This window comes from Virgibacillus sp. FSP13 (genome assembly GCF_054048505.1).
Genome location: NZ_JBSVKG010000010.1, coordinates 1 through 57,671, shown reverse-complemented (window position 1 = coordinate 57,671; position 57,671 = coordinate 1). Strand labels below are relative to the sequence as shown.

54 protein-coding genes, 2 riboswitches and 1 other annotated feature (1 of these 57 running past the window's edge) are annotated in these 57,671 nt (G+C 38.2%); of the genes, 30 read left to right on the top strand and 24 right to left on the bottom strand.

Going from position 1 to position 57,671, the window contains the following annotated elements:
- Positions 1–171, top strand: the end of a protein-coding gene (locus ACW2QC_RS10730; protein ID WP_457543966.1) for a TIGR01457 family HAD-type hydrolase. It extends 600 nt beyond the left edge of the window; only the last 171 of its 771 coding nucleotides appear in the window; the start codon falls outside the window, past its left edge; the stop codon is at positions 169–171.
- A 121-nt stretch (positions 172–292) separates the two neighbouring features.
- On the opposite strand, the gene ACW2QC_RS10725 is transcribed toward ACW2QC_RS10730, so the two are convergent.
- Positions 293–799 carry a phosphatidylglycerophosphatase A family protein gene (locus ACW2QC_RS10725; RefSeq protein ID WP_457543965.1) on the bottom strand — a complete coding sequence of 169 codons (507 nt, stop codon included), beginning with the start codon at positions 797–799 and terminating at the stop codon, positions 293–295.
- A gap of 99 nt (positions 800–898) precedes the next feature.
- Here ACW2QC_RS10725 and ACW2QC_RS10720 point away from each other — a divergent pair, with 99 nt between their 5' ends.
- Together ACW2QC_RS10720 and ACW2QC_RS10715 are read left to right on the top strand one after the other, a co-directional pair.
- Positions 899–1,873, top strand: coding sequence for a hypothetical protein (locus ACW2QC_RS10720; RefSeq protein ID WP_457543964.1), 975 nt, complete (start codon positions 899–901; stop codon positions 1,871–1,873).
- A 24-nt stretch (positions 1,874–1,897) separates the two neighbouring features.
- Positions 1,898–2,863 carry a 2-hydroxyacid dehydrogenase gene (locus tag ACW2QC_RS10715; RefSeq protein WP_457543963.1) on the top strand — a complete coding sequence of 322 codons (966 nt, stop codon included), beginning with the start codon at positions 1,898–1,900 and terminating at the stop codon, positions 2,861–2,863.
- Positions 2,864–2,915: 52 nt separating this feature from the next.
- On the opposite strand, the gene ACW2QC_RS10710 is transcribed toward ACW2QC_RS10715, so the two are convergent.
- On the bottom strand, positions 2,916–3,140 hold the full coding sequence (locus tag ACW2QC_RS10710; RefSeq protein ID WP_106496802.1) for a NifU family protein: 225 nt from the start codon (positions 3,138–3,140) through the stop codon (positions 2,916–2,918).
- Positions 3,141–3,306: 166 nt separating this feature from the next.
- Between ACW2QC_RS10710 and ACW2QC_RS10705 the strand changes: the two genes are divergently transcribed.
- From ACW2QC_RS10705 to ACW2QC_RS10695, 3 genes are all read left to right on the top strand, one after another.
- A complete protein-coding gene (locus ACW2QC_RS10705; RefSeq protein WP_457543962.1) occupies positions 3,307–3,636 on the top strand; it encodes a YuzD family protein in 330 nt (109 codons plus the stop codon).
- Between the two features lie 18 nt (positions 3,637–3,654).
- A complete protein-coding gene (gene dapF / locus ACW2QC_RS10700; protein WP_457543961.1) occupies positions 3,655–4,512 on the top strand; it encodes a diaminopimelate epimerase in 858 nt (285 codons plus the stop codon).
- An 85-nt stretch (positions 4,513–4,597) separates the two neighbouring features.
- Positions 4,598–4,954 carry a HesB/IscA family protein gene (locus ACW2QC_RS10695; protein WP_457543960.1) on the top strand — a complete coding sequence of 119 codons (357 nt, stop codon included), beginning with the start codon at positions 4,598–4,600 and terminating at the stop codon, positions 4,952–4,954.
- 174 nt (positions 4,955–5,128) lie between these two features.
- Here the strand turns inward: ACW2QC_RS10695 and ACW2QC_RS10690 are convergent, their stop codons facing one another.
- Positions 5,129–6,112 carry an NAD(P)/FAD-dependent oxidoreductase gene (locus tag ACW2QC_RS10690; protein ID WP_457543959.1) on the bottom strand — a complete coding sequence of 328 codons (984 nt, stop codon included), beginning with the start codon at positions 6,110–6,112 and terminating at the stop codon, positions 5,129–5,131.
- A 320-nt stretch (positions 6,113–6,432) separates the two neighbouring features.
- On the opposite strand from ACW2QC_RS10690, the gene ACW2QC_RS10685 reads away from it, so the two are divergent.
- The 3 genes from ACW2QC_RS10685 to ACW2QC_RS10675 all read left to right on the top strand — a co-directional run bounded on the left by ACW2QC_RS10685 (position 6,433) and on the right by ACW2QC_RS10675 (position 8,871).
- On the top strand, positions 6,433–7,653 hold the full coding sequence (locus ACW2QC_RS10685) for an NAD(P)/FAD-dependent oxidoreductase (protein ID WP_457543958.1): 1,221 nt from the start codon (positions 6,433–6,435) through the stop codon (positions 7,651–7,653).
- Between the two features lie 154 nt (positions 7,654–7,807).
- Complete coding sequence (locus ACW2QC_RS10680; RefSeq protein WP_457543957.1) at positions 7,808–8,119, top strand: YuiB family protein; 312 nt, start codon at positions 7,808–7,810, stop codon at positions 8,117–8,119.
- Between the two features lie 62 nt (positions 8,120–8,181).
- Positions 8,182–8,871 carry a 3D domain-containing protein gene (locus ACW2QC_RS10675; RefSeq protein ID WP_457543956.1) on the top strand — a complete coding sequence of 230 codons (690 nt, stop codon included), beginning with the start codon at positions 8,182–8,184 and terminating at the stop codon, positions 8,869–8,871.
- Positions 8,872–8,943: 72 nt separating this feature from the next.
- Here the strand turns inward: ACW2QC_RS10675 and ACW2QC_RS10670 are convergent, their stop codons facing one another.
- From ACW2QC_RS10670 to deoD, 3 genes are all read right to left on the bottom strand, one after another.
- A complete protein-coding gene (locus ACW2QC_RS10670) occupies positions 8,944–9,414 on the bottom strand; it encodes a divergent PAP2 family protein (protein WP_457543955.1) in 471 nt (156 codons plus the stop codon).
- 239 nt (positions 9,415–9,653) lie between these two features.
- Positions 9,654–10,247 (bottom strand): biotin transporter BioY, encoded by a 594-nt coding sequence (locus tag ACW2QC_RS10665; RefSeq protein WP_457543954.1) that lies wholly within the window; start codon positions 10,245–10,247, stop codon positions 9,654–9,656.
- Between the two features lie 134 nt (positions 10,248–10,381).
- Positions 10,382–11,089, bottom strand: coding sequence for a purine-nucleoside phosphorylase (gene deoD / locus ACW2QC_RS10660; RefSeq protein ID WP_457543953.1), 708 nt, complete (start codon positions 11,087–11,089; stop codon positions 10,382–10,384).
- Positions 11,090–11,329: 240 nt separating this feature from the next.
- On the opposite strand from deoD, the gene ACW2QC_RS10655 reads away from it, so the two are divergent.
- From ACW2QC_RS10655 to ACW2QC_RS10645, 3 genes are all read left to right on the top strand, one after another.
- The gene (locus ACW2QC_RS10655) at positions 11,330–11,593 is read left to right on the top strand and encodes a phosphocarrier protein HPr (RefSeq protein WP_457543952.1); all 264 of its coding nucleotides are present in this window, start codon (positions 11,330–11,332) and stop codon (positions 11,591–11,593) included.
- A gap of 130 nt (positions 11,594–11,723) precedes the next feature.
- On the top strand, positions 11,724–12,212 hold the full coding sequence (locus tag ACW2QC_RS10650) for a cation:proton antiporter regulatory subunit (protein WP_457543951.1): 489 nt from the start codon (positions 11,724–11,726) through the stop codon (positions 12,210–12,212).
- A gap of 6 nt (positions 12,213–12,218) precedes the next feature.
- Positions 12,219–13,394, top strand: a complete 1,176-nt coding sequence (locus ACW2QC_RS10645; protein WP_457543950.1) for a cation:proton antiporter — start codon at positions 12,219–12,221, stop codon at positions 13,392–13,394.
- 193 nt (positions 13,395–13,587) lie between these two features.
- Here ACW2QC_RS10645 and kapB read toward each other — a convergent pair whose 3' ends face one another.
- Positions 13,588–13,983: a sporulation phosphorelay system protein KapB gene (kapB, locus tag ACW2QC_RS10640; protein WP_457543949.1), complete on the bottom strand. Its 396-nt coding sequence runs from the start codon at positions 13,981–13,983 to the stop codon at positions 13,588–13,590.
- Between the two features lie 121 nt (positions 13,984–14,104).
- Here kapB and ACW2QC_RS10635 point away from each other — a divergent pair, with 121 nt between their 5' ends.
- Positions 14,105–14,314: a hypothetical protein gene (locus ACW2QC_RS10635; protein ID WP_457544039.1), complete on the top strand. Its 210-nt coding sequence runs from the start codon at positions 14,105–14,107 to the stop codon at positions 14,312–14,314.
- A gap of 86 nt (positions 14,315–14,400) precedes the next feature.
- Entirely contained in the window at positions 14,401–14,979 is a 579-nt protein-coding gene (locus tag ACW2QC_RS10630) for a superoxide dismutase family protein (RefSeq protein ID WP_457543948.1), read from the top strand.
- Between the two features lie 73 nt (positions 14,980–15,052).
- On the opposite strand, the gene ACW2QC_RS10625 is transcribed toward ACW2QC_RS10630, so the two are convergent.
- From ACW2QC_RS10625 to ACW2QC_RS10605, 5 genes are all read right to left on the bottom strand, one after another.
- Positions 15,053–16,219 (bottom strand): MalY/PatB family protein, encoded by a 1,167-nt coding sequence (locus ACW2QC_RS10625; protein ID WP_457543947.1) that lies wholly within the window; start codon positions 16,217–16,219, stop codon positions 15,053–15,055.
- A 253-nt stretch (positions 16,220–16,472) separates the two neighbouring features.
- Positions 16,473–17,819 carry a glucose-6-phosphate isomerase gene (locus ACW2QC_RS10620; protein WP_457543946.1) on the bottom strand — a complete coding sequence of 449 codons (1,347 nt, stop codon included), beginning with the start codon at positions 17,817–17,819 and terminating at the stop codon, positions 16,473–16,475.
- 314 nt (positions 17,820–18,133) lie between these two features.
- On the bottom strand, positions 18,134–18,523 hold the full coding sequence (gene yugI, locus ACW2QC_RS10615; protein ID WP_457543945.1) for a S1 domain-containing post-transcriptional regulator GSP13: 390 nt from the start codon (positions 18,521–18,523) through the stop codon (positions 18,134–18,136).
- A gap of 89 nt (positions 18,524–18,612) precedes the next feature.
- Positions 18,613–19,614, bottom strand: a complete 1,002-nt coding sequence (locus tag ACW2QC_RS10610; RefSeq protein WP_457543944.1) for a potassium channel family protein — start codon at positions 19,612–19,614, stop codon at positions 18,613–18,615.
- A 649-nt stretch (positions 19,615–20,263) separates the two neighbouring features.
- Positions 20,264–20,818 (bottom strand): thioredoxin family protein, encoded by a 555-nt coding sequence (locus ACW2QC_RS10605; RefSeq protein ID WP_457543943.1) that lies wholly within the window; start codon positions 20,816–20,818, stop codon positions 20,264–20,266.
- 147 nt (positions 20,819–20,965) lie between these two features.
- Between ACW2QC_RS10605 and ACW2QC_RS10600 the strand changes: the two genes are divergently transcribed.
- Positions 20,966–22,024, top strand: coding sequence for a M20/M25/M40 family metallo-hydrolase (locus ACW2QC_RS10600; RefSeq protein WP_457543942.1), 1,059 nt, complete (start codon positions 20,966–20,968; stop codon positions 22,022–22,024).
- A gap of 600 nt (positions 22,025–22,624) precedes the next feature.
- Positions 22,625–27,109 (top strand): S8 family serine peptidase, encoded by a 4,485-nt coding sequence (locus tag ACW2QC_RS10595; RefSeq protein WP_457543941.1) that lies wholly within the window; start codon positions 22,625–22,627, stop codon positions 27,107–27,109.
- 708 nt (positions 27,110–27,817) lie between these two features.
- On the opposite strand, the gene ACW2QC_RS10590 is transcribed toward ACW2QC_RS10595, so the two are convergent.
- The 3 genes from ACW2QC_RS10590 to ACW2QC_RS10580 form a co-directional block, all read right to left on the bottom strand.
- On the bottom strand, positions 27,818–28,399 hold the full coding sequence (locus ACW2QC_RS10590; RefSeq protein WP_457544038.1) for an ECF transporter S component: 582 nt from the start codon (positions 28,397–28,399) through the stop codon (positions 27,818–27,820).
- 166 nt (positions 28,400–28,565) lie between these two features.
- Positions 28,566–28,713: riboswitch (FMN riboswitch) on the bottom strand.
- A 154-nt stretch (positions 28,714–28,867) separates the two neighbouring features.
- Positions 28,868–29,254, bottom strand: a complete 387-nt coding sequence (locus ACW2QC_RS10585) for a hotdog fold thioesterase (protein ID WP_457543940.1) — start codon at positions 29,252–29,254, stop codon at positions 28,868–28,870.
- A 22-nt stretch (positions 29,255–29,276) separates the two neighbouring features.
- Positions 29,277–30,203: a 1,4-dihydroxy-2-naphthoate polyprenyltransferase gene (locus ACW2QC_RS10580; protein ID WP_457543939.1), complete on the bottom strand. Its 927-nt coding sequence runs from the start codon at positions 30,201–30,203 to the stop codon at positions 29,277–29,279.
- A gap of 230 nt (positions 30,204–30,433) precedes the next feature.
- Here ACW2QC_RS10580 and ACW2QC_RS10575 point away from each other — a divergent pair, with 230 nt between their 5' ends.
- The 9 genes from ACW2QC_RS10575 to ytkD all read left to right on the top strand — a co-directional run bounded on the left by ACW2QC_RS10575 (position 30,434) and on the right by ytkD (position 39,596).
- Positions 30,434–31,822, top strand: coding sequence for an isochorismate synthase (locus tag ACW2QC_RS10575; RefSeq protein ID WP_457543938.1), 1,389 nt, complete (start codon positions 30,434–30,436; stop codon positions 31,820–31,822).
- 4 nt (positions 31,823–31,826) lie between these two features.
- A complete protein-coding gene (gene menD, locus ACW2QC_RS10570) occupies positions 31,827–33,563 on the top strand; it encodes a 2-succinyl-5-enolpyruvyl-6-hydroxy-3-cyclohexene-1-carboxylic-acid synthase (RefSeq protein WP_457543937.1) in 1,737 nt (578 codons plus the stop codon).
- Positions 33,564–33,646: 83 nt separating this feature from the next.
- Complete coding sequence (menH, locus tag ACW2QC_RS10565) at positions 33,647–34,462, top strand: 2-succinyl-6-hydroxy-2,4-cyclohexadiene-1-carboxylate synthase (RefSeq protein WP_457543936.1); 816 nt, start codon at positions 33,647–33,649, stop codon at positions 34,460–34,462.
- Between the two features lie 25 nt (positions 34,463–34,487).
- On the top strand, positions 34,488–35,306 hold the full coding sequence (gene menB, locus ACW2QC_RS10560) for a 1,4-dihydroxy-2-naphthoyl-CoA synthase (RefSeq protein ID WP_457543935.1): 819 nt from the start codon (positions 34,488–34,490) through the stop codon (positions 35,304–35,306).
- Positions 35,307–35,382: 76 nt separating this feature from the next.
- A complete protein-coding gene (locus ACW2QC_RS10555; protein ID WP_457543934.1) occupies positions 35,383–36,840 on the top strand; it encodes an o-succinylbenzoate--CoA ligase in 1,458 nt (485 codons plus the stop codon).
- A gap of 219 nt (positions 36,841–37,059) precedes the next feature.
- A complete protein-coding gene (locus tag ACW2QC_RS10550) occupies positions 37,060–37,887 on the top strand; it encodes an ABC transporter ATP-binding protein (RefSeq protein WP_457543933.1) in 828 nt (275 codons plus the stop codon).
- A gap of 158 nt (positions 37,888–38,045) precedes the next feature.
- Positions 38,046–38,372 (top strand): hydrolase, encoded by a 327-nt coding sequence (locus ACW2QC_RS10545; protein WP_457543932.1) that lies wholly within the window; start codon positions 38,046–38,048, stop codon positions 38,370–38,372.
- A 139-nt stretch (positions 38,373–38,511) separates the two neighbouring features.
- Complete coding sequence (locus tag ACW2QC_RS10540) at positions 38,512–39,087, top strand: hypothetical protein (protein WP_457543931.1); 576 nt, start codon at positions 38,512–38,514, stop codon at positions 39,085–39,087.
- A gap of 29 nt (positions 39,088–39,116) precedes the next feature.
- Positions 39,117–39,596 carry an RNA deprotection pyrophosphohydrolase gene (gene ytkD / locus ACW2QC_RS10535; protein ID WP_457543930.1) on the top strand — a complete coding sequence of 160 codons (480 nt, stop codon included), beginning with the start codon at positions 39,117–39,119 and terminating at the stop codon, positions 39,594–39,596.
- Positions 39,597–39,718: 122 nt separating this feature from the next.
- Here ytkD and ACW2QC_RS10530 read toward each other — a convergent pair whose 3' ends face one another.
- The 4 genes from ACW2QC_RS10530 to pckA form a co-directional block, all read right to left on the bottom strand.
- Positions 39,719–40,525: an ABC transporter permease gene (locus ACW2QC_RS10530; RefSeq protein WP_457543929.1), complete on the bottom strand. Its 807-nt coding sequence runs from the start codon at positions 40,523–40,525 to the stop codon at positions 39,719–39,721.
- Entirely contained in the window at positions 40,509–41,321 is an 813-nt protein-coding gene (locus ACW2QC_RS10525; RefSeq protein ID WP_457543928.1) for an ABC transporter ATP-binding protein, read from the bottom strand. Before ACW2QC_RS10525 ends, ACW2QC_RS10530 begins: the two co-directional genes overlap by 17 nt.
- Before the next feature lie 12 nt (positions 41,322–41,333).
- Positions 41,334–42,332 (bottom strand): ABC transporter substrate-binding protein, encoded by a 999-nt coding sequence (locus ACW2QC_RS10520; RefSeq protein ID WP_457543927.1) that lies wholly within the window; start codon positions 42,330–42,332, stop codon positions 41,334–41,336.
- Positions 42,333–42,668: 336 nt separating this feature from the next.
- Positions 42,669–44,261 (bottom strand): phosphoenolpyruvate carboxykinase (ATP), encoded by a 1,593-nt coding sequence (gene pckA, locus ACW2QC_RS10515; RefSeq protein ID WP_457543926.1) that lies wholly within the window; start codon positions 44,259–44,261, stop codon positions 42,669–42,671.
- Between the two features lie 493 nt (positions 44,262–44,754).
- A riboswitch (SAM riboswitch) is annotated at positions 44,755–44,860 on the top strand.
- 122 nt (positions 44,861–44,982) lie between these two features.
- Here pckA and metK point away from each other — a divergent pair.
- Both metK and asnB read left to right on the top strand, forming a co-directional pair.
- Positions 44,983–46,182 (top strand): methionine adenosyltransferase, encoded by a 1,200-nt coding sequence (metK, locus tag ACW2QC_RS10510; protein WP_457543925.1) that lies wholly within the window; start codon positions 44,983–44,985, stop codon positions 46,180–46,182.
- Between the two features lie 183 nt (positions 46,183–46,365).
- Positions 46,366–48,273, top strand: a complete 1,908-nt coding sequence (asnB, locus tag ACW2QC_RS10505; protein ID WP_457543924.1) for an asparagine synthase (glutamine-hydrolyzing) — start codon at positions 46,366–46,368, stop codon at positions 48,271–48,273.
- A gap of 27 nt (positions 48,274–48,300) precedes the next feature.
- Here asnB and ACW2QC_RS10500 read toward each other — a convergent pair whose 3' ends face one another.
- Complete coding sequence (locus ACW2QC_RS10500) at positions 48,301–49,158, bottom strand: C39 family peptidase (protein WP_457543923.1); 858 nt, start codon at positions 49,156–49,158, stop codon at positions 48,301–48,303.
- Between the two features lie 409 nt (positions 49,159–49,567).
- Positions 49,568–50,095: a gamma carbonic anhydrase gene (locus tag ACW2QC_RS10495; RefSeq protein WP_457543922.1), complete on the bottom strand. Its 528-nt coding sequence runs from the start codon at positions 50,093–50,095 to the stop codon at positions 49,568–49,570.
- A gap of 110 nt (positions 50,096–50,205) precedes the next feature.
- On the opposite strand from ACW2QC_RS10495, the gene ACW2QC_RS10490 reads away from it, so the two are divergent.
- On the top strand, positions 50,206–51,264 hold the full coding sequence (locus ACW2QC_RS10490; RefSeq protein ID WP_457543921.1) for a tetraprenyl-beta-curcumene synthase family protein: 1,059 nt from the start codon (positions 50,206–50,208) through the stop codon (positions 51,262–51,264).
- Between the two features lie 91 nt (positions 51,265–51,355).
- Here ACW2QC_RS10490 and ACW2QC_RS10485 read toward each other — a convergent pair whose 3' ends face one another.
- Positions 51,356–51,916 carry a class I SAM-dependent methyltransferase gene (locus ACW2QC_RS10485; protein ID WP_457543920.1) on the bottom strand — a complete coding sequence of 187 codons (561 nt, stop codon included), beginning with the start codon at positions 51,914–51,916 and terminating at the stop codon, positions 51,356–51,358.
- 241 nt (positions 51,917–52,157) lie between these two features.
- Positions 52,158–52,376 (top strand) — a binding site (T-box leader).
- A 56-nt stretch (positions 52,377–52,432) separates the two neighbouring features.
- Here ACW2QC_RS10485 and leuS point away from each other — a divergent pair.
- A complete protein-coding gene (gene leuS / locus ACW2QC_RS10480) occupies positions 52,433–54,850 on the top strand; it encodes a leucine--tRNA ligase (RefSeq protein ID WP_457543919.1) in 2,418 nt (805 codons plus the stop codon).
- Positions 54,851–54,935: 85 nt separating this feature from the next.
- Here the strand turns inward: leuS and ACW2QC_RS10475 are convergent, their stop codons facing one another.
- Complete coding sequence (locus tag ACW2QC_RS10475; RefSeq protein ID WP_457543918.1) at positions 54,936–56,054, bottom strand: NAD(P)/FAD-dependent oxidoreductase; 1,119 nt, start codon at positions 56,052–56,054, stop codon at positions 54,936–54,938.
- Positions 56,055–56,205: 151 nt separating this feature from the next.
- Positions 56,206–56,976 (bottom strand): hypothetical protein, encoded by a 771-nt coding sequence (locus tag ACW2QC_RS10470; RefSeq protein ID WP_457543917.1) that lies wholly within the window; start codon positions 56,974–56,976, stop codon positions 56,206–56,208.
- Between the two features lie 113 nt (positions 56,977–57,089).
- Between ACW2QC_RS10470 and ACW2QC_RS10465 the strand changes: the two genes are divergently transcribed.
- Positions 57,090–57,398 (top strand): rhodanese-like domain-containing protein, encoded by a 309-nt coding sequence (locus ACW2QC_RS10465; protein ID WP_457543916.1) that lies wholly within the window; start codon positions 57,090–57,092, stop codon positions 57,396–57,398.
- The last annotated feature ends 273 nt before the right edge of the window (positions 57,399–57,671 follow it).

Below are 57,671 nucleotides of genomic sequence, written 5' to 3'. Positions count from 1 at the left end.
ACATTAATGGTTGGAGACAATTATCACACCGATATTCTTGCGGGCATTCATGCGGGGGTTGATACATTAATGGTCTTTACCGGTGTAACCCCATATGAAGATTTTCCAAAACTGGACAAGAAGCCAACCTATCATGTACAGCATTTAGGGGAATGGATGGAGAGAATATAAAAGGGAGTGCAGTTCAGCACTCCCTTTTAAAAGTAAGGAAGTAAAATTTGGCTCTAATCTATTCACAGGCCGGATAAGCCACTCCTACTTCCAGTGAAAAACGACCGCTGGAGTTTTTGTTCTAATCATCTAATTTTTTGCCATCAGCTGTTCCGTGTGCAAGTCTGCTGGATGCTGCCGCAGCTATCGCTCCAACAATGTCATCTAAAAATGTATGGCATTCACCGGTTGATTTATCATTTAAATGCTCGAGTATTCCGGGCTTTTGTTTATCAATGTAACCATAATTAGTAAAACCAATGGAGCCATACACATTAACAATTGACAATGCAATGATTTCATCTACCCCATATAGGCTTTCATCAACTTCAATTGTTTCTTGAAGTGGGTGATCCAATTTCTTTTCCTCAGCAAGTTTATCAAGTTGAATTCCAGTTAAGATGGCATTTTGAACTTCTCGTTTTGTTAGCACGCGGTCAACATTATAAACGCATTCTTCCATACTTAAATCTTCGTGGTATTTCGCTTGCAAGTAATAAACAAGTTCTGCAATGTCATCTATTGTAACGCCTCGCTCTTTCAACCATTCTCGTGCTTTAACTTCTAACTTGCTTTGTTTTGTATCCATAATAATCACCTTTCTAAGTAAATTTCTCGTTTATAAGTTAAAAAGTTCTATTCATTCACATAGACTAAAACAAATAGATATTTACTGGGGGGGATCTTTTTGAAGCACGTACTTACTACATATTATGATGTCCAAATTGAGACGGAAATCATACTGGATCAACGAAAAGGGTATAAAAGTGCTGATCATATTTATTTTATCATTTCAGCTGACAACAAGGAAGCTATCCATATGGAACAGGCTGCACTAGCATATTATTTAGCGGAAAAGAACTATACAAATATGGCCATACCAATGCCAACGATACAGGGTGAATGGATTCTTCACTACCAGGGGAAAGGTTATCTAGTTTTGCGAGTTAATCAGCAGAAAAATCAGAACGCCTTATCTCAGGGAAAACAACTGGCAGCATTTCATCAAGTTGGTGCAATGTATCGTTATGAACCACAGGAGATTTCTAGTTATGGCCAATGGAAGCAGTTATGGATAAACAAATTGACGCTATTTGAAAATAAACTAATGCAAGAAGCAGAGAAAAACCCATCTGACTATTATCGGTTTGTTATGGATGCCTTGCCGTATATTGTTGGTATTAGTGAAAATGCCATTCAATATGTGCAGGAAACAGAACAGGAATACCGGTTTGATGAAGTTGATCAAGGAACAATTTCGTTTCAGCGTTATATGGATAGCATGTCAAAACCGGTAGTTTGGACGGATGAATTAGTATACGATCATCCGGCAAGGGATTTGGCAGAAAATATTCGTTTTCATTTCCTGCAAAATGATAAGAACAGTACAGAAAAAGTATTAACGTTTTTACGAGATTATCAATCGATTCGTCCTTTATCTGTATTCAGTTGGAGATTATTGTATGCCAGATTAATTTTTCCAATCCATATTTATGATTGTTTGAAGCGTGGATTTGGCTCTCAAGAATATGATCAAGTCTACGCAGATTTGACCAAATTGATGGCGCAACAGACACTATATGAACAACGGTTACGCGACTTTTTCACGGACGTTGCAGTTGATCCTGAAGCATTACAGATTCCTGTGTTACACTGGTTGTAGAGTATTGATTAGAGGTGAATATATATGGAAAAATCCCGGATTTATATTACAAGGAAAATTCCAGATGAAGTGATAAAACCATATAAGCATTTTTTTGATATTCGAATGTGGGAAAAAGAAACTGAACCGGTGCCAAGAGAAATTTTGTTAGAAGAAATTAAACATGTGGATGGGTTGTTCTGTTTATTAACGGAGTTAGTCGATCAGCAATGTTTAGAAAACGCATCTAAGTTGAAGGTCATAGCGAACATGGCAGTTGGCTATGATAATATTGATGTAATCGCGGCAAAACGTCAAGGCATTATTGTTACCAACACACCTGATGTATTAACGGAAACGACAGCTGATTTAGCCTTCACATTAGTAATGGCGACAGCAAGAAGAGTAGTAGAGGCAAGTGATTATATAAAAGCAGGTAAGTGGAAAGATTGGTCGCCATTTATGCTTGCGGGTACAGATATTCATGATAAAACGATAGGAATTGTCGGAATGGGACGTATTGGGCAGGCTGTAGCAAGACGTGCCAATGGATTTGGAATGGAGATCTTGTATCATAATCGATCACGTCATGAACGTGCTGAGCATGAATTGCATGCAACATATGTAGACATGGATAAACTATTGGAAGAATCGGATTTTGTTGTATCGTTGGTACCATTAACAGAGCAAACGGAAAAGTTATTTAATCAGGAAACGTTCCATAAAATGAAGGATACAGCAATTTTTATTAATGTTTCCCGTGGTAAAGTGGTTGATGAAGAAGCATTGTATGAAGCATTGCGTGCAAAAGAAATTGCTGCAGCTGGTCTGGATGTTTTTGCTAAAGAACCGATTGGGGCGGATCATCCATTGCTAAAATTGGAGAATGTTATTTGTCTGCCACATATTGGTTCAGCAAGTGTCGAGACACGAATTGATATGATGAACCTTTGTTTAGAAAATATCCATCATGTGCTTAATGGAGAGAATCCAGTAACACCTATCTGTTAAACAGAAAATAAAAAACAGACACCTTCATGGAGGTGTCTGCCACTTTTATGTTTTAAAATACTTGTTCAATCTCCGTAACACCTGGAACTTCAGCCATTAATGCACGTTCGATTCCAGCTTTTAAAGTGATGGTTGAACTTGGGCAATTTCCACATGCTCCCATAAGACGAAGAAGTACAATGCCATTATCATCAACATCAATTAACTCCACATCTCCACCATCACGCAGTAAGAATGGACGTAATTTTTCTAACACTTCGCGAACTTGTTCTTGCATTATCCATCTTCTCCTTTCGTAATTATATTATAAGCTGTAGAACAGAAAAAATCTATTAGAAATTTTATTTTTGGACAGCTACTTTTAGTATAACAGATACTTTCATTTTATCTTTTATTAAAGTTTTTGTAAAATAAAAGTAACTATGTTGGTGGAGGTTTTATAAATGGGGATGAGGAAAGTATTGATAACAATTTACGGCGCTGAACAAATTTGTGCAAGCTGTGTCGGTGCTCCAGGCTCAAAGGATACGTATGAATGGCTGCAAGCAGCAATTGGTCGGAAATATGATGCCAATACTGTGGAATATGAGTATGTAGATATAAATGAACCACCAGAATTAGAAAAGCATAAACAATTTGCCCAACGTGTACTTACAGAGGATTTGTTTTTCCCGATCGTCTTTGTTAATGATGAAATGGTTGCAGAAGGAATTCCTAGACTGAAAACAATTTATCAGGCGCTGGACAAAAATGGTGTAGAACTTTTAGCATAGAAAAACGGAGAAAACTTAATGAAAATACCTTTTACAAAAATGCATGGATTAGGCAATAATTATATTTATCTTGATTTATTTCGATTTAACATTCCTGAGGAAAAAGTTGTACCATTGGCAAAACAGGTTGCGGATGTGAGTACCGGAATAGGTTCTGACGGATTGATATTGATTGAGCCAAGTAAAGTGGCTGAAGTTAAAATGCGTATTTTTAATAAAGATGGATCGGAAGGAAAAACGTGTGGCAATGGATTGCGCTGTGTTGCAAAATATGTTTGTGAGAATGAAATTGTCTCATTTAAAGATTTTCGAATTGAGACGAAGGCAAATGTTGTTGATGTGACCGTTGATCTGGATGAAAATGATGATATAAAAGATATTACAATTAATATGGGAAAGCCAGTACTAAACCGTGCTGCGATTCCAATGATTGGAGAGAATAATCGGTTTGTTGTGGCAGAACCATTTTTAATTGAAGGTCAGCAACTTGAAGTTACAGCAGTTTCCATGGGCAATCCACATGTCGTGTTTTTTGTTAATGCGATTGAAGAGGCGCCATTATATGAACTGGGTTCCGTTATTGAGAAAGATGAGCGCTTCCCAGAGGGTGTTAATGCGGAGTTTGTTGAAGTGCTGTCAGATCATGAAATGAATTTTCGCGTATGGGAGCGCGGATCTGGAGTAACTCAAGCCTGTGGGTCAGGCGCTTGTGCGGCGGTTGTAGCTGCTATTTTAAATGGTTATATGGAAAGAAATGAAGTGATTTGTGTGCATTTAAGTGGTGGCGACCTGTATATTCGATGGGATTCAGACAGTTTGGTTTGGATGACTGGTGGGGCAGAAACAATAGCGACTGGTGTATTTAACATGAAATGAATAATTTGAATCATGCTGAAACTGTTTGTATACTAGTAAATAACATATGATATAAATTTATTAATGATAAGAAGGAGGACATAGTATGGTTATTACGTTTACAGATAAAGCTGTTGAACAAGTAAAGGAAATGATGAAAGATGAAGAAGAAAATGTTCGCCTTAGATTTGGAATAAAAGGTGGCGGCTGTAGCGGATTATCTTATGCGCTAGGGTTTGATTATGATATAAATGAAGAATTGGATATGGTTGATGAAATAGACGGTATCCCTGTTACTATCTTTAAGCAGGATATCCCGATTATTGAGGGAACAACAATCGATTTCAAACAAAATATGATGGGCGGAGGATTTTCAATTGATAATCCGAATGCTATCGTTTCCTGTGGTTGTGGATCTTCATTTAAAGCGAAGGATCGAGCAGGTACTCCGGAAAAATGTTAATGAGAGGGTCAGGGCGCCAATGAGGTGTTCTGGCTTTTTATTTTGACATGCCTTTTGTAATTGTCCCACTATTGAGCTTGCCTAGATTACTTATTACCAAATTACAAACTTTATATTTGGGGGACAGCCCTTACTTTGCAAATATATTAAGCGATAGGGACTGTCCCAGAAAAATTAAAACATACTTGTTGAGTGCTTCGGTTGTACTCTAGCTTTCGGGTCAATATATTGTTTAGCATTATTGATTGCTGTTGGCCCTTCCCCGAACCCAGTGGCAATAAGATTGATCTTTCCGGGGTATGTAACAATATCTCCTGCAGCATAGATTCCTGGTATATTTGTTTCCATTTTTGTGTTCACAACAATACTATTTTTTTCTATTTCTAAGCCCCAATCTTTTATTGGACCCAAAGTAGAGACGAAACCGTAATTACATAACACGGAATCAACATCCAACTCAATTTCACGATCGCCTTTTACTTCTTGTAATGTTACTTTTTCAATTGTGTCATTGCCTGTAATACTGTTTGGTGTAAAAGGTGTTAAAACATCAACCGTTGATGCCATTAGTTTTTCAACACTGTGTTCATGAGCTCTAAATTTATCACGTCGATGTACGAGGGTTACCTTTTTAGCAATTGGTTCAAGCATTAAAGCCCAGTCGACAGCAGAGTCACCGCCACCAAGCAACATAACATGCTTGTCTTTGTACTGGTTCATATCCTTAACATGGTAGTGTAGGTTAACCCCTTCAAACCTCTCAAAGTCACCTACATTCAATCTCCGCGGCTGAAATGCACCATTTCCGGCTGTGATGATCATAGTCTTTGTATAATGTGTTTCTTTGTTTGTTGTTAGTTTAAGTGTCTGATCTTCCAGACGTTCTACCTTTTCGACAGCTTGCCCCAATACAATGGTTGGATCAAACAGGTTAGCTTGCTCTTCTAAGTTATCGACTAGTTCCTGGGCACGAATTTTAGGAAATCCTGCAACATCGTAAATATCTTTCTCTGGATACAAGGCCGTTAATTGCCCACCAGTATGTGGCAAGCTTTCAATGATTTTTACACTTGCATCACGCATGCCACCGTAAAAGGCGGTAAATAAGCCAGTCGGGCCTGCGCCAATAATTGTTACATCATATATTTTTTCTGACATTAGTAAGCTCCTCCATTCCATAGTTACTATACTACGACATATTGATTTTATCATAAAGAGATATGCTATGTGTTTTACGGAGCATGATATTCAATTTTCTGTAACAGCTTAAATTTTTAATTTTATAAATGTATAAATAGGGTTGAAAAGTACCAAGAAAAAGGCTAAGATATTGTTTGGGTTTGTTATATTACGATTGTGTGACAAAAATATTTCAAAGATTACATGCTTGGCAGGTGTCAAGTTTTTCTAATGCACTTTTACGTGAATTATGTCACATAGGGGATACGGAAAATTTTACAGACGGAAGTGATAAATAAATGAGAAAGCCAAATATAGTGATTCTAGGTGCAGGTTATGGTGGGATGATGACTACTGTAAAGCTGCAAAAATCATTGGGAATTAACGAGGCAACTATTACACTTGTTAATAAAAATGACTATCATTACCAAACGACTTGGTTACATGAAAATGCTGCTGGTACGTTGCATCATGACCGTACTCGCATTCCTATAAAAGAAGTTGTCAATACGAATAAAATTAATTTTGTTCGGGACACAGTAGTTACGATAAAACCCAATGAAAAAAAGGTTAAGTTGCGGCATGGTGAACTGACATATGATATTCTGGTTATAGCTCTTGGTTTTGAAACAGCCACGTTTGGTATCCCAGGGTTAGTCGAAAATGCTTTCACAATTGGTAATATTAATAGTGCAAGGCTGATCAGGGAACACGTTGAGTATAATTTTGCAATGTATCATAACGATAAAGAAAAAAATCAGGCACGTTTAAACATTGTTGTTGGCGGTGGCGGTTTTACTGGTGTTGAGTTTATCGGAGAACTGGCTAACCGGATTCCAGAATTATGTAAGGAATATGACATCGATAAGAATTTGGTACGGATTATTAATGTGGAAAGTGCACCAACTGTATTATCAGGATTCGACCCACAGCTTGTTGAATATGCCATGAACTCACTAGAGTCACGTGGTGTTGAGTTTGTAACTGGTGCAATGCTAAAAGAGTGTAAACCAGAAAGCATCGTTTACGAAAAAGATGGCAAACAAGTGGAGATTCCAACATTAACAACTGTTTGGGCGGCCGGAGTCCGTGCTAACACGGTTGTTGAAAAATCTGGTTTTGAGACAAATCGGGGTAAAGTTGAAGTACAGGGAGATATGCGGGCACCAGGTTACAATGATGTGTTTGTGCTTGGAGATTGTGCATTAATTATGGATCCAGAGAGTGGACGTCCATTTCCACCAACAGCACAAATCGCAATTCAAGCGTCCCAGACGGTTGCACATAATGTAAAGAAGCTTGTACAAGGCACGCAAGAACTAGAACACTTTGAACCAAAAATTCTTGGCACGGTCGCATCACTTGGACATAACGATGCGATAGGAGTTATATTGAATAAACGCAAATTATTTGGCTTTAAAGCAACGGTCATTAAGAAAGTGATCGATAATCGTTACTTATTAAAGCTAGGTGGTTTAAGTCTATTAATGAGAAAAGGCAAATTCAATATTTTTTATTAGGGTTTAAGGAATATAATCCCGCGACCAGATGTTACTTATAAAAATCTGCATTTATTTTAATAAGCAAAGGCTAGTCTTGCTGCCTTTGCTTTTATTCTGTTTTATTATAGAATGGAGATTGTGTAAAAAGATCGCATATGAGGGGGACACAGCGTTGATTCAGTTTGTTGTTTCTATATTATTATTTTTCGTCATATTTTTTGGGATTGCATTTATCCTAAATATGTTGTTAAGACGTACATGGTTAATGTCCTATATTTATCCGATAATTGTCATCATGATTGTCGATAATTTAGCAACTACACAATATTTTAAAGAACCAGGAGACTCGTTCTCACAATTACTTACAAGAATAGTAAATTTAACACCAGTTGATATAACGATTTTAGTTGCTGGTTTTGTCGGAACAATTATCTCAGGATTTGTTATTAAGTTTCTTCGTAAAAGTGGCTATCAAATGTTCTAATGAAATAATATGAATAAAATGTTTCCAGATTGGAAATGATGACATCCAGAGAGGTGTTATCATTGAAAAAAATTCAATTTTTTCGAAGAACTGGAATGTTTCTACTGTTTTTAGCTGCATTTTATACGACGATTACTAGTATTTCGAACGTTACTTTAACAGATGTCCATGCATTGGTTGAAAAAGATGCACCATATGCATCAGTTGCTCCAGAGAGTTCTCTCACTGGGAAACAAGTTACACTTAAAGAAAAAACATTAAATTATAAAAAAGAACCAAAAAGATATATTTCCAGTGAACAAATAGAAGGACCAAAAACATTAGAAGAAGCAATTAATGCGAAACAGTATCCAAGTACAACTGTTATTGCAACAGGTTACACAGCTGGAGTTGAATCGACAGGTAAATCGCCTGGTCATCCTGAATATGGGATTACGTATTCCGGTGTACAGGTTAAACGTGATTTGTACTCTACCATCGCAGCTGATTTAAGTGTTTATCCGGTTGGAACCATTATGTTTATTCCTGATTACGGATATGGGGTTGTAGCGGATAAAGGTGGCGCGATTAACGGTAATGAAATCGATCTGTATTATCCTACAGTTGAAGACGTATATGAAAAATGGGGTAAAAAAGAAGTAGAGGTGTACATTGTCGAAATGGGTGATGGTAGTCTAAGTGAAGAACAGCTCATTGAGTGGAATGAAAATGAGGCATTACAGGTTTTTCGCGAGCAAATCACAAAAAGTTAACTTAAAAACAGGCATACAATTATGTATGCCTGTTTTTTATCAGTTTTAAAATGTACGTCGCTCGCGCATTTCTTATAGAAGATAAAGGATAAATGCAATGCATATTCCAGTTAATCCACCAAAGAATACCTCGATTGGTTGATGACCAAGAAGTTCTTTTAAATCCTTGCGTTTTTCATACTCCGCTTTTTTTCTCCAATCCCTCGCGCCTTCAACAAAATAGAGAAAGTCTTTGCGCATTTGATTTAATACAATAGCATGTTCTCCAGCCTGTCTACGTACACCTGTAGCATCAAACATCGTAATAATGCTAAAAACACATGAAACAGCAAAAACTGTGGAGGTTACGCTTTCCATGATCCCAATACCAGTTGTTAAGGCAGCAACTGCAGCGGAATGACTGCTTGGCATACCACCAGTGCTAAATGCCAAACTTGGCTTGAATTCTTTTGTAGCAATTAGATGAATCGGTATCTTAATTACTTGTGCAAAAGCAATTGCGATCAATGCAGCCCATAAGGGGAAGTTGGTGAAAAGGCTCATTAATAGATGGTACCTCCTTCCTATATTAGCCTTGTAATTGTTGTTTATCAATGGAAAACTGTAAGGGATGTTTAAGAAAAATCGCTGATTATAGTATCATACAGAATAGCGAAAAGCATACTGGCGCAAAGGTGGGGAGAAGAGAAAAACCAAATTGACCGGTAATAAATACTTGTCTTACAGGGAAAATAAACAAGGATATCTCCACTATGGAAATATCCTTGTTCTAAAATTAATTGTTAAACCTTAGCGGTCATCCATCGGGCTGGAATTCGTTTGGCCAAATTAACCATAAACACACCGGAAAGGCAAGCTAATGCAGCATCCTTAATTAAAAATGGAATCATGCTTGTCCATGCAACTAAATAAGAAATATCTAATTCCAGCCAAGTGTTCATAGCAATGTACATGTAGGTAACACCAATTCCGTAATTTGCTGCCAATCCAATAATTGCCGCAGTTGTGTATAATGGAATGGATGGCTTTTTACTAAAATCGGTGATCAAACCAACAAAAAATGCTACAAAAATAAAGGAAATTATAAATCCACCTGTAGGACTGACTATAGCCATTGGTCCAGCAGACATTCCTGCAAAAACCGGTACACCAGCAACGCCAACAAGTATATACGTGATCATTGAAACGGTTCCTAGTTTTTTACCAAGCATTAATCCTGCTAAAATTGCGAAAAAAGTTTGTAATGATAACGGTACAGACGCCCCGCCAATTGGGACAGCTAACATAGGAAACCATACTGCAATATTCGCACCTATTGCCATTAAACAGACGAATACAGCGCCAAATGTTAGATCTAATGGGCGTAAACCTTTCATATGTATTCTCTCCCTTCCTTATAAAATAATCATAAGGGAAAGGATGCTTTATTGTCAACTAAATTTTTAAATGGTTTACAATAAAAAGAAACAGTCCCTACCAGCCAACATGTTAGCACGGTGGGGACAGACACTTATTTAATTGCTGCATCCAAAGCAATTTCCATCATGTCGTTAAAAGTAGTTTGGCGTTCTTCTGCTGTCGTCTCTTCGCCGGTTAGAATGTGATCAGAAACTGTTAAAACGGATAATGCCTGACGATCAAATTTTGCTGCTAGGGTATATAATGCGGATGTCTCCATTTCAATTGCTAACACCTTATATTTGGCTAATAACTCATTAAGCTCTTTTGCATTATCACGATAAAATGTGTCGCTTGTAAAGACATTTCCTACCCGTAGATTTAGCCCTTTTTCTATACCTACGTCATATGCATCTTTCAATAAGTTGAAATCTGCTAGTGGCGCATAATCAATTCCATTAAACACCATGCGATTGATTTGTGAATCGGTTGTTGATCCCTGTGCTAAAATAACATCGCGTACTTGAACATCTTTCTGGATCGCACCACATGTCCCAACACGAATTAATTTTTGAACATCATAACTTTGAATAAGTTCATTTACATAAATTGAAATTGAAGGAACACCCATACCCGTTCCTTGGACAGATACTTTTTCACCTTTATATGTCCCAGTAAAACCATACATACCTCGAACATTATTGTATTGCGTTATATCCTCTAAAAATGTTTCTGCAATAAATTTTGCCCGTAGTGGATCCCCGGGTAACAAAATTTTATCGGCAATTTCGCCTTTTTTAGCACCAATATGTACACTCATTCTTTAAACCTCCTACATTTTTGCTTTTTCTTACAAAATAACGTTATCATAACACCAATTTAAAGACAAATTTCTTTTTAATAGTAGGTTTTTTTGTTTCATAAATGTGTGGAATTGTATATAATAAAGATAGTTCATTCATTCACGTTTTTTATAAAATGATTTGAGTTGATGACGAACAAAAATGTATGTTAATGAAGTACATACGAATATTTATTACAATTGGAAGGATGAGATACAATGCAAGAAAAAACATTTACAATCACTGCAGATACAGGAGTACATGCTCGACCTGCAACATTGCTGGTGAATAAAGCTGGACAGTATGAATCAGAGGTTGAGGTTGCATATAATGGTAAAACAGTTAACCTTAAATCAATCATGGGTGTTATGTCATTAGGTATTCCAAAAGGTGCCGAGATTAAGGTCATCGCAACTGGTAATGATGAAGCAGATGCACTTGAAGGTGTCGAATCGGTTATAAAAGAACATTTAGGTGAATAATAAGTTTAAGCTAGAGAATTCAATTCCTCTAGCTTTTTATTTTTACCATAAAATATTGCATTTACAAATCATTAATTAACGGTTAAAGTCTATACTAGAATAGATTAGTAATGGAATATGAGGTGACAAGATGAATGTATCTGTATCACAATTGCCTGGAATAGGGCAGAAAATCTCATTTAAGACATCTGAGGATAATTTGCTTGTTATTATTGTCCATCACACTGGAAAACGGGAACTTTATTTCTTCGAGGATGCAGATGGAGAAGAAGCAGATTTTGCGATGGATTTAACACCGGATGAAACGAGAGAACTGGCTGCACAATTATTAGGGGCAACATATCAACCTGTTGACGTGGAGAAAATGCGCATGTTTAAAAGTCAGATTATCGTTGACTATATCACGTTGAAAGAAAAATCCTCCCTTGCATTTAAAACAATTGAGGAGTCAGATATCCGCAACAAAACCGGTGCAACGATAATAGGGATTGTACACGGAGAGGATGTAATTGCCATCCCAGAAGCTGATACAACATTAAAACCAGGAGACGTACTCATGTCAGTCGGAAAAGATGATCAGATAGCATCTTTAACAGAGCTTTGTAAGGGTGGGGAATGATGCAGTTTGTTTAGTGAACTTCCGGTCTTATTAGATGCAGGAATAATTTTACTAGGAATTTTCTTACTTGGTTTTATTGGATTAAGAACAAACTTTCCTAATGTTATTTTGTATATTTTATTCGGAATAGCATTAGCAGGCTTTTTTGGTGATAATGAAATATTACACTTTTCGAGTGAAATCGCGATTGTACTACTGTTCTTTCTACTTGGACTGGAATTTAATACAAAACGGTTAGGTGGAATTGCCAAAAAGATCTGGAGTTCTGGTTTTTTAGACGTGGGGCTCAGTTTAGGTGTAACGATGATCATTGCTTTCGGATTTGGTATGGATTGGTTCTCTTCTTTTCTGATTGGCGGCTTAGCCTATGCGACTAGTTCATCTATTACAGCTAAACTCCTTGATGACAAAGGAAGAATGGCAAACGCTGAAACGGAATATGTGCTAGGAATATTAATTTTTGAAGACTTAATTGCGCCAATTATTGTAGCTATTTTGATTGCGCTAAGCTCAGGAGATACTTTTTCTGGGTTAGACTTAATGATTCTATTAGGAAAAATAGTTGGGCTTGCATTGGTGGCTGTTTTATTAAGTAAAACATTGTTTAAGCGATTTGAGGAATTTTTGCTCAAAATTGAAGATGAAGACTTTAAAATTGTATTGCTAGTTGGAATTGCTGTTACCTATGGTGGGTTAGCAGTCTTCTTAGGGCTATCCGAAGTACTTGGGGCGTTTTTGGCAGGTGTCATGTTAGCTGAGATTGGCAAAATTGAACGGATAGAGGGAACTGTTACACCAATTAAAAACCTTATGCTTCCAACATTTTTTGTCTACTTTGGGACAACTATTAACCTAGGTGAAGGTGTTCCATTGCCATTTTTATTAATTGTACTTATCGTATGGTCTGTAATTGCTAAAGTATTGGTAGGTACGCTAGGTGGAAAACTGTATGGACTTTCCAAACGTGTGTCATTAAGAGCCGGACTGTCCTTGTGTGCACGTGGTGAATTTTCCGTTGTTATTGCAAGTGTAGCAGTTGGATCCATAAAAGTCTTTGGTGGTATTTATATCGTAGCATCGGCATTTATTGGGATGATGTTATTTAATTACGCACCAAAAATTACAACAAAGATTTATGGAAAGCCTGAAAAGAAAAAAAGAAACCTAAAAGTTCCAACATAATAAAACAGGGCGCCCTGTTAGAGGCCGTCCTGTTTTTTATTTAGGTGTTTTCTAATGATTGTTGTTTTTGAAGAGATATCTAAGCAATATTCCTCACAAGTAGCCCGTATACACTTCGCTCTCCAGCCGCCCCGGAAAGCGAAGTGTATACGGGCTGCGGGGCAGAAAACAACAAACAATGCGAAAACAGCCTTTATTTATAATAGCTTTTATGATAGTATTTTTCTTCTATATCTTGTAATTTCTTGAGTGCTTCCTGGCTAAAGGTGTTATCCTTCTTGATTAGTTTTTCTTTCATTGTTGCTAATGAAGCTTTCAGTGACGTATGATAATTAGGAATTTCATCGTCATACGGGTAAATGACTGCTTTATCAACATTCATTTTTTCGTAATGTGCTAACGCTTTTCGTTCGTGAAAGAAAACATTATCATCGATAACTCCCGGATGATGCAAATCACCTTGCATTGGATGTTTCATTACGGCTAACACCTTAACCAAAAATCGTTCCCCTCTGTCTTCCTGTACTTCTCCTATGTAAACACCAGAATTATAATGGGCTCGAACGATATCTCCAACATGAACTGTCATTTATACCATCTCCTTCATACATCATTGTGCCAAAAAATAAATTGCTTGGCTAATAATTGGTGTTTTACCTTTAGTGAATGATCAAAGTTTGCTATAATCTAGTAGAAGGACGTGAGTGACAATGATGGAATTTCTTTATTTTCCAGATGATAAATCAGAATATATTCCAGCTATTTTTGAATTTCTAGTATTTATGATACTAGCTTGTGTCGTGATGTACTTTTTTTACAAACATTCCAAGAAAGAAGCTCGTAAAGTAGATCATCAGTATAATCAAGCAAATCAAGCAAATCAAACAGATCATACAAATCATACAAATGACGATAAATGATAATAACGAATCCCTTTAGTATTGAATAGAAGGGGTTCTTTTTGTTGATACTTAGTAAAAAGTGGATACAAAAAGGAGCAGCTTACATGCGTTTTATTGTTATACTTCTCATATTATTTGTTTCATCATGTCAAGGTGATGATGCAGAGACGGCACGATCTGTTGATATGTATAATAAGTCAGGTGATTTGATTGGAACGGCTGCATTAACAGAGCAACCAGATGGTGTTAAAGTGAAATTAAAGTTAGAAGGATTAACACCAGGATTACATGGGATTCATGTTCATGAGTTTCCAAGCTGTAAAGGTCCAGATTTTAAAAGTGCAGGAAATCATTATGATCCAGAAGGAAAAGAGCATGGATTAATGTCTCCTGAGGGGGCACACTTAGGTGATATGCCAAATATTGAGGCTGATGCAGACGGTCTTGCTGATGCGGAGCTGATGATTGCTGGTGCAACACTTTTAGATGGTAAAAAGTCGCTGTTAAAAGAGGATGGAACGTCAATTGTTATCCATAAGCAGCAAGATGATGGTGTAAGTCAGCCAAGTGGGGATTCAGGACCCAGAATCGCATGTGGTGAAATAAAGACAAATCCAAAAGCAGGCAAGGAAAAAGCACCGACAGATCCAACAGAATTCAATGAAAAACAAAAAGATGAATAAACAGCTGCTTGCTCAATATATAGAGCAAGCAGCTGTTTTGTATAGTTAGAAGAAACATATTTTACGAAAAGTTTTATTTGTTATTTATTGCATCAATGATTCGATTAACTCCGTCTTCTAAAATAGCTTTAGGACAGGCAATATTCATGCGCATGAATAGTTTTCCTTCTTCACCATAGGAAATCCCTTCATTAAGCCCTACTTTAGCTTGCTGAATCATAAACTGTTTCAGCGCGTTGGTATCCAACTGCAATGAACTACAATCGATCCAAAGTAAGTATGTTCCTTCCGTTTGGATTATTTTTAAACTTGTATGTCTGTTAAACATGTCTACAACATAATCGTGATTTTCCTGAAGCACCTGTTTTAATTCATCGAGCCAGGATTCACCGTAAGTATAGGCGGCCTCTAATGCAGTGTTACCTAATGTATTCAGCATGCCATGACCTTGAATACTAAGCTGATTAGCCAAATTCTCCCGCATCTCTTTGTTTTCAGTAATAATATAGGATGCTTGTAACCCTGCTAAATTGAATGTTTTAGACGGTGACATGCATGTAATAGTCAGCTCAGAAACGTCTGTTGATAGAGAAGCAATGGGAATATGGCGGTAACCTGGATAAGTAAGATCAGCATGGATTTCATCGGAAATAATGGTGACGTCATATTTTAGGCAAAGCCGAGCCATTTCTTGCAACTCCTCTTCACGCCAAACTCGCCCAACTGGATTGTGTGGGGAACAGAGAATAAATGCCTTTACACCGGATTTTAATTTTTCTTCAAAGTCCACAAAATCAATCTGATAATAATTATCCTGCAGTACAAGCGGATTTTTGATTACATTCCGATCATGTTGTTCAATGACACTATAAAATGGTGTGTAGACTGGTGTTTGAATTAAAATATTGTCATTTGGCTCTGTAACTGTTTGAACAGCCATATGTAAACTTGTTACGACACCAGGGCTGAACGTAAGAAAGTCTTGTTTGATTTGCCAATTATGTCGTTTACCTACCCAGTTTACAATTGCCTGTTTTACATCCTGATCAATAACTGTGTAGCCAAAGATGCCATGTTCTGCTCGTTTAACAATTGCATCGACTACTTCTTGTGGTGTTTTGAAATCCATATCAGCAACCCACATCGGCAATACGTCAGACGATTGGAATACAGAATCCAGCAAGTCCCATTTTACAGATCGTGTGTTTTTACGATTATGTATCAAATCAAAATTATCCATTAATAACCCTCCAAATAATCCCATTTTGAATACTATTATATCGTAAAAATGGATAAAAAAAAGCAAAGCGCTTATACGCTTTGCTTACAGGGGGAATACGAGAAAGTCTTACAATAATAGTATTACCCGGTCTTAAAAAAGATAAACCCTTTTTTGGTAAAATTTTTTATCTCTTTTTAAATAGTTGTTCAAAAGCCGCCAAATAAAGTAACTCTTTAGCTTGCTACTAACTTGATAGCTTTAAATACAAACTTTAAAGTCTTTTTTCCAATGCTTCTTTTTCTTCTTCAAAGCCTTTTTTCCCTAATAGGGCAAACATATTTTTCTTATAAGCTTCAACACCTGGCTGGTTAAATGGATTGACTCCTAATAAATATCCACTTATGGCACATGCTTTTTCAAAAAAGTAAACTAAATAGCCAAACGTGTATGCATTTAGTTCAGGTACTTCGATGGTTAAGTTTGGGACATTTCCATCTGTATGAGCTAATTGTGTACCTTGGTATGCCTTTTGATTGATATCACTAATTGTTCTGCCAGCCAAATAGTTAAGGCCGTCCAAGTTTTGTTTGTCTTCTTCTAGTGTTAATTCATGTTTTGCCTTGTTGACGTAAAGAACTGTTTCAAATATATCACGTCGACCTTCTTGAATATATTGTCCCAATGAATGAAGGTCAGTTGTGAAGTTAGCAGATGACGGGAAAATTCCTTTTTGATCTTTTCCTTCACTTTCACCAAATAATTGTTTCCACCATTCGGCAAAATATTGTAATTGTGGTTCATAGTTAATGAGCATCTCAATTGTCTTTCCTTTATTGTATAAAATGTTCCGGACTGCTGCGTACTGGTATGCTGGGTTATTTTCTAGGCTAGGTTCAGCCAAATCTTTTCTTGCATCATTGGCACCTTGCATCATCTCGCTGATTGACACACCACTTACAGCAATTGGCAATAGTCCAACAGCAGTTAGAACGGAATAGCGGCCACCGACATCATCGGGAATCACAAATGATGCATAGCCTTCTTCATCTGCTAAAGTTTTTAATGCACCTTTTTCTTTGTCAGTTGTTGCGTAAATACGTTTTTTCGCTTCTTCTTTTCCATATTTATCTTCTAAGTATTTTCTGAATATCCGAAAGGCGATCGCTGGTTCAGTTGTTGTACCGCTTTTTGAGATAACATTGATGGATACATCTTTACCTTCCAAGACATCAAACAAATCCTTCATGTAAGTAGAACTCATATGATGACCAACGAAAATAATTTGCGGGCTGTTTCGTATATTATCAGAGAGCAAATTTTGGAAAGAGTGGTTTAACATTTCAATTGCTGCACGTGCCCCTAGGTAGGATCCGCCAATTCCAATGACAAGAAGTACATCTGAATCTTGGCGAATTTTTTCTGCACTTGAATTAATTCGTGAAAACTCTTCTTTATCATAGGACTCGGGTAAATCAACCCAGCCCAAAAAGTCATTACCTGCACCTGTTTGGTTATGGATAGCATTGTGAGCAGACAAAACGAATTGATCTAGGTTTCTAATTTCAGATTTATCCATAAACGAAAGTGCCTTTTCATATGAAAATGTAATATGTGTCATTTTTATCCTCCTATAAGTGCGTGTTCAAAAAGATGCCAAATTAGAAGCAAGAAGGTCGAGGCGGCGTAGTCTTGAGGACCGGAGTGTAGGCAAAATCTACATGAGGACCGGAAAGACAAGCCAACGAAGAGATTCGCCGCTTATCATTTGGTGACTTTTTGAACAACCTTTAAAAATACGTTCACTTTAAATTTACCGAATGAAAGCTGGTAAATCAAGAATGTGCGTGTGAAAAGGGTAAAAAAAGAGGCAGGCTCGAGTGAAATTGACAACGATTATGCCAATATAAACTTGAGTCTGCCTCTTTTTACACTTTATTTTTTGAACGTTCCTTCACGTTCTTTAGATTGCTCAATCCATTCTTCCAACTTGTCTTTTAGTGTATTGAACCCGTTTGATCCACTGTCTTGTTGTGGTTTTGCAGTTTGAGTTTTTGGTGCCTTTGTATTTTTCTTTGGTGCTTCTTCTGTTGCGCGGATTGATAATGATACTTTATTATTCTCCTCATCAACATTTAACACTTTAACGTTTACTTCATCTCCAACTTTTAAATGATCGTGAATATCTTTTACATAACCGTGTGTTACTTCAGAGATATGAACTAAGCCCTGTGTTTCCTCATCTAAGGCAACGAAAGCGCCATATGGTTGAATTCCTGTAACTTTTCCTTGTAAAACCTGACCAGTTTCAAACTTGTCTGTCATGCTGAACAACTCCTATATCTTATTCGATTCCTTTTACACAATAAGATATTTTAACATAAATTACGATATCAAGCAAAAATAAGTAGTGACTATTGATGGGATGACATTGTTATTAAGGTATCATCCTCTTTTAGTTTGAAGTCAGCAGACGGATTAATTTTCCACTTTTGCTTGCGTATTAGTCCAAGCAGTATGTGTTGTTTTTCGGAAAAATACACAACGCCTGTTTGAAAGGTTTTCCCGTCTAGTTCTTTTGGCATTGTTATTTGTTCAAAATGCTGGCTGGATAAAAGCTGCAAGATGGTTTCATATGGTTCGGAATCCTTCTTATTGAACAACTCATGATAGAGTAAAACGCTCATGAAATCGTTCGAACGAATAATCGTAGATGCTCCTGCACGTGCCGCATTTTCAATTTGACTTTTAGAGAGAATCTCCGCAATGATCGGTACATCCTTGTTGTTTCCTCTTACTGCTACCGTTGTCAAAATCGTGTTATGATCAGCCTGACGTTCTTTTTTTGTATGATCTGCAGCAATAACAATATGTGCGGCCATCTTAATATTAGCTTGTTCCAGTGTTTCATCTTCACTTGCATCACCATGAATAAAATGTACTGGAAATTGTTTATATGGCAAGTGATTCAATGTGCGGTCGATTAAGACGATTTCAATATTGGGATCATGATCTGATGTTAACTTTACCAATTGCCTTGTTCGTTCATTCCATCCGATAAAAATCACGTGATTGCGCGCTTTAAAAGCAACGTTTCCCTTTGACAGTTCCTGCTCATGTTGAATAGTTGCCGAAGATATATGTGTAATATAGAAGGTTAACAAGCCACCGCCAGATAAAATTAACAAAATGCCAATGATTTTTCCGAAAAATGTTAGTGGAACATAGTCACCGTAACCAACTGTTGCCCCAGTTACAAATGCCCACCATACACCATCGAAAATAGAAGGAAATTGTGCTGGTTCAACAAAATGGATAATGATCCCGAAAAAAATCATGACAACAAAAATAGTTAGTAGCAAACGAACAATAACCGGAAGTCGAAAATAAATATGTTTAATTACTTCAATGTTCATGTTTTTCACCTTATGTCTAAAGAGATAAGTAAACAAAACCTTTTATTTATAGCTAGTATTACGCTTCTCCTAAAGCCCCTTTTCGTAATGTTTATTGCTTTATTAATTTCGTAGTTGATAAACTGCGACATAACTTTAGTGTGACTTCCTCCCATCCTTTACATGATGAGTGGTAATTCGCGGCTTGGGGAAAATACTCGCTTTCCATGGGGAACGCTTCAGCCTTCTCGGAAGAAAACCGCTTCCTGTGGGGTCTTCAGGCTGTTCCTTTCCCATAGGACTCTGAAAAGGCATCCTTGAATATTCACCGCACGAAGAAAATGTGTATTTCATTTTCGAGGAGTCTCGCATTTTCCCCAAGCCTTAAAAAGTCTTTCTGTTCCCGTGAGAAGAAAATCATGAAACTTTAATTCAATAACTTCTCTTAAGCCAGAAAACCTTTGGTAGCGAAGTATTCTGGCGTAGCGGATTCAAGCACTCATTATCATTAGAGCAAGAGAAAATTTTCACTATGGCGCATTCTATATCTATTGTATAAAGAACAACAATCTTTTAGAAAACAGTATTTCTTGATTAGTATAGACAAAGGTCCTATTAAGTTATACGGCGCGAAAATGAAAAAACTCACTCGAGTTGAGTGAGTTTGGATTTAACTATTTTTTAATGTTGTTTTCAAGCTTTGATAAACGTCATTCCAAAAGTCTGTATTATCCCGGAATGATTTTGTCATAAACAGTAACATTTCCTGAAATTTTTCCTTGTAATCTGTTGAATCTTTAGCAGGTAAATTATTTTGAGAATCCTCCACAAAGTGTTGAATGTTTTTGGCACGCGGTCCCCATTTAGCTACTTCGTTTCCTTCTTCGTCAATAAAGATAAAAATTGGGATTGAGCGCGATTTTCCATTTGTTAAATACTGATCCATTAAATCTAAGTTTTGATCGCGCAGTAACATCCGAACAGGCACGTTTGTTTGCTCAGAAAGATGAAGCAAAATGGGAATATTAAGCATTGCATCGCCACACCAATCCTCTGTCAAAACAATTACACGAAGATTTTTATCTTTAATTGCTTGTGTAGAACCGTCATCCTTAGGTGGTGTAAAGTGATCATAAATATGTAAAAGGTTATTCTTATGTTTCTCCATCGACTCAATATATGTATCTGGTGACATCCCTTTTTCATACCATTGGTTTAAATTCATTTGTAACTTGCTCCCTTCCATTCACGGTCTGCTATGAGTCTACCCAATAAGTAAGAATTCGTAAACAAAAGTGCTTCCTTATTAAAAATTTGCTATGATTGTTATAGAAAAAATTAACATTTTAATCAAGTTTTGGGAGGAAACAATATGGAACAAGCAAATAGGGATTTTTTATTGGAATTATTGCATACACCTTCACCGTCTAGTAATGAAATGGAGATTCAGAGAAAGTGGATTGATTACGTTGAAGATTTCGCCGATGAAATCAAAACCGATAACGCTGGAAATGCAATTGGCGTACTAAATCCTGATGCACCATTTAAAGTGTTACTTGCTGGGCATTGTGATGAAATTGCACTTGTAATTAATCGGATTGATGAAGACGGTTTTTTACATTTTGACAAAATGGGAGGGATTAATCCAAAAGCAGCGGTCGGCATGAAGACTACTGTGTTGGGGCTTAGTAAGACAATAACCGGAGTGATTGGGGTTAACGCACAACACCATGGAGGACTTAAAGATAATTTTGACCTCGAGGATTTGTTTATTGATTGTGGTTGGAAAACCAAGGAAGAAGCCGAAAAATACGTGCAAATTGGTGATCTTGCCGTTTATAAAACCGAACCGGAAATATTTATGGACCGCTACATATCTGGTCGAGGCTTAGATAATCGCACAGGTTCCTTTATTGTTGCCGAGGTTCTTCGTCGGTTGTCTGAAAAAGGATGCCAGGTTGGCGTTTATGCCGCAAGTACAGTTAATGAGGAAACAAACATGGGTGGTGCGTATTTTGCAGCAGCAGGTCTTCAACCAACAATGGCAATTGCCTGTGATGTAACGTTCGCGACAGACTATCCTGGTGTAAATAAAAATAAACATGGGGATGTCCGTCTGGAAAAAGGGCCGGTACTTGCAAAAGGCGCCCCAATCAATATTAAAATCAATAAACTGCTAGAAAAAACTGCTAGAAAATTAAACATGCATGTGCAATATGAATTAACACCTAGGATGACCGGAACAGATGCAGATAAAATGCGATTAACTGGTCGCGGTGTACCGGTATCCCTTGTATCATTGCCATTGCGGTACATGCATTCACCAGTTGAAACATCAAGCCTAAAAGATATCGATGAAGAAATTGAATTGCTTGTTACAATGATTGCTTCTTTAACAGGAGAAGAAAGCTTAAACCCATTGGAAGAATAAAATTTAAGAAACATCAAGTCTTAGTTCTTTTTAAAAGAATTAAGGCTTTTTTATTGTTCGAAATGAGGTGATAGGTCATTTGGCTTCATTATGTCGTTTGATAATGCGACTAAATCATCGTTTAAAAGACAAATTTCCACGCGAATTAGGTGAAAAGGAACTAGTTGTTATCTACTTTTTCATTTATTGAACAAAATAGGAATTATTTTCTAGGTGTATCAGCGCATTTTTTATATCTGATGAAAAAAAACAACAAGTAGTTTTATAGTCGCATGCTTAATAAAATAGCTTCGTGACGATTGGTAACAAAGATATCGAATTTTAAGAACTAGGCATATTGTCTGCATCTAAAATGTGGGAGACAGTACTTATCTATCAATTTGGAAAATTCTGATTTAAAACGACACCATTCGACACCTTTTTCGTGGATTATCAATTATAGTTTCCTTAACAGCTAGAAAGACACTTAACATGAACCACGGACATCACAGAACTCTCACAATTACCTGTAGAGAAAGGGGGGAAGGATGTTTTTTTCATGATGTCGTCGATTGCTGGAGTCTGATTTGTGAATAAAGTCGTTCAGAGCAAAGACGACCAATGGTAAAGGACAGTTTCAAAAATCGGGAGGAGGAAAAGAATTTGAGGAAAAAACGGCAACGACGTGCAATCAGCATTGCCGCGTCATTACTCATGACATTTTCATTATTTGCACCCGGAATGGCAAGTGCTGAGACAAATGACAAGGTACACCAGTCATTAAATGATTCCCAGACGACCGCAAAAGTAAAAGTAAGTGATCGCTTGCTAGATGAATTCAAAAAGGATGACAAAGTAACGTTTTTAGTAAAATTCAAAGAAAAGGCAGATACGAAGAAGGTCGCTGAACAAGCGAAAAAGGACGCAAGTAAGGCAAACATCACAGCTCAAAAAACGGAACTTATTCAACGTTCTGCCGTTGTATCGGAATTAAAATCAACTTCGTTAGAGACACAGCGAAATGTAACCAACTACCTTGAAAAAGAAGCTGAAAGCGGAAAAGTTGAGAAGATAAAGTCGTATTATATTGTCAATGGTATGGCCGTTACAGCAACAAAAGAAGTAGCACAAAAAATAGCAACTTACAATGAGGTTGAGAAAATATTACCGAATGAAACACGACAATTGTTTACTAATACAACGAAAGAAGCGAAAACATCGAAAGCAAAAGACGCTAAAACTTCCGAGTCAGATGTGGAATGGAGCGTTGAACGTGTTGGTGCCCCACAAGTTTGGGAAATGGGAATTGATGGTACAGGAACAGTTGTAGCTAGCATTGATACAGGTGTTCAGTGGGACCATCCAGCACTAAAAGAAAAATATCGTGGTTATGACACAGCAACTGGGGAAGTTGATCATGATTTCAACTGGTTTGATGCAACAGTTGATGAAGCCGAACCATATGATGATATTGGGCATGGAACACACGTAACCGGCACAATGGTTGGCAGTGAACCGGATGGATCAAACCAAATCGGGGTTGCTCCAGGTGCAAAGTTTATTGCCGTTAAGGCTTTTACAGAAGATGGTGGCTCGGACGTTGATCTATTGGCTGCTGCTGAGTGGATTTTAGCTCCTACAGATGCTGATGGAAATGCTAGAGTTGATATGGCTCCAGATGTTGTTAATAATTCTTGGGGTGGTGGTCCAGGCCTTGATGAGTGGTACCGCGATGTAGTCATTAACTGGCGGTCTGCTGGAATCTTCCCAGAGTTTTCAGCGGGAAATACAGACTTATTTAATCCAGGTGGACCAGGATCTGTTGCAACACCAGCAAATTATCCTGAATCATTTGCGACTGGAGCGACGGATAGCAATGATGCACTAGCAGGATTTTCATTACGAGGACCATCTCCATATGATGAAATTAAACCAGACATATCTGCTCCAGGAGTTGGCATTCGTTCATCCGTCCCTGGAAGTGATTATGGCGGAAAGAGTGGTACATCAATGGCAGGACCTGCAGTGTCAGGTGTAGCAGCGTTGCTTCGCCAAGTTGATTCAAGTATTACCATTGATGAAATGGAAGAAGTTTTATTAAATACAGCAACACCATTGACAGACAATGAATATCCAGAAACACCAAATAATGGATATGGTTATGGGTTAGTTAATGCATATAATGCTGTTTCTTCACTTGACAGTGGAATTGGAACATTAAAGGGACAAGTAACCAAGCAAGGTGAAGATACAGAAGCACCGGCATTTGAGCATACTGCACCTGCAGAAACATATACTGGAATGGATTTAAATTTATCTGTAAAGGCCACCGATAATATCAGTGTTGGATCAGTGGAATTACAGTACCAAGACACGAATGGTGAGTGGAAAACAGTTGAAGCTGTGCGTACATCTGGTGATTTTAAGTCAGGTGAATATGCGGCAGCTATCCCTGGGGATCAGATTAAGGAAGACTCACTTACCTATAAATGGGTTATAAGTGATTTTGGAAATAATGAAGTTGAAAGCGATGCATATACGGTAACCGTTAATTCAGGTATTACAGTTGGATATGCAGAAGATTTTGAAGCTGAAGCTACTGGCTGGACAACTTTTGGTGAAAACAATAGCTGGGAACGTGGCGAACCAACATCTGGTCCGGAAAATGCAGCATCGGGTGATAATGTCTACGCAACGAACTTGGCTGGTGATTATGACAGCAGTATGAATGCAACACTTGTCATGCCACCAATTGATTTACCAGAAGGCAATACGTATCTACAATTTAACCAATGGCATGATTTAGAAATGTATGAATCAGGAAGAGCTTACGACTTCGGTCATGTGTTTGTTTCAACAGATCAAGAAGAATGGACACAATTAACACGTGTACAGGGAGTAACAGATGACTGGGAAAGTGCAGAAGTTGATTTATCAGATTATAGTGGTCAACGAATCTATATCGGCTTCAATGTAACTTCAGATAGTAGTGTTACAAGAGAAGGATGGTATATTGATGACGTTGCGTTATCTGATACACCGCAAAGTAGTAAGGTTTCAATAGGAAAAAACCATGGTAAAGGTTTAGGATTAGGGCTATATAAAGGAAAAGGGCAAGGACTAGGACTTGGTTTAAATAAAGGAAAAGGACTAGGCCTAGGCGTTCATAAGGGTAACAAGGCAAATAATGGCCTTGGTGTTATTAAAAGTAATGATAAAGCAGCATTAAAAGAAAAGGTAAATCCAGCAAAAATTAAGCCGGAAATACCTAAAAATGAGAATCCTCCAGTGGAAGAGGATGTAATCAATCCTACACTATTGCCAATCGGTGCACAAGTAAGTGTTCTGGAAAGTGGACGATCTGTTAATACCGATCCGAAAGATGGCTCATATTCCTTAACCCATCCTGCGGGAACATTTACAGTGCAAGCAGAGGCCTATGGTTTTAGCTCAAAACAACAAACTGTAACAATTGAGGATGACGGTGTCGCCGAAGCTGACTTTACATTGGAAGAAATTTCACAGGGAACAGTTAGCGGTACAATTACGGATGAGAAAACAGGTGATCCGATTGAAGGTGCAACTATTCTTCTTGTTGAAGATGCGAATGTTACACCAGTTGAAACGGATGAAGAGGGTAATTATTCACTAACAGCATATGAAGGTACCTACACTCTTAAAGTATTAGCACGTGATTATCATAGTAAAGAAGTTGAAATCACAGTTGAAGATGAGGATCTTGATGTAGATGTTGAACTTGAGCCATTCTACACATATCCAGGTGGAGAAATTGGCTATGACGATGGATCTGCCGAAAACGCTCGGGCATTTTATGACGCTGGAAATGGTTGGGCAGTAAAAATGTCCTTACCTGAAGGCAAAGATTCTGCTGTCGTTACGGATGGCGTGTTCCGTTTCTGGAATACAGAGTTTCCAGATCCTGGTGGCACAGAATTCGCAGTAGAAGTTTGGGATGCATCTGGTGAAGACGGTCAACCAGGTGAGAAAATCGCTGGCCCAATCGATGCTGAAGCATTGCGTAATGGGGAGTGGACCGTTGTTGATTTAAGTGAGCATAACATTATCGTTGACGAAGACTTTTATATGGTTTACATTCAAACTCATCCTAATCCAAATACACCAGGTCTTGCAACGGATGAAGATGGAACCAATGCAGAACGAAGCTATCAGTTAGTTGGCGGTACGTGGTCACCATCACCTGCTGCGGAGGGTAACTATATGATACGTGCTCGTGTAAGTTATGAAGTAAGTGCGCCTGCTATTACTTCGCCAACTGAAAACTTTATAACAAATGAAGCTGATATAACTGTTGAAGGAACTGCATCTCCTACAACAACTATACAATTGAATAATAACGGAGAAGAAGTTGATACAGTTAAAGTTGGGGACGATGGTAAATTTGCGATTCCAGCTGAACTTACAGAAGGGGAAAATCAATTTACTGCAATATCCATGGTAAATGGTGAAGAAACAGGTGAATCGGATCCTGTTACCGTAACATTGGATACAGAAAAACCAGAGTTAACAATTGATAACCCTAAAGATGGAAGTAAAACGAATCGTGAAACAGTTACTGTTGAAGGAACTGTTGCTGATGCTAACGTTGACTGGGTTAAAGTGAACGGTAAAAAGGCAAAAGTTACCGACGGAAAGTATGCAAAACGTATCTTGCTTGATAATGGTGAAAACGTGATTAAAGTAGTTGCCAAAGACCAAGCAGGAAACAAGGCTAAGCAGAAAGTTACGCTTGATGTAAAATACAATGCACCAGTTATCGAAAACGTGACACCAACAGATGATGTAAACCTTCAATCCGGTGAAAGCGTGAAAATTGAATTTGATAGTGAGCCAGGATTGGATGCAACATTCTTTATCCATATGCCACTAACAAATACACAAGGGAATAATGCAACAGAATTGCCAATGCGTGAAACTTCTGATGGACATTATGTTGGGTACTGGACAGCTACTAATAATGTGAAAGCAGATGGTGCTGTCATTGAAGTGAAAGTTGTTGATGACTATGGCAACGAAACACGTCAAACAGCAGATGGTAAATTATTTATCAATATTGATGAAGAATAATCTGTTTTAAACCGCAATGCAGAAGGATGGAATATTCCTTCTGCATTTCTTTATGGGAAAATCCGAGATATGCTACTCCACCAAGGTTTCAGCTATTTTAACAATATAAATTTATTTTCGTTATGCTTGTTCCTATTTATTCGCAGTTGATATAAATTGCGACATAACTGCTAGGCTCTTTTCTATAAGTACGTGCATATCCCGCCGTCCGGGATCGCTCCGGGTGGATGCTTTCCGCGGGCACGGCCTCAGCCTCCTTGCCCCGGCGAGGGGTATGTCGACGTTGTCCGCAAAGGACGGTTTTAGTCGACCTTCCCTTTCAAACCACTCTGCGGGGTCTTCGGACACGTGCTGTTCCCGCAGGAGTCACCACCCTCCACTCACCCGGACTAGTAAAGTGGTAGGATGCGACTTACTACTACAGTTAATGGTAGTAAATGCAATACCAGTGGAGGAAATACACGGAGACTCCGGCGGGAGGAAAGGCCTAGGTGAGACCCCGCAGAGCGACAGCTCGAGGAGGCTCAACAGCCGCCCGCGGAAAGCGTAGTGTATTTCCGGAGCGGGTAAACGCACCAACCATCATTTCAAGTTACGTCGCATTTTATATCAATTGCGAAATTAAATACTTCCTCACTAGCAGCCAACAACGCAAAAAACAGCCCAAATAAAAAAGCCAGCCACTAAATTTGGCTAGCTTTAAAGTTTTTAAATAATGTTAGCTTGCTTCTGTTCAATCCAGCTACGCATTTTGACAAAGAGGGGAACAAATAAGATTCCGACGATGATTCCTTTTATTATATTAAACGGTAGAATTCCTGCCACTACTGTATACCATTTAACACTTTCTATATTCATCTCTTCCATGCCCATAAATAATGCATAGATTGGTAAAATAACGAGGTAATTTAAAACACTCATCCCAATTGCCATTATTATTGTGCCAGCAATTAAACCAGATACGATACTTTTAACACCTTTGAATTTGTGATACAAAACAGCTGCCGGAACGACAAACATGACGCCGGCTAAGAAATTTGCGGCTATCCCCACAGGCTCACCACCACCAATTGCCATGTAAAGGACATTTTTAATTGCCTCTACAATTACCCCAGCAAGCGGTGAAAAGATTAAAGCAGCAATTAATGCTGGTACATCACTAAAATCAATTTTCAGGTAACCAAAACCTGGTAGTACCGGGAAGTTTAGGAAAAATAGTAAAAGTGAAATGGTTCCTAATAATGCTAGAATAATAAGTTTAAGTAGTTTTGATGATTGCGTGTCTTGCATCATCGAATTCCTCCTTCATCTGTTATCGATTCACATCTGGTGATGAAGGATAGGCCATTTTCTGTGCAAAATAAAAACCCTAAAGCCTGCCTAATCGGGGCTTTAGGGTATAGTTTCATATACAGGAAAGAAATAGCGCATAACAATATGCACCAGAAAAACGGCTCGACATCTTCTCCCATCCAGACTGTAACTGTCGGTTCTGGATTTACACCAGATCAGCCGCTGAGACTTGGCTCGAGCGGGTCACGGACTTAGAACAAATATAGTTCATTACCGTCGGTCGGGAATTGCACCCTGCCCCGAAGATGGAATCGATATGTTATTGTAGTCTGATTATACAATGATTTTATCAGTTTGAAAAGTGATTTGCTTCTTTTTTATTAGAGCACATTAAAAAAGGTTGTCCCAATTATGAGGCAACCTTTAAGATTATCGTCGATCATGACTCCGTTCAATCTAAAGAATTTATTTCCTTTTCGGTACAACTCCAATCGTACAGCGTGACATACAAATAAGTTCTTCCTGCTCGTCAACAATGTTGATTTCCCAAACCATTGTTGTTTTTCCAATATGTCGTGGAACTGCTTTTGCGGTTACAACACCATCACGCTTGCTTTTTATGTGATTGGCATTGATTTCCATGCCGAACACACTAAATTGCTCTGGATCTACATGGTTATATGCACCAACACTTGCCGCAGTTTCTGCAAGTGCAACATTTGCTCCACCGTGCAAAAAACCTGCCGGCTGATGTGTTCGATGATCAACAGGCATTGTCATGATGACGAGTTCCTCATCAAGTGTTTGGACTTCGATTCCGAGTGAATTCATTAACGTATTTTTTAATTCCATAAAATTATTCCCCCTGAAAAAATTAGAATAACTTACTTAATAGCAATGAGATTCCTAATAAAAATCCATAAATTGTATTCGTCTTACCTGTAGCTACCATAGCCGGTAACATTTCGAGAGGTTTTGTCTTCCCTTGAAATTTTTTAATAACATCAATTGCCTTTATGATACTTAAGAAGGCAAGGATCGACCAGACTGGTAACATTCCATCGATAATGTAAAATGCTGTTAATCCAAAAGCGATAACAAATAGGCCACTCAAAAAACGGATGGCATTTTTTCTGCCAAGCAAGATAGCAATTGTTTTTCGTCCGTTTTCTTTGTCTCCGTCTAAATCCCGAATATTATTGGACATCATTATACTTCCAATAAAAATGGCAACAGGAATGGATACTAGAATAACAGTCCCCGTTATTGTCAATGTTTGGATGAAATAGCTAATACCGATTATGACAGTACCCATTAAAAACCCGGAGAATAATTCGCCAAGTGGTGTATAGGCGATTGGTAGAGGACCGCCTGTATATAAATAGCCAAAAAGCATACATACTAAACCAATGACCGCGATCCACCAACTTGAAACAAAACAAATATAAAGACCTAATAACATTGCAATCCCAAAGAAAATGAACGCTAACCGTAAAACTGTCTTAGCTGATATTCCATCACGTACGATTGTTCCACCTATACCAACAGATTCCTCGTTATCCAAGCCTCGAACAAAATCATAGTATTCATTGAACATATTTGTTGCTGATTGGATAAGCATAGATGCGATTAACATTGCTAAAAATAAAATGATGTTTATTGCTCCATCAATGTATGCAAGCATAGTCCCAACAAATACAGGAACAAATGATGCAGTTAATGTATGTGGCCTTAACAGGCGCCACCAAATTTGAAAGCCTTCCTTTTCATTTAAGGCTTGCTTAATTGTCGTCGAATGCATAAATGTGCTCCCCCTGAATTTCATCAATATCATATTAAGTTTAGGCAATTCGGTAGGGGGTGTCAATTACTTAATGTCACAAAATCGTCAAGAAAATGAAACTAGTATTTATTCAATAGATGTTCTCTGTTTTTAGCTAAGTAATAGTCCAATCCTTGAGAATCCATGTAAAAGAGAATAAAATAGAGAAGGAAGTTTATGACTTGTACGTGCAACGGAGGTTTAGATAGATGATTGAAACGAAAGAAGCGTTGTTGGAATCGTTATTGGATCAAGCAATTGTTCAAGCTAAAGCGACTGATGGAACGCAGCTTGTTAGTTTTACAAAAGAAATAAATGAAGAAATTGATCCGCTCCAATTCTTTGAAGCGGCAAAAGACTTGAATATGGACCGTACATTTTGGTCAAGTACTGCCGATGGTTTTTATTTAGTCGGAATTGGTAATGTTTATCCTATTGTAGCAGACAATAATCGGTTTCAGGAAACGGAAAGAAAGTGGAGTGAGCAGGTGGAAAATGCAACCATTCATAATCCTTATCAAACACAAGGTACGGGATTAGTTATCATGGGTGGTATGGCATTTGACCCTAAAAAGGCAAAATCATCATTGTGGAAAGAATTTAAGAATAGCGAATTTCGAATTCCACAATTTACATTAACTAAAAATAGGACAAGTTATTATATAACGATTAATACACAGGTGACCAAAGATGATCATCCTGTCCAGCTTGCTAACGAATTAAAGCGAATGGAAGCTAGGTTGCTTTATGAAACAAGAGATCTTCCAAATGAAGCAAAACTCGAATCAAAACAAGAAATCGCTCCAGACCAATGGAAACAGATCGTTACAGCAGCAACAGATGAAATTCAGCAAAATAAAGCCCAAAAAATAGTGCTTGCTCGTGAAATGCGGTTAAAACTAACGAAAGAAGCAGAAATCACGCCCATTTTAGATAAACTAATTGCTACTCAAACAAATAGTTATGTGTTTGCTTTTGAACATGATGACGATTGTTTTATTGGGGCAACTCCAGAACGACTTGTGAAATTAGAACGTCAGCAATTGCTCTCCACGTGTTTAGCGGGAACAGCACCAAGAGGAAAAACAGCTGATGAAGATAAGAAAATTAGCCAGTCCTTGCTCCATGATTCAAAAAATAGGGATGAACATGATTTTGTTGTAAAAATGATTAGGCAGGCGATCAAAGATTATTGTACAAACATTCAACTGCCAGATGAACCCATTGTTTATCCATTAAAAAACTTACAACATTTATACACACCTGTTAGGGCTACACTTAAAGATGGCTATAGTATTTTTGATATCATTAAAGAGTTACATCCAACCCCAGCATTAGGTGGTGTTCCCCGCGAGGAATCCTTAGCTTTTATTAGGGAACACGAACAATTGGATAGAGGTTGGTATGGAGCACCTGTTGGGTGGCTGGATAGTAACCAAAATGGCGAATTTGCTGTGGCAATTCGGTCGGGGTTAATCCAGGGAGATGAAGCATCGTTGTTCGCTGGCTGTGGGGTTGTAAAAGACTCCGATCCAGAAGCGGAATATGAGGAAACGCAGATTAAATTGACACCAATGCTTTCCGTTTTAGGGGGATAAAAAATTGGAACATACTGAAACACTGACACGATATATTGCAAATTTTGTTGATGAACTAGTTAAGAGTGGACTTACAGAAGTTGTTATTTCGCCTGGTTCACGTTCAACGCCGCTTGCAATGACAATGACGGAACATCCAAAAATGAACCAGTGGATCATTATTGATGAACGATCAGCAGCCTTTTTTGCTTTAGGAATGGCAAAACAAAACAAACGCCCAGTAGCTCTTGTATGCACATCTGGAACGGCTGCTGCAAATTATTTTCCTGCTATTGTTGAAGGGCATTATAGTAGAGTGCCTTTAGTCGTTTTAACTGCTGATCGTCCACATGAACTGCGTGATGTTGGTGCTCCTCAGGCGATTGAACAAATTAAGTTGTATGGAGACTATGTGAAATGGTTTAATGAAATGGCGTTACCAGAAGGCAATCCAAAAATGCTTGATTATGTACGAAGCAAAGCAGCACGTGCGGTTCACATGGCAAAGGAAGGAAACAGTGGACCTGTCCATTTGAATTTTCCACTACGGGAGCCACTTATCCCGGATTTTTCATTGGAAGATTTATGGGGAAAACAAATGGAGCAAAACTATTATCCTACACTTGATGGAGCAAAGAGGGTACATCCGGACCAGTTACATGGATTGTTTGAAAAACTGCGCCGAAGACAAAAAGGGTTAATTGTTTGCGGTCCACAAACAAACGATGATTTTCCAGAAGCGGTTACCCAGTTAGCATCCATGTTACAATTACCGATTTTAGCGGATCCATTGTCAGGAGTGAGATCTGGACAGCATCAAAAAGATCATATAATTGAAGGATATGATGCTTTCCTACGTAATAAAGGAATCCGAAAACAACTTAAACCTGATTTTATTATTCGGTTTGGTGCGATGCCTGTAGCGAAACCATATCGATTTTATGTAGAAGAACATAAAGACGTTGAACAATTTGTTGTCGAGGAAACTGCCGGATACCGCGAACCAGCTGGTAACGCTACTGAATTCATTTATGCTGATGCAATGATGCTGTGCCAAGATCTTGTACGGATTGCAAAGGATATAAGTTTTGATTCTTCCTGGTTGAATGAATGGCTACAAATGAATCAAATTGCCAAAAAACAGTTAACGGCTGATTCTAGAGAAAATGCATTAACAGAGGGTAGTGCTGTAAGATGTCTACTGGATGTCCTACCTGATAATAGCAATTTGTATGTTGGAAACAGTATGGCAATTAGGGATTTAGATACCTTTTTCATGACTACGAGCAAAAGTGTTAGCGTGCTAGCTAATCGAGGGGCGAATGGTATCGACGGCATGGTATCGAGTGGACTGGGTGCAGCTGCTAAAGGAAAACATATAACATTATTGCTTGGCGACCTGTCATTTTTCCATGATCTTAACGGTCTTTTGGCTGCCAAGCATTATGATCTAGCGGTTACAATTCTTTTAATCAATAACAATGGTGGGGGGATTTTTTCCTTTTTACCACAAGTAAATGATAAAAAACATTTCGAAGCATTATTTGGAACACCAATTGATATTGACTTTCAACAAGCTATTACGATGTATGGCGGAACATATAGTAATGTGAGAAATGAATCTGAATTAAAACATGCACTAGATTCAAGTTACAACAATAAAGGACTGTCTGTTATAGAAGTGAAAACAGATCGCGAAGCAAACGCAGTGTGGCACCGCGATCGTTGGCAAGCCATTGAAAATGAAATCCTAGAGGGGTAGGATGCGGGGTTCGCAATTCCCGTATTCTTCTTAAACTTCACATGCACCTTTTGAACACAAATTTGAACAGGAGGATTGATCATGTGTATTTCACAGTAGATGATGCTTCCTACTGGTATGAGCGAACTGGTGAAGGGCCGCCTGTTGTCATGCTGCATGGGTTTACTGGCAGTAGCCAAACGTGGAGAAAAATCGTTGAGGCATGGCAGGATACTTTTGAATTGATTACGATTGATTTACCTGGACATGGGAAAACTAATACAGAGACCCCACGTACCATGGAAATGTGTTCCCAAGATATAAAAAAGTTTCTGAATCATTTACGGTTAACAAGCGTTCATCTAGTTGGCTATTCGATGGGGGGACGTACAGCATTAACGTTTGCTATGATGTTCCCATCTTATGTCCAATCCTTAACCCTAGAAAGCTCATCTCCAGGGCTGGAGGATGTTTCAGAACGAGAAAAACGGGTAAACCATGATACAGATCTAGCAACAAAAATAGAAAATGAGGGTGTCACAGCATTTGTGGACTTTTGGGAGAACATACCACTCTTCCAAACACAGCAAAACTTACCACCGAATCTTAAGCAGGAAATTCGTGCGGAACGACTTGCTCAATCAGAGACAGGCCTTTCACAATCACTTCTGTATATGGGGACCGGTGCACAACCCTCCTGGTGGGGATCACTTGAACAATTAGCAATGCCTGTTTTACTCATCGTTGGTAACTTAGATGAAAAATTTTTACGATTAAATAAAAAGATGCAAAAAAGCCTACCAAATGGCCGTTTAACAATTGTTGAAAATGCTGGTCATGCAATTCACGTGGAACAATCCGATTTTTTTGGTAAAATAGTATTGAAGTTTATTTTCCAACACTCGTTGCCGATTACATAGCAACATATTCTGAAGGAGGAAAACAATGACAGTACAATGGGAACAAGCAAGAGAATATAAGGAAATTGTTTATGAAAAATACAATGGTATCGCTAAAGTTACCATGAATCGTCCGCGCGTTCATAATGCGTTTACACCCTTAACAGTAAACGAAATGATTGATGCGTTTGCCGATGCACGTGATGATTCGTCGATTGGCGTGATCATTCTGGCAGGAGCTGGGGATAAAGCATTTTGTTCCGGCGGTGATCAAACGGTTCGCGGTAATGGCGGATATGTTGGGGACGACCAAATTCCGCGCTTGAACGTACTCGATTTACAGCGGTTAATGCGGACAATTCCAAAGCCGGTTATTGCAATGGTTTCAGGTTATGCAATTGGTGGCGGACATGTTTTACACATTTGCTGTGACTTAACAATTGCCGCAGACAATGCTATTTTTGGACAAACAGGTCCTAAAGTGGGTAGCTTTGATGCTGGTTATGGTGCAGGCTTACTTGCTGAAATGGTTGGACAAAAGCGTGCACGTGAAATTTGGTATCTATGCCGTCAATATAATGCAGATGAAGCATATGAGATGGGTATGGTTAATAAAGTAGTACCACTTGAAAAATTGGAAGAAGAAACATTGCAATGGTGTAAAGAAATTCTTGAAAAATCACCAACTGCTCTACGTTTCTTAAAAGCATCCTTTAATGCTGCAACTGATGGTCTTGCAGGCTTGCAGCAAATGGGCGGTGACGCAACTCTTCTTTACTATACAACCGATGAAGCGAAAGAAGGACGCGATGCATTTAAGGAGAAAAGAAAGCCTGACTGGGATCAGTTCCCACGCTTTCCTTGATCTACGGATAAATTAACGTTGAAAAACCTTTGCTAATTGGCAAAGGTTTTTCTATGATAAATAGAGGTGTTGAATCATGTCAGAGGTTATCCCGCACTGGTTAACCAAACAAGCTTTTCTGTCCCCGGATCAACCAGCAATTGAGCATGTGAACGGGGATATAATTACCTTTTTAGAATTAAAAGAAAGAAGCCAAACCTTTGCTAAGAAGCTGGCGAATAGTGGGGTGAAAAAAGGAGCGCATATTGGAATTTTATCGGAAAACAATACAGCGATGGTTATTGCAATCCATGCATTAAGCTATATTGGTGCTATATCGGTCATGTTGAATACGCGCTTAACAAAAGAAGAATTGACATATCAAATTAATGACGCAGCGATTTCACTTTTATTGACATCTGACAGTCTGGAGGCAGATGCTAGAACGATGGATTTTCCTGTGTCAGTAAAAACCTTTTCAGAAATAGACAACCTGCCGGAAATTGATGTACAGCTTCTTACAGAAATCAATTTAGACGATATGTTTACGATCATCTATACTTCCGGAACAACGGGTTTTCCAAAAGGTGTTATCCATACGTATGGAAACCATTGGTGGAGTGCAATTGGATCAGCTTTAAACCTGGGATTAAGCGCTAAGGATAAATGGCTTGCCGCAATGCCAATTTTTCATGTGAGCGGGTTATCGATTTTTATCAAAAGTGTCATCTATGGGATGCCTGTCTATTTCCTGGAAAAATTCGATGAAATAATCGTGCATGACGCTATTAAGCAACGGGGAGTGACGATTGTCTCTGTCGTTACAGTGATGCTACAGCGGTTAGTTACCTTAATAGGAGAAGATCATTATCCAGATACATTTCGCTGTATGTTGCTTGGCGGTGGTCCTGCACCAAAACCATTATTAGAAAAGGCAAAGGCACGTCATATTCCTGTTTTTCAATCGTATGGTATGACCGAAACATCGTCACAAATCGTCACATTAAGTCCAAAAGACGCATTGGATAAAGTCGGTTCTGCTGGCAAGCCATTATTTCCGGCCCAATTAAAAATTGACCAAACAGAAGAAGATACCGTTGGTGAAATTTTTGTCAAAGGTCCAATGGTAACGAACGGCTACTTTAATAAAACAGAGGCAACTTTAAAATCCATTCATGATGGTTGGTTGGCTACTGGTGACTTAGGATATGTGGATAAGGAAGGTTTCTTATATGTCGTTGATCGACGTAAAGATTTAATTATTTCTGGTGGCGAAAATATTTACCCAACCGAAGTGGAGAGCGTTCTGTCCGGAATGGATCAAATCAATGAGGTTGGTGTTGTTGGCGGTGATGATGATACATGGGGACAAGTACCTGTTGCATTTATCGTTGCGCAAGATGAAAAAGTGACAGAAGAAGAAATCATCAACTATGCAAAAACTCGATTAGCTAAATACAAATTACCGAAGCAGATCCATTTTGTTGACCATCTACCAAGAAATGCCTCCAATAAACTGGTTCGAACCGAATTGGTAAAATGGTTAAGCAATTAATTGGTAAAAATCAATAATAAAATACTGCTCTTGCGCCGATGTTCTTGAGCCCGGCTGATGTTTCCAGTTACAGAATTTTTAAAAACTAATTGATAAAGATTCTCAAAATCATTGACTAATCATCCAAAAGCAAATAAACTAGAGATACAATACTTATTGAAAAGAGACCATACATAAATTTGTAGGTTTTTTTCATGTAGGATGTGGGGAGAGATTCCGATGCAAACGTTAACAGCGAATGATCTAACACTCGGATATGGTGAAGATATCATTATTGATGATTTAAATATAACAATTCCTAAAGGTGAAATCACCGTATTTATTGGTGGAAATGGTTGCGGAAAATCAACATTGCTTCGATCTTTGGCCAGATTACTCAAGCCAAAAGGTGGAGATGTCGTGCTTGATGGCTCGGATATCGCCAAAATGGGTACAAAAGAAGTAGCAAAAAAATTGGCAATCCTACCACAAAGTCCTGTTACACCAGAGGGACTAACAGTAATGGAACTTGTTAAACAAGGTAGACATCCATACCGAGGCTTTCTAAAATCCTGGTCAAAGGACGATGAAAAAGCTGTTAATCACGCGCTTGAGGCTACAAATATGCTTGAATTAAAAGACCGTTCAGTTGATTCATTGTCTGGTGGACAGCGCCAACGAGCCTGGATTGCAATGACATTGGCACAACAAACAGACACCATTCTACTCGATGAACCGACAACTTACCTAGATATGACACATCAAATTGATGTACTTGATTTATTATTTGAACTAAACGAAAAAGATGGGCGTACCGTTGTCATGGTATTACATGATTTAAATCTCGCTTGTCGTTACGCACATCATATTGTTGCAATTAAAGATAAAAAGGTTTTTGCTCAAGGAAAGCCAGAAGAAATTGTCACATGTAACTTAGTACATGAAGTATTTCAAATGAAATGTGACGTAACCTTTGATCCGATGTTTGGAACACCAATGTGTATTCCCCATGGAAAAGGCCGTTGTATTTTTGCTAATCGAACACAACCATCTTCCGCAATCCAATAAAGTTTATCCGCCCATCAATGACAGGTATTGATGGGCTTTTTGGTCTTAATTTAACTTTTTTGTCAGTGTAAATTCAACCGCTGAAAACGAAATCTACTGCTTCTGTTTCATACATGATTCTTGTTTTTTTAGCCACATTAAGAACAGGAGGTGTGGATATGGAAAAAGAAAAGAAGAAATTTTATATAAATATGGGAAGCAGGGAAATATCCCAAATGAAATATCACAATAATGAAGAACTCGTTATCTATGCAACAGAAGACGAAGCAAGTGCATTGCGGCATAAAATGAATGACATGGATGATGCGGATTTTCGTGCTTTTTTTCGTGCCCATGTACCGATTATGCCATACCACAATGATGAATCGAATGATGATTATGATAATGGTATGACCGAGGCATTTCAAATGATATATGAACTTGGTGATGATGAAACCCGAACACATATTGAAAACATGGGAGTACTATCGGATAGACAATTGTAGTGTATCAGGGGATTTGATTTAAATATGTCAAATTCCCTATTTCTTGCACTGTCAATGGAAATAAATGTTTATCCCTTCATAAAAAAAGGAATAGTGTATTGTAGTTAACATATACATACAACTTGGAGGGGGAGCATGTATGAAACTTATAAAAAGGATTGGCACAACTGCTATCATATTATCTTTATTATTTATTATCCAGACAGCTGGCATACAAACTGCTTCTGCAACGAATTATAATATTGCTGAGAATCATGTGGGTTCAGTTACAACAGTAGTAAAGGTACATTCTAAAAAACTAAACAAACAAACGGAAACTGCTGATAATACGTTATCTGATAAAAAAATCATCAACAAGACGAAAAAGTTCATGGCATTACTTGTTCAGGAAACAGACAATTGCTACAAAGTAAAAAACTATCAAACCAAGGAAGAATTGGGTAAAGCCTTTCAGCAAGTTGCTTCCAAAGAGGTTGCAAAAAAATACATTGACGCCTATTATGATGAACAAGCAGATGGATTATATATTGTTCCAACCGAAACACCAGCTTGGTTTAATGAAAATAATGACTTTCGTGTGATACAATTAGAACAGAATCAAGCAAAGGTTGTACAACATAACAGTTCCGATTTACATGGTAACTACACAATTGAATTGATATTCACGTATAGTAACGATGACTGGAAGATCACGAATATCGATTATGCTTACTAATTTTTGATGAAATGAAGGCAGTTGAACGAATGAATACATTTAGAGATTATTACAATAACGAGGTTAAGCTTTCTTTTGCTAATCATCCTTTTTCGAAAGCCCCTAAGCATGTTTGGGTGATTTGTAAATTCAAAGATGATTGGTTATTAACAAAGCACAAAGACAGGGGACTAGAATTTCCGGGTGGTAAAGTAGAGAAAGGCGAATCGGCAGATCAAGCAGCAATACGGGAAGTAATGGAGGAAACTGGTGGAACAGTAAAATCTATTCGTTATATTGGTCAATACTTTGTTGCTGGAAAAGGTGGGAATATCATTAAAAATGTGTATTTTGCAAAGATTGACGAACTAACATTGCAGAATACGTATTACGAAACGGATGGTCCTGTACTGTTGAATGCTATTCCAAAAGATGTAAAGCATAATGATCTGTTTAGCTTCATCATGAAAGATGGTGTCTTAACACATTGTATGGGGTATATAAGGAAAAATGCTAATGCTTTTTTCTAGTACTGTAAGTTAAATTCCCAAGTATTACTAAAATCCTAATTGCAATAAAAATAGCAGAAGCGAATGCTTCTGCTATTTTTATTGCTAATTTCTATGCGATCAGTTGTGATCTTTTCCTGTTTTTAACCTGTATGCTTGATTAGCCAGCTTTCTATTTTTTCAACAATTTTGTACATGATACCTGCAACAATTGCAATTAGAATCAAACTGGACATAACCAAAGTGAAATCAAAAACTTGGAACCCATAGACGATTAAATAACCTAAACCTTCTTTCGAAACGAGAAACTCACCTACAATAACACCAACCCAAGAAAGCCCGACGTTAACTTTTAGGGTGGAGATCATGGTTGGTAGTGTAGCTGGGAATATAGCCTCTTTAAAACATTGCCAACGGGTAGCTCCGAAGCTTTTTAACACTTTCTCATAGTTCGGATCAACTTCCCTAAATCCAGAGTAAACAACAAGTGTCGTAATGACGACGGAGATTATTGCGCCCATCGCAATGATCGAAATATAGCCGGGACCGAGTGCAACAATAATGATTGGTCCAAGTGCAACCTTTGGCATTGCGTTTCCGATTACCAAATAAGGATCCATAATTTTAGATAGTCTGCGCGAGGTCCATAAGATGGTAGCTATCAAGATACCAAGTAAAGTTCCGATAATAAATCCAAGCACTGTTTCAACCAATGTTACTTGCACATGGGAGATTATCGAACCATCGGAAAATTTATCGATTAATTGGTTCACAACTTTGGATGGGGAACTAAACAGTAATGGATCAATCCAATATAATCTGCTGGCAATTTCCCATATCGCAAAGAAACTAATTAAAATTATAATTTGCCATGAAAAGACAATCTTTTTTTCGCGCTTTAATTGATTCTTATAGTTTTCAAAAAGGTGTTGATCAGGTTTCTGTTCCATCAGTATCAGGCACCACCTTTTTGTTAGAAGTTGAATCATTATCATTTAGCGCATCCCAAATCTTATCAAATAACAGCTGATACTTTGGGTGTCTGCGGACTAAAAATGGTGTTTCATTACGTAATTCAATTGGAACCTCAAACACTTTAGCAATTGAACCAGGATTAGCATCCATTAAAAGAATACGATCGCTCATGGAAATAGCTTCCCCAATATCGTGCGTTACCAAAATTGCTGTTTTATGATAGGATCGTAAAAGTTTGGAAACTAAGTCTTCCAGTTTAAGTTTCGTTTGATAATCAAGGGCCGAAAATGGTTCATCCAACAACAAGATCTTTGGATTCGTGATCAATGTACGCACTAAGGCAACACGTTGACGCATTCCACCTGACAATGAATCTGGATAAGCATTCGCAACAGCTGGTAAATCTACTTCTTTTAGTAGTTGTAAAGCTTCTTCCTTTGAATCATTTATATTTTTGCGTCCGATTTTCGGTCCAATTAAAACATTATCTATAATGGTTTTCCATGGAAACAAATAATCCTGTTGCAGCATATAGCCAATTGCTAGCTTCGATTCACGTAAAGATTTTCCCTCTAGTAAAACATCACCAGCAGTTTGCTTCATTATGCCAGCAATAATAGAAAGAATCGTTGACTTGCCGCAGCCACTTGGACCAAGCAAGGCAACAAATTCACCATCACGGACTGAAAAAGAAATATCATCTAACGCTTTCGTATAACCCTTTTTAGAAAAATAATGGTGTGATACATGTTCTAAGGTAAGAAATGACATGAACCTTCCCTCCTACTTACCTATAACTTTCTCAGCAATTTTTGTATTTACCAGATCTTCATAGGATACTTCCTCTGGCAGTTCTCCAGCTTCTTTCATAATCGCCTCTAGATTACTCCATTCTTCTTGATCTAAAATAGGATCAGTAGCAAATGAACCTTGACTTTTATAGCGTTCAATCGATGAAGCGAGCATTTCTATATCTGTATCCTCAAAATATGGTTGAATCACCTTTGCGATAGCTTCAGCATCGTTGTCCTGTACCCATTGTTGTGCTTTGTATACCGCTTTCGTGAAATTCTTGATGTCGTTTTCGTTCTCACTAATAAAGCTTTCTTTTGCCATAAATACGGTATATGGTACATGGCCGGATTCTTCACCAAAAGATGCAATGATATGACCTTTTCCCTCTTTTTCAAAAATACTTGCAGTCGGTTCAAATAATTGAACGTATTCTGCGTCGCCAGACACAAATGAACCTGGAATATTGGCAAACTCTATATTTTGTAATAAGTTTAAGTCTGCATGTGGATCAATATTATGTTGCTTAAGTACGAATTCACCAACCATTTGCGGCATCCCACCTTTACGCTGACCTAAAAATGTACTATCTTTTAGTTCATCCCAAGTGAAATCAGGGTGTGATTCTTTCGCAACTAAAAAAGTACCATCTGTTTGCGTTAACTGGGCAAAATTAACAGCATAGTCTTTTGAATCCTGGCCGTAGACATACATTGATGTTTCAGAACCCACAAGGGCCACGTCTACACCATCTGATAACAGAGCTGTCATCGTTTTATCACCACCCCAGGTTGTTTGGAGTTCCACATCTAATCCCTCTTCTTCAAAAAAACCTTTTTCGATGGCAACATATTGTGGTGTATAAAATATTGACCGGGTCACTTCAGCAAGTTTAATAGATGTGTTTTCAGCTTTTTGATTAGAACCACAAGCTGCTAGGAAAATGAGCATTATACTGGAAAAGAGCATAAAATACGTTAATTTTCTCATGCAAATCGTTCCTTTCCGTTTCAAATGGGTATTTCAACATAGTGTATGTTTTTGTAGAAAATGTGTGAACGCCTAGGGAATATTTGACTAAAAGGGGATAAAAATGTAATAGCATTTACCTGGAGCTTGACGTGACTTGTCTTGCACGAGAACAAGCAGATGAAGTTTTATATTCTTTACCTTAAAAAAACCGACCTCCATATGGAGATCGGTTGTCAGAATGTTGCTGACTAGTTCGCTTTTCAGTTTTACAACAAGCTGTGGCAACTAACCAATGCCACTGCTTGTTCTTGAAACTATTACATATCCATTAAGGATGAGTAAACAAATGTTATTTTATTCAGGCTTGTAAATTGGGCCTGCTTGCACAATATCTTCACTTGCTTGTGTGAATTTCTTGAAGTTCTCATGAAACTTAGTTGCCAGTGCTTTTGCTGCTTCATCATAGGCTGTTTTGTCATTCCAAGTGTTTCTCGGTATTAATACCTTATCAGGTACACCGGGAACATGCATTGGCATTTCTAATCCGAAAATGTCATCTTTTACTGTTTCAACGGTATTTAATTCACCTTCCAAGGCAGAATGAATCATTGCCCTTGTATACGAAAGTTTCATGCGATTCCCAACACCGTATGAACCACCAGTCCAGCCTGTATTTACTAAGAAAACATTAGAATAGAACTGATCAATCTTTTCACCAAGCATTTCCGCATAAGTGGACGGTGCTAACGGTAGAAATGGTGAGCCAAAGCACGCTGAAAATGTTGCTTGTGGCTCTGTGACCCCACGTTCTGTCCCGGCGAGTTTACTTGTGTATCCACTTAAGAAATGGTACATCGCCTGTTCTTTTGTTAACTTACTGATTGGCGGTAATGTGCCAGATGCATCAGCAGTTAAAAAGATAATCGTGTTTGGGTGACCAGCGACACTAGGTGTTACAATATTATCGATGTTTTCCAGTGAATATGCTGCCCGGGTATTTTCCGTCAGTACAGTGTTGTCATAATCCGGCAGTCTAGATTCCTCGTCAATGATGACATTTTCCAGGACAGAGCCAAAACGTATCGCGTTGAAAATTTGTGGTTCTTTTTCTTTGGACAAATTGATGCATTTCGCATAACAACCGCCCTCAATATTAAACACACCATTAGGACTCCAGCCGTGTTCATCGTCCCCAATTAAACGACGATAAGGGTCAGCCGAGAGTGTCGTTTTACCTGTTCCGGATAATCCAAAGAACAAGGCGACATCTCCTTCTTGGCCAACATTCGCGGAACAATGCATGGAAAGTACATTTTTTTGCGGTAATAAATAGTTCATTACAGAGAAAATTGATTTTTTAATTTCCCCAGCATATTCTGTTCCGCCGATTAAAATCACCCGTCGCTTGAAAGATACAAGAATAAACGTCTCTGAATTTGTTCCATCAATTGCTGGGTCTGCTTTATACGTAGGAGCAGAAACTACCGTGAATTCAGCGTGATGCGTTTTCAACTCTTCTTCAGTTGGTGTAATGAATAATTGTCTAGCAAATAAGTTATGCCATGCATACTCATTAATTACTTGAATTGGCAGACGGTGCTTTTTATCAGCACCGGCAAATCCTTTAAAGGAATACAATTCGTTTTTATCTTTTAAATAAGCTATGACTTTCTCGTATAGCTGGTTAAATTTATCTTCATCGATTGCTTGGTTTACAAGTCCCCAATCAATAAACTGTTCACAAATGTCATCTTTCACGATAAACTTATCTTTAGGTGAACGTCCGGTATATTTTCCTGTTGTTGCTTGAATCGCACCTGTTGCTGTCAATACTCCTTCGTTCCTTGCTAAGATTTTTTCAACTAGCTGAGGTACCGATAAATTGTGCTGGATATTCCCTTGTGCTAAAAGTTCATCCGATACTGTTGATCGTTCCATCGATTTCATATATGATACCTTCCTTTTTGATGGATTTTTTATAAAGACATGAAACGGTTTTCTTTTAAATCTGTTTATTAGTATAACACATTTATTTAATTAGTCCATACTAATGTATTATTTTATTTAAAATGTTGTGCTGGCCTTTGAAGAAAAGCGCAAGCGCCCGCTTAGCAACGTACAAACTGGAGCACTCCGCAATGAGATAAAGGAAACACGGTGAGGTACGAGCCGATGTTGACTTATCGTAGTGCATTGAATAACCCCCTGAAGTAACAACACACGAAGAAAAAGCGAATTAACTTTTTCGAGGAGAGGAGTGTGAAGTTTGATAGTTGCTGGGCGCTGGAGCTGGACACGGCTTACTCTGGGTCTCCGATTACTCAACCCACCGAAAAACATTTGCTGTAAGCATAATAGCGCCTCAAGTTTTATACTTTTTACATTTGAAAAAGTTGACACATCATAACGATTTCGGTACGATAAATTGTGAACGGACACTCTCTTATTCAGAGTTGGTGGAGGGACAGACCCGATGAAACCCAGCAACCATCACATTTGTGAAAAGGTGCTAATCTGATGCAAGGATTTTCCTTGAACAATAAGAGCGAAAGGCCACAACTCCTTTCCTCATGCAAGTAGGAAAGGCTTTTTTTGTTTTAAAGGGAGTTTATATAATTGATAAATACAGAGTTCCGTACCACGATATAAAAGGGAGAGATTTAGGCCAATGGCTGCAAATCGTCGTTTATTTACATCTGAATCGGTAACAGAGGGACATCCGGATAAAATTTGTGACCAGATTTCAGATGCTATTTTGGATGAAATCTTATCAAAAGATCCGAATGCACGAGTAGCTTGTGAGACAACGGTGACAACTGGTTTAGTATTAGTATCAGGGGAAATTTCAACAAGTACGTATGTAGATATTCCAGCAATTGTAAGGCAAACCATTAAGGATATCGGCTACACAAGAGCTAAGTTTGGTTTCGATGCTGAAACATGTGCAGTCCTTACAGCAATTGATGAACAATCAGCAGATATTGCTGGTGGAGTAGACAATGCATTGGAAGCACGCCAAGGAAAAATGTCTGATGAAGAAATTGCTGCGATCGGTGCAGGTGATCAGGGGTTAATGTTTGGCTTTGCTTGTGATGAAACGGAAGAATTAATGCCGCTACCAATATCACTTGCTCACAAATTGGCAAAACGGCTGGCTGATGCAAGAAAAGATGAGATTCTACCTTATTTACGTCCGGATGGAAAAACACAGGTAACGGTAGAGTATGATGAAAATGATAATCCTGTTAAAGTAGATACAATTGTCATTTCCACACAACATCACCAGGACATTTCAACCGAGCAAATTGAAAAAGATTTAATTGAGCATGTTATTCATCCGGTTGTACCAGCAAATTTACTAGATGAAACAACAAAATATTTCATCAATCCAACCGGCCGCTTCGTTATTGGTGGACCACAAGGGGATGCTGGACTAACAGGAAGAAAAATAATTGTTGATACGTATGGTGGTTATGCCCGTCATGGCGGAGGGGCATTCAGTGGAAAAGACTCGACTAAGGTGGACCGCTCAGCAGCATATGCCGCTCGTTATGTAGCGAAGAATATTGTAGCTGCAGGACTTGCTAAAACGTGTGAAGTACAGCTTGCCTATGCAATTGGCGTTGCTGAACCGGTATCCATTGCGATTGACACATTCGGTACTGGAACAGTTACGGAAGAAAAACTTGTTGCGGCAGTCCGAGAGTTGTTTGATTTACGTCCGGCAGGCATTATTCGTATGCTTGATTTGCAACGGCCAATCTTTAAAAATACCGCTGCATACGGACATTTTGGCAGAACAGATGTCTTATTTCCATGGGAGAAAACAGATAAGGTAGAGGAATTGAAGGCATTAGCGGAGAAATAAAATAGATTGTTTTTAAAATGAAAATCACGTCTTCTATTAATGGAAGGCGTGATTTTTGTTTTTCGTATAGGATCATCCGGAAATAAAACGGTTCAGCAAGATTCTTTCCATATCGAAATAAAAAACCATTTATGATATACTCTAAAAGGTATAATTACGAATCTTGAGAGTGAGGCTAGAGCCATGTGTGGATTTATTGGGATGATCCGCAATCATCCGAGTATGCCAAATGAAGAAGCAATCCATTTATTTGAACAACAAAACAATATCATCACCCACAGAGGGCCAGATGATGAAGGTTATTTTCATGATGAATATGTGTCATTTGGATTTAGACGTTTAAGTATTATTGATATAGAAAGCGGCCAGCAGCCATTGAGCTATAATGATGAAAAAATATGGCTTATTTTTAATGGGGAAATTTATAATTATGTAGAACTACGTGAGGATTTAATCAAGGAAGGGTATCAGTTCGCAACGGAATCAGATACCGAAGTAATTGCCGCGTTATTTGCCAAACATAAAGAACAGGCATTCAGTTATCTACGTGGAATGTTTTCCATTTTAGTATGGGATAAGGAAAATGAAACATTTTATGGCGTGCGTGATCCATTCGGTATTAAGCCATTATTTTATCGGGAAACAGAAGAGGGCACTATTTTTGCTTCAGAGAAAAAAAGTATTACGTTAATGATGGAAAATGAAGACGTAAGTGATGAAGCATTACAGCACTATTTAAGCTTCCAATTTGTGCCGGAGCCATTGACGATGACAACGGAAATTAAGAAAGTGGAGCCAGGTCATTATTTTGTGAAAAAGCCTGGTCAAGCAATCTCCTTTACCCGTTATTGGCATGCGACATTTAACCCTGTTTTAATGGACAAACAAGATTGGATCAAGCGTATTCAGGACGTGATGTATGATTCGGTAAATGTTCATATGCGAAGCGATGTACCAGTTGGATCATTTTTATCAGGTGGTATCGACTCTACGTTAATCGTTGCGATGGCCAGAGAGTTCAATCCAAACATTAAAACATTTTCTGTAGGTTTTGAACGGGAGGGTTTTTCTGAAGTTGATGTTGCCAAAGAAACGGCTGATAAACTAAATGTGGAAAACATCTCGTATATCATTTCACCGGAAGAATACGTGGAAAAGCTGCCGAAAATTATGTGGCATATGGATGATCCACTGGCAGATCCAGCGTGCGTTCCATTGTATTTTGTTGCTAGGGAAGCTCGGAAGCATGTAACGGTTGTATTATCTGGCGAAGGATCGGATGAATTGTTCGGCGGTTATAATATTTACCGTGAACCAGAGTCATTAAAAATGTTTCACTCCATTCCAAAACCTGCCAGGAATCTATTAGCAAGGGTTGCAGACGTGCTGCCTGAAGGTGTAAAAGGGAAAAGTTTTCTAGAGCGCGGGACAACACCACTTCGCGAGCGTTATATTGGCAATGCGAAAATGTTTGAAGATGAAGAAAAACAGCAAATTTTAAAGCATTATAATGAAAATTTGTCTTATCGCGAGATCACTGGCAAGTTATTTGATAATGTTGCCGATTATCCATTGGTTAATCAAATGCAGTACGTTGATATTCATACCTGGATGCGTGGGGATATCTTGCTAAAAGCGGACCGGACAACAATGGCGAATTCACTTGAGTTGCGTGTGCCATTCTTGGACAAAGAAGTATTCCGTGTTGCTAACGAAATACCGGTCAACTTAAAAATAGCGAATGGAACAACAAAGAGTATCTTACGTGAAGCATCACGTGGAATCATTCCGGATCACGTGCTCGATCGTAAAAAACTCGGATTTCCTGTGCCAATTCGCCATTGGCTGAAGAATGAGTTGAATGGCTGGGCGAAACAGTTAATCAATGAAAGCCAGACAGATCACTTGCTGCATAAATCATTTATTCTTGAACTGCTTGAAGCGCATTGTCAAGGAAAAGGTGACTATAGCCGGAAGATTTGGACCGTGTTAATGTTCATGCTTTGGCATCAAATTTTTGTAGAAAATAAATTTGATATTGCCGAATTGAGTAAACCAGATTTTGCAGTTGATCCAGTTACAGCGAAATAAAATTCAAAAAAAAACAGGCAATGACGGTTATAATACCGTTATTGCCTGTTTTCCCATTTGGACCCATGCAGCTTTAAATTCCTCAATAGGTGCTTTTTTATCTCGTTTTAATGGATCATTAAAATAAATATAGTCTTGATCATAGCCCGTTATTAATACAGAGTGCTCTTTCATTGTAATATCAATTAGACCATCAGGGGTTTGCCATGTAGTAAACTGCTTTTTAGGTAGTTTGTCATATGTAGCATTTATAATCACCCATACTGGACGATCCTGATTCAATTGATTGATAATCTCCGCGAAATCTTGCCCCGTAAAATCAAGAACGCGTTCACCTGCATACTGTCCAGCAAGTTCTGTAATTGGTTTGTGATACACTCCATATCCAGGTGTCGCAAAGGAATACATATCACCAACAAAACCATTATTCGGATTACCGAAATGAATACCTTTGTCTGTTTTTTTATAAGGTGTTGGATCCTGTTTTACTTGTTTTGCTAATTCCATTTTGTCCACATCAATATTATGGTAGCCAAGTAGCATAGCAAGGGTTGTTACCTCACAACCGCGTGGTAACTCAGGCAGTTGGCCAATTAATGGTGCTTGTAACCGAACAGAATCTTTTATCGTGCGCTGCGAGACCATGGCTTCTGCAGGTTCAACTAGTTTTAAGTCATCAGAAATTGGCAAAAGTTCTTTTGTAGCAGCAATAAATGCTGTTTTATGTTCATTTATATAGGTAGAACCGATTAGAATCGCGGAAATTGTAAAAAGAATTGCATATAATTTAAATGAACGACTGACCCATTTTTTTGAAACTTTTTCACCTAAAAATATAAAATAGATTGCAATTAAACAGGAGATGAAGAATAGTGTGATGTGCATTTTTGTGTACACTCCTATAATATTTAACTGTCATACCATTTATATCGGCACTTTTTTACGTATATTAAACCTAAAAATGCGTGTTCAAAAAGTCGCCAAATTAGAAGCAAGGTCGACTAAGTTCGTCACGTCAATAGCCAACGTTGACACTAGCACGTCCTCGAAAAAGAAATACACTTTTTCTTCGTGCGATGTATCGCTGTCGTAGCCTTCCTTGTCCTGTGCGACGAAGGTCGAGGCGGTGTAGTCTTGAGGACCGGAATGTAGGCAAAATCTACATGAGGACCGCACTTGCACAGGACGTGCTGACCTCTGCGTTGGCTATTGACGTGGGCAGGTCTAGTAGAAGTTCTTTTGCCGCCAACGAAGAGATTCGCCGCTTATCATTTGGTGAATTTTTGAACAACCTCTAAAAATCAATACCTAAATCTGTATGTAGTTTATAGTATTGTCCTTTTTCTACATAAGATTTACGGACCCGGTCCATTTCTGCATAATCTTCTTCCGTCAGGTTTCGGACCACTTTGGCCGGTCTGCCTAATGCTAAGGAATGCGGCGGAATTTTTTTACCTGGAGGGATTAGACTTCCAGCACCAATAAAAGCACTTTCTCCAACTTCTGCTCCGTCCAATATAATTGAACCCATACCAATTAGGGCATTTTTTCGAATGACTGCACCATGAAGTGTAACCTGGTGACCAACTGTTACGTCATCCTCAACAATGGCAGGGTTACCTGGACTTTGGTGGATCATGGATAGGTCTTGAATACTTACTCGTTTGCCAATATGTGTCGGAGCAACATCCCCCCGAATAACAGTATTGAACCAAACATTTGATTGCTCGCCAATCGTGACATCACCGATGATAGAAGCATCTTTTGCGATGAATACAGATTGGTCGATTTTTGGTTTACTATCTTTATAATGGCTAATCATGTTAAAACCCCCAAAGTTGAACCTTTGTAAAAAATATGATGATATAGGTAGTATAACAAATTTTTCTAAATGAATGGTGTCTGGGCTTTTCGGAACGGAGGAAAAAAGGTTTGGGAAAACATGTACCACATACCGCAGTGACATTAATGACGGCTGTATATCGTAAAATATTTCCAGCGGTGAAGCAGGAATTAGTTTATTGGAAAAAACGTGCTGAACAAATACCAAATAAGGAATTGCGTACACAAGCATTAGCTAGTATTGCCTCCAAACGGTTTCATTGTCAGGGAGGGGCAGTTTATGCTTTGTTAGCAGGCGATAAATGGGAACAAGCAATTCGTTTTATCGTAGCATACCAGACGATTAGTGATTATCTGGATAATTTGTGTGACCGTAGCACATCAATGGACCCGGCTGATTTTCGCTTGCTGCATCAGTCCATGATTGATGCGTTGACACCAGAGAATTCGGTTAAAAATTATTATGAATTACGGGGAGATCAGGAAGATGGAGAATATTTGGCTGATCTTGTTCGCACGTGTCAGCAAATTGTAGACCAGTTGGATGATTATACGATGATCCAAGATAAAGTGCTCGGACTAGAACAATTGTATGGTGATCTTCAGGTTCATAAACATGTCGCTTACGATGAACGGATCCCGCGCTTAGTTACCTGGTATAAAACGAATAATCTTGAATTCTTAAGTTGGTATGAATTTGCGGCAGCCGCTGGTTCAACATTAGGCATTTTCTGCCTCGTTTCCTATACACTTGGGGGGAGAATAACATCGAAACTCACCGATCAGATTTATAGCAGCTATTTTCCCAATATGCAGGCATTACATATTCTGCTGGATTACTATATTGATCAGTTAGAAGATGAGTGGGAAGGAGATCTTAATTTTTGCAGCTATTATCCAACTCGGGGAAAAATGATCGAGCGCTTTGTTTATTTTATTGAACAAACGGAAAAACATGTCCAGTCTTTAGTCGATTGTGAATTTCATCAACTTGTCCATCGTGGGTTAGTAGGATTATATTTAGCAGACCCCAAGGTAAAAAAACTTGATGGCGGAAAAGAGATGACAAACGTTTTATTACAAGCAAGTGGAAGAAAGGCAAAATTTTTTCATTGGAATACGAAAATGTATCACCGCTTATTTGGTTGATAACGATTCAAGGCAGCAATCGGTGCTTTTGAATCGTTATTAGTTGGTGGATTATTAACATGTTATTGAGTTAGGGGCCTTCTCACGGTCGTTATTTTTTCTCAATAGCAACAATAAATGGCGGTGAATTCTTTTGGTTGATAAACCCATATTGTAATACATTAAAATCCTGCTGACGAAGCTTGGTAACATAGTTTAAAATAGCATTTTTTTCTTGAACACCGCCTTCATGTCCATAATAAACTACTAGGACAATTACGCCACCCCGCTTCAAAAATTCTAACATGCTAGTTAAGGCCTTGATGGTTGATTCACCGTGGGTAATAATTGATTTATCACTTCCGGGTAAGTAGCCCAAATTGAAAATGGCACCACCAATTTGCTCGGTTTCGCTTAAATATGTTACTGCATGTTCATGGCTTTCATGGATAATTCGTGTATTCCTAATCTGTTGTTTCGCCACCTTTAGCTTTACTGCAGCAATTGCCTCGGTTTGAATGTCAAATGCTAATACAGAACCATTTTCCCCGACTAGCTGACTGAGAAAAAGTGTATCATGTCCGTTTCCTGCTGTTGCATCTATTACAATATCCCCTTTTTGCACTGATTCACGCAATAATTGATGGGAAAAGGCAATAATATTTTTAATCATGATTTTCCATTCCTTTTACATTAGTATGAGCGTTTATTTTAGCATAAAGTTTTCTTAATGTGGTATCGTATGAAATCTAGATGGAATTTACTGCAGTTTTGTTTTTGAAATTGGGTAATAACAGGTGACACTTGCTCGTAATGAATCATATGTTGTGGTACATGAAGTGGTAAGAAGAGGTTAATTTTGCTTGTTTCCTTGACAAAGCAGTTTTAATTAATTAAAATTCGATATAATAATGAAAATAGCGATGCGAAGGAGTAGTAGTAAACTTTTTCAGGTTTAGCGAGACAGTGGTTGGTGTAAACTGTTCCTAGAAAGTTTATGAACTCGCCTTTAAGTTGTAAGAGCGAAATGGAAGTAGTTCTTACCGTGAATCCGCGTTAAGGAAACAAAGTGAACGTATGTTTTTACGTTAATTTGGGTGGTACCACGGGAGATACAGCTTCTCGTCCCTATTTGGGATGAGAAGCTTTTTCTATATGGAGGCAAACTTCGCGACAAGGAGGAACAAGAATGAGTTTTAATCATCGGGAAATTGAGAAGAAATGGCAAGCGTACTGGAAAGAAAACAAAACATTTAAAACAAATACGTATTCCAAAAAAGAAAAGGTTTATGCGTTAGATATGTTCCCTTATCCATCGGGAGCTGGACTGCATGTAGGACATCCGGAAGGCTATACAGCAACGGATATTTTTTCACGGATGAAGCGAATGCAGGGATATGAAGTATTGCATCCAATGGGTTGGGATGCATTTGGTTTACCAGCTGAGCAATATGCGCTTGATACAGGAAACAGTCCAGCTGAATTTACAAAAAAGAATATCGATACATTTCGTCGACAAATACAAGAACTAGGATTTTCCTATGATTGGGATCGGGAAATTAATACAACTGACCCACATTATTACAAATGGACCCAGTGGATTTTTACGAAACTTTATGAAAAAGGTCTTGCCTATATGGATGAAGTGGCAGTGAACTGGTGCCCAGCTCTTGGGACTGTGCTCGCTAACGAGGAAGTAATTGATGGAAAAAGCGAACGTGGAGGTCATCCAGTTATACGTAAACCAATGAAGCAGTGGATGCTGAAAATCACTGCCTATGCTGACAGGTTGCTTGAGGACTTGGAAGAACTGGACTGGTCAGAAAGCATTAAGGATATGCAACGCAACTGGATTGGCCGTTCAGAAGGGGCCGAAGTAACGTTTGCTATAGATGGTCATGATGAGGAAATAACAGTTTTTACCACTAGACCTGATACACTTTTCGGTGCAACTTATGCAGTTCTAGCACCAGAACATCCATTGGTGAAAAAAATCGTAACTGACGAGCAAAAAGATGCTGTAGAAGCTTACCTTGATGATGTGCAAACAAAATCTGATTTGGAAAGAACGGACTTAGCAAAAGATAAAACAGGTGTATTTACAGGGGCATATGCAATTAATCCGGCAAACAATGAAAAAATGCCGATTTGGGTTGCTGACTATGTATTGATTACGTATGGCACTGGATCCATTATGGCAGTTCCAGCGCATGATGAACGTGACTATGAATTTGCGACAAAATTTGAGTTGCCAATTGTAGAGGTAGTTGCGGGTGGGGATGTTTCTGTAGAAGCATACACAGGTGACGGTGATCATGTTAACTCTGATTTTCTTAATGGGCTAAATAAAGAAGACGCCATTTCAAAAATGATCGAATGGCTGGAAGAAAATAAGTATGGGACGAAAAAAGTTACGTATCGTTTGCGTGATTGGCTTTTCTCTAGACAGCGTTACTGGGGTGAGCCAATTCCGATCGTTCATTGGGAAGATGGAACCATGAGTACAGTTCCAGAAGAACAATTGCCTCTTGAATTACCGGAAATGACAGAAATAAAACCATCCGGTACTGGTGAATCACCATTAGCAAATAGTGAGGAATGGGTACATGTTGTAGATCCTGAAACTGGTATGAAAGGGCGCCGTGAAACAAACACAATGCCACAATGGGCAGGAAGCTGCTGGTATTTCTTGCGTTTCGTTGACCCAGACAATCCGGAAAAACTAGCGGATCCTGAAGCGTTAAAAGAATGGTTACCTGTGGACGTATACATTGGTGGGGCAGAGCATGCAGTATTACATCTGCTTTACGCACGTTTCTGGCATAAATTTTTATACGATATTGGCGTTGTACCAACGAAAGAACCATTTATGAAATTGTTTAACCAAGGAATGATTCTCGGAGAAGGCAATGAAAAGATGAGTAAATCAAAAGGGAATGTGGTCAACCCGGATGAAATTATAGGATCTCACGGCGCAGATACTCTAAGGTTGTATGAAATGTTTATGGGTCCACTTGATGCAGCAGTTGCATGGTCAACAAATGGACTGGATGGAGCACGCCGATTCCTGGACCGTGTTTGGCGCTTGATTGTTAATGAAGATGGAACACTTTCGGAAAAAGTCACAACTGACGGAAGTGATTCTTCGTTAGATAAGGTATATCATGAGACAGTTAAAAAAGTTACTGAGGACTTTGAAAACTTGCATTTTAACACGGGTATTTCTCAAATGATGGTATTTGTGAATGAAGGATATAAAGCAGATGAATTACCAAAGGCGTATGTTGAAGGCTTTGTAAAACTACTTTCTCCTGTAGCACCACATGTCAGTGAAGAATTGTGGAGCAAACTAGGTCATACAGAGACAATCAGCTATGAAGGATGGCCAATTTTTGATGAAGCAAAACTGACCGAAGATGAAATTGAAGTTGTGCTTCAGGTAATGGGAAAAGTTCGTTCGAAAATGAGTGTTGCTAAAGATATATCCAAGGATGACTTGGAAAAGCAGGCACTTGAAAATGAGAAAATACAGGAATGGCTAGAAGGAAAAACAGTTCGAAAGGTAATTGTTGTTCCGGGAAAATTAGTGAATATTGTAGCAAACTAACGAAAGAGAAGGATCTCCAATTGTGGAGATCCTTCTTTTCGTTAATGTGCCAATTTCTTTTGAAAGAACTTGTAGAATGAAGTTTTTACTTTAAAGCTCCAGCCACATCGTACTCATTGATATCAATTGTTAATTCGTTTCCAACTGCTAGGTTAGCCAATTCGGTACCAATAAACGGCCCCATTGTTAAACCAGAAGCACCAAGTCCATTAGCAAGAATAAGTCCCTCATAACCTGGTAGTGGTCCAATTACGGGAAGAAAACCAGGTGTGAACGGCCGAAAGCCAATTCTTGTCTCAAGCACGGAACTCTCTGCTAAACCAGGAAAAACCTCTAAAGCTTTCGATAAAATTTCATTAATCCCGCCAGCAGTAGCGCGATAATCTAAGCCAGCATCGTTTTCATGTGTTGCCCCAACGACAATCCGATTATCGTCAAATGTAACAAGATATTGGTCGTTTGGTGGCATCACAACTGGCCAATTTGCAGTGGTAGTAGCATCAGCCATTTTTAAATGCATGATTTGCGCTTTTTGTGAAGTGACATTAAATGGAATATCTAAAGGCTTTAATAGTTCTTTCATCCAAACGCCATTTGTGGCAATAACGGTGTCAGCAAATAGTGATTTGCCATTGACGTTAACACCAGTAACTTTCCTTCCTTTGTATAATAATTGGGCATCACCATCAATAATTGTTGCGCCATGTTTTTTTGCACCATTTAACAGAGCGTTTCTTAGTGCACGTCCATTAACACGTGCAGCACCACTTACATGAACGGATCCATATCCATCTGCAAGCAGCGGAAACATTTTCTTTGTTTGATCGGAATCAAGCAACGTAATATCACCGATTTCTGGTGCCTCTTCTCGACGCTTTAAAGCCCGTTTTTTCATAGCGATTAATTTGTCTCCGTTTGTATGGATAGAAATCGCTCCTACCCGGGCATAACCGGTTTTTTCTTCACCATCTTCTGCTAGCTGTTTGATAAGGTGAGGATATATTCGAGCCCCTCCTTTCGCTAAGCGATACCATGCTTTATTTCGGCGTTGTGACAGCCATGGACATACAATGCCTGCCGCTGCATCTGTTGCTCTCCCATCATTGTTACGTTCTACTATAGTGACCTCAGCACCTGTTCGAGCAAGCTGATATGCAGTAGTAGCACCCAATATGCCGGCACCAATAATAATAAATTTCCCCATACATAATCCTTCTTTTTTATATTTGTTAAAATACTGCTATCAATATAATAGAAAAGAATTGGACTGATTGTAAAATTATGCGATCGATTAAAAATAAAAAGTCACGTTTTCAACAAAGCGAAAATCGTGACTTGAACTATCGATATGTTAGCTATTTATTTGGTGTCTCAGATTGCCATTTTTGTTTCATTTTAATCCATTTATTGTCCTCGAAATACCATAATATTTCAATTGTTCCAAGTTGATCTGCTCGAGATGCCCCGCTAACCTGTTGATAACTTTTTAATCCGTAACCTTTACTTTTGCTTATAAACGTTGGTTCAAAGAATGAAATAGGTTCAATCATAAGTTTCATTTCATGAAGTAATCTTCCTTTTTTATCGTAAATACCAGAACGTATATACTCTGATGCCCGGTTCTTAAGATCTATTTTTGTTGATTTCTTATTTGGATCAAGTGTTAAGGTTGCTTTAAAGCCATTATGAAAACTCCCAGTTATAGAGATAGACTTTGGTAATGGCAATTTCTTAAGTTTTTCCATTTTTAAATTGTTAATTTGATAATAATGGAATCCACCACTTCCACTTGTAGCACTTTGAAACAATAAATCACGAACACCGTCATGATTTAAATCGATAAACTGTAATGATGGTTTATACCCATCTTTGTACTTGATTTTCCATTGCTTGTTTTGTGAACCTTTAACATCTGCCCATATATTATGAAAATATTTACTATCATCACTAAACAGGATACCTCTTAACTGAATTTCTTCTTTTTGCCCATCACCGGTAATATCCTCTTTAAAAGATTCTATCAATATTGTCTTTTGATTATTTGTTTCTGTAACGGCAGAAACGGGTAACAAATAATAAAAGGATAAACATAACAAAAGTAGTAAGAATCGCGTAATTCGTTTCATTGTTTGTCTCCATTCATTGGTAATGTATAGTTATTTTGTGTTATCAGCTTGCATGTTATTCATGTCGAACGTATGATGAATAGTGAAAATACTGTTTGGAAAGGATTGAAATAATGGATCATATCAATGAGCTAACACCACATGAAGTAGAAGAAGTGATGGAGAAAGATACAAATGCCGTTATTATCGATGTACGGGAGGATGAAGAAGTAGCTCAAGGAATGATTGAACATGCAAAGCACATTCCACTAAATAAGATTCCGCAAGCGATTAAAAATTTAGATAAAAATAAACACTATGTTCTTGTATGTAGATCTGGGGGAAGAAGTATGAATGCCGCCTTATATATGGATGAACATGGGTTTAATGTGTCTAGTATGGCTGGTGGTATGTTAGATTGGGATGGGGAAGTTGTTCTATAATAATTAGTAGTTTCTAGTTGGTGTTCTGTTATACTAGGTGCTTTTGGTAAAAAAGATAAAAATATGTGTTGACTTTTATCTTTGAGGAGAGTAATATATATTTTGCTGCTGAAAACAGCGACACACTATGAATGAAAATGATGAATTTTGTACTATTGACAATCATTATCATGAGTGATATAATAAATTTTGCTGTCGAGTTATGCAGCTAAATATTTGCTCTTTGAAAACTGAACAAAACAACCAGTATGTCAAGAAAAACTAGAAGGTAAT

What these genes read in the sequence shown, in the direction of transcription:
- ACW2QC_RS10465 (WP_457543916.1), top strand. Translation starts at nt 57,090, where the DNA reads ATGGATCATATCAATGAGCTAACACCACATGAAGTAGAAGAAGTGATG.
- ACW2QC_RS10655 (WP_457543952.1), top strand. Translation starts at nt 11,330, where the DNA reads ATGCAAGAAAAAACATTTACAATCACTGCAGATACAGGAGTACATGCT.
- deoD (WP_457543953.1), bottom strand. Translation starts at nt 11,089, where the DNA reads ATGAGTGTACATATTGGTGCTAAAAAAGGCGAAATTGCCGATAAAATT.
- ACW2QC_RS10685 (WP_457543958.1), top strand. Translation starts at nt 6,433, where the DNA reads ATGAGAAAGCCAAATATAGTGATTCTAGGTGCAGGTTATGGTGGGATG.
- ACW2QC_RS10590 (WP_457544038.1), bottom strand. Translation starts at nt 28,399, where the DNA reads ATGCAAGACACGCAATCATCAAAACTACTTAAACTTATTATTCTAGCA.
- ACW2QC_RS10485 (WP_457543920.1), bottom strand. Translation starts at nt 51,916, where the DNA reads ATGATTAAAAATATTATTGCCTTTTCCCATCAATTATTGCGTGAATCA.
- ACW2QC_RS10605 (WP_457543943.1), bottom strand. Translation starts at nt 20,818, where the DNA reads ATGAATTTAAACCAATGGTATGAAAAAGGGATGTCACCAGATACATAT.
- ACW2QC_RS10635 (WP_457544039.1), top strand. Translation starts at nt 14,105, where the DNA reads ATGATGGAATTTCTTTATTTTCCAGATGATAAATCAGAATATATTCCA.
- kapB (WP_457543949.1), bottom strand. Translation starts at nt 13,983, where the DNA reads ATGACAGTTCATGTTGGAGATATCGTTCGAGCCCATTATAATTCTGGT.
- ACW2QC_RS10625 (WP_457543947.1), bottom strand. Translation starts at nt 16,219, where the DNA reads ATGGATAATTTTGATTTGATACATAATCGTAAAAACACACGATCTGTA.
- ACW2QC_RS10580 (WP_457543939.1), bottom strand. Translation starts at nt 30,203, where the DNA reads ATGCATTCGACGACAATTAAGCAAGCCTTAAATGAAAAGGAAGGCTTT.
- ACW2QC_RS10725 (WP_457543965.1), bottom strand. Translation starts at nt 799, where the DNA reads ATGGATACAAAACAAAGCAAGTTAGAAGTTAAAGCACGAGAATGGTTG.
- ACW2QC_RS10715 (WP_457543963.1), top strand. Translation starts at nt 1,898, where the DNA reads ATGGAAAAATCCCGGATTTATATTACAAGGAAAATTCCAGATGAAGTG.
- yugI (WP_457543945.1), bottom strand. Translation starts at nt 18,523, where the DNA reads ATGACAGACAAGTTTGAAACTGGTCAGGTTTTACAAGGAAAAGTTACA.
- ACW2QC_RS10550 (WP_457543933.1), top strand. Translation starts at nt 37,060, where the DNA reads ATGCAAACGTTAACAGCGAATGATCTAACACTCGGATATGGTGAAGAT.
- ACW2QC_RS10545 (WP_457543932.1), top strand. Translation starts at nt 38,046, where the DNA reads ATGGAAAAAGAAAAGAAGAAATTTTATATAAATATGGGAAGCAGGGAA.
- ACW2QC_RS10575 (WP_457543938.1), top strand. Translation starts at nt 30,434, where the DNA reads ATGATTGAAACGAAAGAAGCGTTGTTGGAATCGTTATTGGATCAAGCA.
- ACW2QC_RS10705 (WP_457543962.1), top strand. Translation starts at nt 3,307, where the DNA reads ATGGGGATGAGGAAAGTATTGATAACAATTTACGGCGCTGAACAAATT.
- ACW2QC_RS10530 (WP_457543929.1), bottom strand. Translation starts at nt 40,525, where the DNA reads ATGGAACAGAAACCTGATCAACACCTTTTTGAAAACTATAAGAATCAA.
- ACW2QC_RS10610 (WP_457543944.1), bottom strand. Translation starts at nt 19,614, where the DNA reads ATGAACATTGAAGTAATTAAACATATTTATTTTCGACTTCCGGTTATT.
- ACW2QC_RS10710 (WP_106496802.1), bottom strand. Translation starts at nt 3,140, where the DNA reads ATGCAAGAACAAGTTCGCGAAGTGTTAGAAAAATTACGTCCATTCTTA.
- ACW2QC_RS10650 (WP_457543951.1), top strand. Translation starts at nt 11,724, where the DNA reads ATGAATGTATCTGTATCACAATTGCCTGGAATAGGGCAGAAAATCTCA.
- ACW2QC_RS10525 (WP_457543928.1), bottom strand. Translation starts at nt 41,321, where the DNA reads ATGTCATTTCTTACCTTAGAACATGTATCACACCATTATTTTTCTAAA.
- ACW2QC_RS10670 (WP_457543955.1), bottom strand. Translation starts at nt 9,414, where the DNA reads ATGAGCCTTTTCACCAACTTCCCCTTATGGGCTGCATTGATCGCAATT.
- ACW2QC_RS10690 (WP_457543959.1), bottom strand. Translation starts at nt 6,112, where the DNA reads ATGTCAGAAAAAATATATGATGTAACAATTATTGGCGCAGGCCCGACT.
- ACW2QC_RS10620 (WP_457543946.1), bottom strand. Translation starts at nt 17,819, where the DNA reads ATGACACATATTACATTTTCATATGAAAAGGCACTTTCGTTTATGGAT.
- dapF (WP_457543961.1), top strand. Translation starts at nt 3,655, where the DNA reads ATGAAAATACCTTTTACAAAAATGCATGGATTAGGCAATAATTATATT.
- ACW2QC_RS10555 (WP_457543934.1), top strand. Translation starts at nt 35,383, where the DNA reads ATGTCAGAGGTTATCCCGCACTGGTTAACCAAACAAGCTTTTCTGTCC.
- ACW2QC_RS10695 (WP_457543960.1), top strand. Translation starts at nt 4,598, where the DNA reads ATGGTTATTACGTTTACAGATAAAGCTGTTGAACAAGTAAAGGAAATG.
- ACW2QC_RS10630 (WP_457543948.1), top strand. Translation starts at nt 14,401, where the DNA reads ATGCGTTTTATTGTTATACTTCTCATATTATTTGTTTCATCATGTCAA.
- ACW2QC_RS10600 (WP_457543942.1), top strand. Translation starts at nt 20,966, where the DNA reads ATGGAACAAGCAAATAGGGATTTTTTATTGGAATTATTGCATACACCT.
- ACW2QC_RS10665 (WP_457543954.1), bottom strand. Translation starts at nt 10,247, where the DNA reads ATGAAAGGTTTACGCCCATTAGATCTAACATTTGGCGCTGTATTCGTC.
- ACW2QC_RS10520 (WP_457543927.1), bottom strand. Translation starts at nt 42,332, where the DNA reads ATGAGAAAATTAACGTATTTTATGCTCTTTTCCAGTATAATGCTCATT.
- asnB (WP_457543924.1), top strand. Translation starts at nt 46,366, where the DNA reads ATGTGTGGATTTATTGGGATGATCCGCAATCATCCGAGTATGCCAAAT.
- menB (WP_457543935.1), top strand. Translation starts at nt 34,488, where the DNA reads ATGACAGTACAATGGGAACAAGCAAGAGAATATAAGGAAATTGTTTAT.
- ACW2QC_RS10495 (WP_457543922.1), bottom strand. Translation starts at nt 50,095, where the DNA reads ATGATTAGCCATTATAAAGATAGTAAACCAAAAATCGACCAATCTGTA.
- ACW2QC_RS10475 (WP_457543918.1), bottom strand. Translation starts at nt 56,054, where the DNA reads ATGGGGAAATTTATTATTATTGGTGCCGGCATATTGGGTGCTACTACT.
- ACW2QC_RS10500 (WP_457543923.1), bottom strand. Translation starts at nt 49,158, where the DNA reads ATGCACATCACACTATTCTTCATCTCCTGTTTAATTGCAATCTATTTT.
- ACW2QC_RS10585 (WP_457543940.1), bottom strand. Translation starts at nt 29,254, where the DNA reads ATGGAATTAAAAAATACGTTAATGAATTCACTCGGAATCGAAGTCCAA.
- metK (WP_457543925.1), top strand. Translation starts at nt 44,983, where the DNA reads ATGGCTGCAAATCGTCGTTTATTTACATCTGAATCGGTAACAGAGGGA.
- ytkD (WP_457543930.1), top strand. Translation starts at nt 39,117, where the DNA reads ATGAATACATTTAGAGATTATTACAATAACGAGGTTAAGCTTTCTTTT.
- pckA (WP_457543926.1), bottom strand. Translation starts at nt 44,261, where the DNA reads ATGAAATCGATGGAACGATCAACAGTATCGGATGAACTTTTAGCACAA.
- leuS (WP_457543919.1), top strand. Translation starts at nt 52,433, where the DNA reads ATGAGTTTTAATCATCGGGAAATTGAGAAGAAATGGCAAGCGTACTGG.
- ACW2QC_RS10595 (WP_457543941.1), top strand. Translation starts at nt 22,625, where the DNA reads ATGGTAAAGGACAGTTTCAAAAATCGGGAGGAGGAAAAGAATTTGAGG.
- ACW2QC_RS10470 (WP_457543917.1), bottom strand. Translation starts at nt 56,976, where the DNA reads ATGAAACGAATTACGCGATTCTTACTACTTTTGTTATGTTTATCCTTT.
- ACW2QC_RS10540 (WP_457543931.1), top strand. Translation starts at nt 38,512, where the DNA reads ATGAAACTTATAAAAAGGATTGGCACAACTGCTATCATATTATCTTTA.